This is a genomic window from Bradyrhizobium yuanmingense, assembly GCF_900094575.1.
Taxonomy (GTDB): Bacteria; Pseudomonadota; Alphaproteobacteria; order Rhizobiales; family Xanthobacteraceae; genus Bradyrhizobium; species Bradyrhizobium yuanmingense.
Genome location: NZ_FMAE01000015.1, coordinates 1 through 52,506, shown reverse-complemented (window position 1 = coordinate 52,506; position 52,506 = coordinate 1). Strand labels below are relative to the sequence as shown.

The following is a 52,506-nucleotide window of genomic DNA, read 5'->3' as shown; positions in this document are numbered from 1 at the left end:
CTGCGGGCCAGCCGTATGGCCAAAGCTGCTGATCTCGTCGAGCAGGCGGTTCACGAGACGCTCGCCTACTATGCCTTTCCGGACATCCATTGGCGGAAGATTCGAACGAACAATCCGCTCGAGCGCATCATGAAGGAGATCCGGCGACGAACCCGTGTCGTCGGCGCCTTCCCCGACGGTCAATCCTGTCTCAACTTAGCGGCGGCCCGGCTGCGGCACATTGCCGGAACGGCGTGGTCGACCAAATGCTACATGAACATGCGACCGCTCTATCAGCCACAACTCTCTGAAACCGGAGCCGTCGCCTGATCAAAAGTGCGAAAGATTCTGGACAGTACCTTTCGACCGCGCTGTAGACCGCGTAGAACGCGAGCTCGGATCAACGAGCGGGCCTGGCCTGCGGAGGAGTCAAAGCGAGCAGAACGGCACGGAAGTGACTATCGTCGAACCAGAGTGCCTCATTGGCGAGGTACTTGCGCTCACCGAGTGCTGGTGATGCGCGGCTCGCCGGCTCAGGCTTTTGAGCCGCCGTAAACCACGGCACGTTCGCCGCCGCCGTGATCGCTCGGTGAGATGTGTCACGGCGAGGGGCGAACGATGGTTGCTGCCGGCCTAGCGATCAATTTGAAAGATGGACCCGCGCCGCTCATCTGGACGCGGCTCGATGCACTCCTAGCAAATCAGGACAACATGCTCTGTCGCACGGTCACTCGCCGAAAGGTGCCGCACTGATCCTTCCTAAGCGGCCAGCATCCAAAATCGCCCAATCGCCATCAAGTCGGACTGGACCGCAGTCTGCAAGTGTCGCGCTATTCAAGCGCAAGGACCTGATAACAGCAAGGCGATGCAGGATGATCTCGCCGGCACCGCGGAGAAGCTCCGCACCTCCACATGGCGCTTTGGCCAGGACCGTATGTAAACGGGACGACTAGCCCTCACTGCGGTCCAGCTCGCGCTTGCAGTCAGAATGCTTACGATGGGTCCAGCGATTCAACCCCGCTGTGAATCCTCTGTCCTCTGCTGCTTACGTCAGCTTGTCACCGCCAAATGGGAGTACGTAAGAAAAAAATTCACGTGAGAAAATCCTCGGAGAGGGTTGAACCGCCCGTAACGTCAAGTTGTACGATCTCGAAATCGACAGTCATCAGCGTCACAGATCCTCCAACCAGCGACGGAGTGCAAATGTATCAAGTCCAAAACAACGCATTAGCCTCCCGCTGCCAACTACGATCATCGAGTGTGCCATGCATTGATCATCCGGGCACGTCGAGTCCTGGCTGCATCGCCTTGCTAGCGTAAAGCGTGCTGGCTCACACGTAAATCGTCAGCCGACTGGCGCTTAATAGCTGCAAGAGGGCGATCGCGCTCAAGCTTGCACATACGTGACAGTGGATGAGAGGGTACGCCGGCGCCGGTTGCGTCCGAGTGCTCAGTGCCAAAGGCTATTTGGGAGGTCTGAAAGGCATCAATGAGCCGCTTTGTGAAACATCGCTCTCTAGCCGCAACGAGATGTGGAGGTTGTCATCCGACAGCCGTTTCGGGCGCCACCACGAAACGCGTCCGCGATCCATGTCGCTTCATTCGAAGCTGTTGATGAGGAATGGGAGGCGCGCGACGGGGCTCTCCGGTGTGCGTACTCCGGGTCGTGGACGAATACAATGTTAGGAGGAATGGTTTGACAAGACAGCGGTCTTTGCTGACGCCTGGTCCATTATCGTTATCGCTGGCGGTCAGGAGCCAGATGCAGCTTGATCTCGCGTCTCGCGATGACGAGTTCAAGGAAGTGACCGCCTCCATGAGGCGGCTGATGCTCAGCTTGCTGGGGAACGCTGAGGCCTATTCGGTGGTGCCTATTCAAGGAGGCGGCTCCTTTGCAATGGAGGCTGCCCTATCTTCATTTGTGTCCCGAGCCCACAGGCCGCTCGTTTGCGTAAACGGCGTCTATGGCGAGCGCATTTTACAAATTTTGCGGCTGTGGGGTGTCGAAGCACTGAAGCTTGTCAAGCGCGCGACCGATCCGTTGGATCCGGAAGAGATCGGCGAGTATCTGAGCCGAAATCCCGGCGTTACGCACCTGTGTTTCGTGCATTGTGAGACGACAACCGGAATCGTCAATCCGCTGCATGAGATCGTGGAGGTGGCGAGGCGACGTGGCGTAAAGACCATCATCGATGGGATGAGTTCCTTCGGCGCCCTCAATATCGATCTGAGCCAGCGTGGACCTGACGTACTGGTCACATCGAGCAACAAGTGCATAGAAGGGCCGCCGGGAGTAGCGTTTGTCATCGCCTCGCGCGAGCTGCTGGAGAATGCGGCTCAAGAACCGAGATCGTTTGTGCTCGATGTGAGAGATCAATGGCGCTCGCTCGAGCGGACGGGTGAGTGGCGGTCGACCCCTCCAACCCACGTCGTTCAGGCAACGACAATGGCTTTGAAGATTCTGCACGAGGAAGGCATCGATGCCAGGCGCTTCAGGTACGAGAAGGTCAGAGACGAGCTCATCAAGGAACTCGAAGGGATAGTGGCTCCGCTGTTGTCTCTCGAGTTGCAGTCCCCGGTCTGTGTTGCGTTCAGTGCGCCGCCCGGAATAGTGGACCAGCAAGGATTCGATGGGCTGTATCGCCACTTGGCGGCCCACAATCTTTACGTCTACTCGAAGCTGCATCTTGCCACGCGAAGCTTCCGGATTGGTTGCATTGGGGAAATCCAATCCAGCTGGATTGAGCAGTTGGGATGCGCCTTTCGTACATATTTCCGGTCCGGTCAGGCTCGGTCAGCAAGACCTGCGTCGGGCCAAGAGGCATATGGCGCGCGCGTAAAGATGTCGGCTCAAGCAGCTGGGGACCGGCAGCTGCCGCTTTCCGCCGAGACTGCTGTTCTGCATGCGGGCTATCGACGCGACCCGGTGACGAAAGCCGTCGCAGTGCCGATTTACCAGAATACAGCTTATGAACTCGATGGCGATCTAAACCACATCGCTGACGTCTACAACGTCAAGGCGGATGGGTTCACCTACACGAGGATTATCAATCCGACGACTCGCGCGCTGGAGAAGCGCTATGCCGCCGTCGACATGGGCAGCGACTCGCTCGCCGTTGCGTCAGGTCAAGCGGCGACGTTCCTTGCCATCATCAACCTTTCAAGTGGCGAAGTAGGGGACAATATCGTTGCCTCTCCGTATCTATATGGCAATACCTGGAACCTGCTCCACAACACCTTAAAGCGTTTGGGAATCAGCGTGAGGACAGCAGATCCCCGAAGGCCCGAGACGTTCGAACGTGCCATTGATGATCGCACGATTTGCCTGTTCGGAGAGGTAATTTCGAATCCCTGTCTGATTCCGCTCCCCGTCAAACAGCTGGCGGAAATCGGCCGAAGGTACGGGGTGCCTCTGGTCGTAGACAATACGACCACGCCATTGGTATGTCGGCCGTCAGACCTGGGCGCTGCAGTTACGACGTACTCTGCAACAAAATATATATCCGGTCATGGCACGACCCTCGGCGGACTGATCGTTGACAGCGGCAAGTTTAGCTATCGGGGAGCTTCTCGCTTTCCCTTGTTCAACGGTCCCGACGAAGCGCATGGCGGAATTGTCTGGCACAACGCTGTGCGCGATGTCGATGATCTAGGAAAGAGCGAGTTTCTCCTGAAGGCTCGCATGACCTGGTTGCGCGATACCGGTGCGGCCATTGCCCCGTTTGCGAGCTTTCAACTGATCCAAGGGCTTGAAACGCTGCCGCTTCGCATGAAGCAGCACTGCGCGAACGCTAGGATCGTCGCCGGCGTTCTAAAGGAGCATCCCAAGGTGCGTCGCGTCTTCTACCCGGGGCTCTTTGAAGGCGCCGATCGGGAAATCGTCGATCAGACACTCAACACCGCATACGGACACGGGGCGATGGTCATGTTCGAAGTGGAAGACGAGCTGGCCGGGCGCAAGTTCATCCAGAACGTTGACTTGATGTATCACGTTTCCAATGTGGGAGATGCCCGCACGCTCGTGACTCATCCTGTCTCGACGACCCACACCACTGTCCCGCGGGAAAAGCGCGAAGCCGCTGGCATATTTGGCGGCTCAATCCGGCTTTGTGTCGGCATTGAAGATGTTAACGACATCTTGCGCGATCTGGACAAGGCGCTTTCCGCAATCTGACAACCTGCAAGGCGATCAGGAAGAGGTTCTCATGAATCAGGCAGACGCTTGGAAACTGAGGTCATCACGCTATGAGGCCGTTCAATTCAGTCGGGAGATCAATAAGCAGCTTTCGGAGCTAAGGCCGGACAACATCACGGGGGCCGCCTACATTGCGAAAGATTACGCTGCCATCACAGCGTGCACGCTTGCGACCGTGTCTGTCTCGTGGTGGTTCTACCCGCTGGCCGTTCTCCTGATCGGTGCCTATCAACGCGGATTGACAACCATCGCTCACGATGCGGCTCACCGCACGCTCGCGAGGAATACCACCTGGAATTATGTCCTGGGCATTCTGTTCGCTTCCTATCCCTTGTTCCAACGCCACTGGGCCTACCGGATCTCACATGTCTACTTGCATCATCCCTATCTCGGCGACCCGGACAAGGATCCCGACCTGAAGTTTTTCCTGGCCAGCGGCGTCTACGATGTGCAGCCTCCAGAGAGATACGCTTTCAACATCATCTGGAAGCCGATCTTCGGCGGCGCGACAGTAGCGTATCTGAAGTATCTTTGGACTAATCGTTTTTCGATCGAAGAGACCGAAGATCAGAGCCGCTCAGGCATACTTGTCGACAGGTATGGCTTCTATCTGTTCTGGTTCAGCATCCTGGCCGGGTCATATGCTCTTGGTCTGCTCCATATCGTCGTCCTGTTTTGGATCGTGCCCTATCTCACCACGTTTCAGGTCCTCGGCTGGTTTATCGAACTCGCTGAGCATTCACCCATGTGCGAAACAGAGACGCAGAACGTCTATCTCACCAGGAATCGTAAAGGAAGCTTCCTCGAACGAGCCATCCTGGGACAGAATCTGGATGAGTACCACCTTGAGCATCACCTTTCGCCCGGTATCCCGTTTTGGTTGTTGCGCAAGGCTCAGAAAATCCGAATGCAGGATCCAAACTACGCGAAGGTCGCCGCCACATGGGGCGGGCTCTTTGTCAAGGGACCTCAAGGTCAGCCTAGCGTCATAACTCAGTTGAAAGAGCGAAATCGGCGGCTGTATGAGCAGTCCGTTGCCGAGGTTCGCACGCGAAACAAGGTGGCGTGAGGTTGCAACAGCCCGAGCGCACCCAAGCCGTTGTCGGCGTCACTTCGAACCGTCTTCTGGCCGATGGTGTGCATCGCGACTGGTTACGGCGCAAGTACGTGCAGGCACTCCAGCGTCATGCGGGAGTGGCTTGTGTCATATTGCCGACCGTCGACGCGGAAGATGCTATGGAGGAGGTCGCCCCGGCCATCATGCGCCGGCTCGACGGTCTGGTCTTGACAGGCGATGAATCGAACGTGGACCCCGCAGTCCTGTCAGCGCCCGCGTCCTTTGCGGATCCTGATCGGCAGGATGTTGAGCCTGGGATCCTTGACCGTCCCCGGGACAGGCTCTCTGCCGTAGCCATAGAGAGCGCCATCGCCCTCGGAATGCCTATTCTGGGCATCTGCCGTGGGCTTCAGGAACTCAACGTCTATTTCGGCGGAACACTCCGCCCATCGCTTACGAAGTGGAGCCGAGAAAGCGGCGCCATGCATGCCGAGAAGCCAGATCGTCCCAGGGACCGTCAGTACGATGCCGCGCACCGCGTCAGGATATCATCCTATGGCGCACTCTTGCCAATCGCGCGAACGATCGAAGCGCAAGTCAACTCGCTGCACAATCAAGGCATCGAGGTGCTTGCCCCAGCGCTGAGGCGCGAGGCGTGGGCGCCTGACGGTCTGGTCGAGGCGGCTTCAGTGATTGGCGCTCCGACGCTGCAAATCGGTGTGCAATGGCACCCCGAATGGCACGTCTCAACCGACCTCCTCAGCAAGCAACTGTTCAAAGCATTTGGAGAGGCGTGTGGTGGGTACTGCCGCACTAAGAAGGGCTAGAGGCAGATCGTGATATTGCAAACGAAACGTGGCTCGCGCGAGCCGAAAGGTCCGTCGTCCGAAACCGACGCGCGCGCCGGGGCTTCCGAGAGCTCCGCCCGGCTTGGCGGGGACAAAAAGGGTGGACGATTGACGAGTGGCTTCGCTCTAGGAGTGTTCTTTGTGGCGCTTTATGTCGTTCTGAGCGCGGCAGGCGAGGTTTATGCGGCATCGTATTTTCAGCAAGCCGATGTGTTCGTGGCGCTCCTGCTGTCTTTCGCTGTGGTTTGTCTGACGTTCAACTTCTTGGCTCGCCACGAGGGAGCCGGAGCACGAGCCGGAAAATGGTCGCTCCTGGTCTTCGCCGCACTCAACGTCGTGACGGCGATCAGCTGGATCGGTCTATTTATAGGACTGAAATACGCTGAACCTGCGATCGTGGCCGCTTTCATGGTGGCGTTGGGGCCTGCCGCAACAGTGTGGTTGAACGCTGTGATCAGGCGCAGGGGCGCCCCGCCAACATCCGATATTGTCGTGAGCGCCGCGATTGCGACGATCGGGACTTACATGATTTGGATCTCGGCTACCGGCAATGCGGGTGTGGAGTGGGGGGCTCGATCGTCCTTTGGCATCGTCTTGGCCATCGTGGCCGGCCTATCGCTCGCCCTCACAAATATCCTTGTCAAGGTGCTTTTCGACCGTGGGTTTTCCGGCCGACAGGTGCTGGCGCATCGCTTTTATGGAACCATTCTCTTGCTGCTGGGGCTGGTCGACCATTCATCTATCGTGCCCGAGATCTCGCAGCATTGGTTTGCGATCGCAGCAATTGGACTGTCGACGATCATTTTGCCTTTGCTCTTGATTCAGCAGGGCATTCGCCGCGTAGAGCCCTTCACCGTCAACATGGTCCTGTCCACCGCCCCCATCGTCACCTTCCTGTTCCAGTACTTCGATTCTCGCATCGTGCCTTCGTCACATACGTTCGTTGGAAATGTCCTCATTACGGCTATCGCCGTCAGCAACATCTACTTGCAGTATCGGAGATCCGCATGAAAGAACGGAAATGTGTAGTCGTGGACGCATACTCTACGGGCCGCTACCTACCCGAGGAATTCAAGCGCTATGGAATTGGGACCGTGCATGTGATGTCGGCCGCACAGATTCCACCTATATTCCAGGCGCATTTCAATGAGGATCTGTACGATGAGGTCATTCGCCCCGGCGAGCGCATGGGGTATGATGACATCGTTGAATATCATCTTCAGGCGCTCCATGGCAGAGAAGTCGAGTTCGTTATCGCCGGCTGCGAGTCTGGAGTCGAACTCGCCGATTCGTTGTCAGAGCGGCGGGGCTTACCTTCAAACGGGACCGCTCTATCGGCTGCTCGGCGTGACAAAGCGCGATTGTCCTGCGCGCTGACCTATGCCGGTGTGCGATCGATCAGACAAGTCGTGTCGGACAATGCTGTAGAGATCGCAAGCTGGAGGCGCGAAGCGAAGTTTGACGAGATCGTGATCAAACCTCTGAATAGTACCGGCACCGAAGATGTATTCTTTTGCTCGACAGATGCTGATATTCAGCGCGCTCTAAGCGCGATTGTCGGGAAGACGAACCGTGTCGGAGCATTGAATCGTTTTGCCCTCGGGCAGGAAAAAATAAACGGTCAACAATACACCGTAAACGCCGTCTCGATCCACGGCGATGCCTTCGTTACGGAGGTCTGGACCTATGACACCGTTCCTATCGAGGGGGCATCATCGGTCTGCTCGCTCGAGAGGTTGTTGGACGGCAGCGAACCAATCGTTCAGGAGCTCTCCGACTACCTGAAACGTGCGTTGCAGGCACTTCAGATCCTCGAGGGACCGGCTCATGCCGAGATCATTGTCGATCATCGGGGCCCCGTTCTGGTGGACTTCGGGGCGCGGCTTCAAGGGACTATGTCGGCAAAAGCACGAACCATGGCGTTGGGGCATAACCATATCACGCTGACCGCTTGGCGCTACGCAGATCCCGGGGGCTTTGGTGAGTACATGAGGATGCGTGGGCCGTACAAGCGGAAAGCGCACGCACTCTGTGTCTCCCTGATCTCCGATAGGGGCGGTGTCGTTGCCGGCTACCCGGGACTCCAAGCAATCCGCAACCTCCCGAGCTTTGCGGATGCCATTGCATTCGTTCCAATTGGTGAGGAGCTGGTTCCGACCATCGATTTGGCATCGACACCAGGCATCGTCTATCTCGTGAATAGCGACATGAATCAGCTTAATGATGACTATCACAAGTTGCGAGCAATGCGGATGGACCAGGTGTTCGAATTGGTAGCGCGGGATAGCCAGTGATGGCAGCTGAAGCAACCTTGACCGGAGCGACTCCAGTCCGCGCGGCGATGATCGGCGTAAGCGACTTCGACGGAGTGCTGCGAGGCAAACACGTCTTAGGTGAAGATCTCTCGGGTCAAGATAAAGTCATAAAGTTCTCTGAAGCAGTGCTGGCGTGGGATTGTTCGGATCAGGTCATTCCGATCAGTTTTACGCAGCAGCCGTTATCAGCATTTGGGGATGCTGAGCTGCGTATTCTGTCTGCCACCGGCCGTTCGGTGTCTGATCTCGGCAATCAATACCTCTACCTCGCCGAGTTCACGGGCGCACATGAGAACATCTGCCCGCGGGGTGTTCTGCGTAAGGTCCTGAGAAGGGCTGCTGACCTCGGATACAGCTGCGCTGTCGGGTTCGAGTTTGAATTCATGTTGTTCAAGGAGAACGCCGATACAATTGAGGATAAGCCGTTCAGCGAATGGGTTCCTTTAACACGGGGCCCGTTCGGCTACTCGATTATGCGCTCCGTTGCTCAACATGAGCTGTTCGATGAGATCTTGGCGCTTTGTGAGAAAGCTAGAATACCTCTCAGCGGACTGCACTTCGAAACCGGACCGGGCGTGGTCGAAGCGTCACTTCGTCATTGTGATGCGTTGGAAGCTGCCGATCGAGCAACCATATTCAAGTCGATGATAAAAGCATGGGCGCAAAGGCGAGGCATGATGGCTACATTCATGGCCAAGGTTTCAGAGGATTGGCCGGGTCAGTCCGGCCATATTCACATTTCGATGTCCTCGGATGGTCAGAATGCGTTTTACGACGGCAATGCGGTCGGTAACTTCTCAAAGCTTATGAGGCAATTCATCGCCGGACAATTAAACTACATGAACGAGTTTTGTGTGCTCGCTGCGCCGAACTTCAATAGCTACAAGAGGTTGGTGCCTGGCTGCTGGGCACCAATCTGTCCAAGCTGGGGAGTTGACAACCGCTCCTGCGCAGTTCGCGCTATCTCGGGAGAGCCATCCATCCATCGTCTGGAATATCGGCTGTCTGGCGCAGACGTGAACCCTTATCTTGCGCTCGCATGTGCAATTGGCTCCGGGATATTGGGAGTCGAGACAGGTGTGGCACTACCCGCGTCGATCGCCGGTGATGCAAGCGTGGAAATGACTGCGAGACTACCTCAAAGCCTATCAGAGGCAACTTCTCGTTTCGCACAGTCAGCAGCGGCGAACGAGATTTTCGGAGAAAGGTTTGTTGAAGCATTTTCTTGCTCGCGCCGTTGGGAATGGGACGCCGTTCAAAATCGAGTGACCGACTTTGAACGTCGGAGATACTTCGAGATCATCTAGCTTGTCTTGACAGTTCTGTGCCTCATTCCTCTCGCAGCCATGTGAAGGGAGCGTCCCTCGTTAAGGAGAACCGTGGGGAGCTGATGAGGTCTGCTGCCAACTGCTCTGTGGCCGCAATTGCGACTGCTTCGGTGCGATGCAGGTAAGCTGTGCTCGACTTTGTCCAGAAGGAAGGCAAAAGGGGAATATTTGTCCAGTGGGGCGAAGCCGAAGAGCAGGACGCGGACGCTGTAGCCGAACCGCGGAGCCCCGCGCCCGAGACGAGGTTGGCGTAGATCGGTGCTGGCCAGGACGCGCCCGCGCGGCGCTCTGAATTCCCTGCCGGCGAAGAGGGGCCAATCACTTTTGGTCCTGGATTCATGAGAGCGAGAAATGCTGCGTAGTCTATTTCGCGAAGATGCGTAAAGGATTGTCCCACAAGCGCCGCACGAGGGTATCGCGCAGAACCGCCCCAGCATATCTTGGGATGCGCGCGTACAAAGGCTGCAACAATGATCTTGCCTTTATCGGCTTCGAACGGGTGAGCGCATCACGCGAAAGGCCAAAGAACTTTAGGGAAGGCCGTAAGAAAGTACGCCTCCGGTGAGGGCCCCCGGTGAGGCCGCCTTCGCTGGACAGCCGATTTGCGATCAAGCAGCGTGAGTGACGCACGCGCGCTAGGACCGGAACGTCGTAGGACGCGATCTCTCGGTGAGTTGAATGGTCGTCTCGCCCCTGTCCTTCTGATCGGTCGCCTTGAGCGACGTCTCCAGCAGCTGTCCTGATGGGTGCCGTTTTAGGAAAACCGTGCCAAGCTAGCCAAGCCTTAAAGACATGGCAGAGCTTGCTCTTGGCGGTGCAGTTGAGTCAAAATGAGCGGGTCGCCACTAAAAGTAGCCGAGTTGGGATCAACAGCGCGCTACATTGCTGCGCCCCAGAAAGATGTGACGGGCCCACCGTTAGGCAGTGCCACAAGACTAGCGGTTCGACCACACCGTCAAAGTCGATCAGTGCCGTCTTCGGTTTTGACGGGCTCTACAGGAGAGTACGCTTTGATAGACAAATGAGAAAAATCGGCGGCTGAAATACACCCGCGATGGGACGTAGATGAGTGCGGCTGACACATCGTCTCATCCTGCCAAATCTCGCCGTCGACCCAGCAGACTCCACTCGTCAGACGCTGCATCACGGGTAATGCAGCGTAGGAGTGTGGTCTTGCCGCACCCTGGAGGACGACAAATTCCCGTGAGTCCCTCGGCGTGAACGCTGAATCGCAACCAGCGAACAGTTGCGGGAGATCAGCTGAACGGCGACTGCGATAAGCCCAGCTCTGCTTCCTCACGTGCCCCCACCTGGGCCGTTTACTTCTACAAAAATAACCACAACAACAGTCAGAAAGGCAACAATCAGAACTCCGCAGAGGATAGCTGTATTGCTTGAGCGCGGCGTCTCTGCAGCTAGGAGATTAAAAGGCGGGGCGGCAGGATTGCACATCCCGTACGTCACAAGGGGGACGTTAAGCCTATCAGCGCCATCGAGGATATTGACAGTCGGGCGTTGGGGCGTGCGGATCATACATATAAGGCTGGGTTCCAGCCCCGCGGAATTGCCAGGCAGCTTGACCGGCCGGAAGTTGTCCGCCGGTTGACCGGGTGCGGCTAGCGTCGTTTGGCTGTCGTAGGGGCCGCCATTCCTGAAGCTTGGTAGCACCTCTCGGGGACCATTCTGCTTGAATGTCGCCACAGCTTTGACGCTCGAAGGACTTGCGCCAGCGGCAGCACTCGTTGCGTCTGAAAGTTCAGGTGCAAGCAGCATCAAAGCCAGGTGGAACAAGATCAATCGGATCAGCCTCATTAGAATTCCGAGATAGTCGCTGCGGCCTGCGTTCTTTGCGCCAGCTCCTGCTCGTTATCCAGCAATTTACGTGCCTTCAGAAATGCGGTCCGGGCGGCCTAGGCCAGACCGTGCATTGCGATTAGATAGCCTTCTCCCGTCACACGCTGGCCGTATGCAAGGCCTTGAATGGCCGAGCCGAGATCAACTCTTTCGCCCGCGAACTCGTGGCCCACCACCATGGGCACAGGCACCGTTTTACGAGCCCACTCGTCCCAGCGGAAAATATGAATATCCGTACCGCAAATCCCGGTCTTCTTGTCCCTGACCAAGAGATCAGTCGGTTCGATCATGGGCACGGGTTCGTCGGGGCTCAGACTTCGCCTTGACGAGCGCCTTCATGTTAGAAACCTTACGCTTTATTTGATGCAGAGCACTGCGATCGCGCGCGTTGCGTAGGCATCAGTGGCGATGGCGCAATTGCGTGAGGCGGCGCGAGCGGAGACAGCAAATTCCATACCAACGTCCGGTGGAATCGCTGAGCGGCTCTGCAACTTGCCGTGAGATTTTTGACACGATATGGGCCGAGCGTTCCTGTGGGCCGAAGGCTCGGACAGATTCTTAGGGATCGCCGGCTTCGGCGGCTGTTCTGCCCGGCCAGCGATCCGCCCAGCTCAACAGGATCATCCCGCGGCGCGGCTCCCGCACCTCACCGGCAGTTCGCGGGGCTCCGCGGCGGCAGGAGAGCGAAGGATCGTTGAAAGCCTCGTGGGGTAAATGCCGAGCGTCTGAAGAGTGAACCATCTCACTCAACGTTGTGCGGTTATTTACCTTCGGGTGGCTGTTGCGCATCAGCCAGCCCGGGCTAGCGCTTCGCAACCGCTAGCTCCCCGACAGCAACCGCGTCCCCGTCCTGTCCCGACATTCCACTCCAAGAAGCAAGACGAGCCGCACAATTCTTTGGCCTGGCTTTTGCTACCGCACTTTTTTTGGCCACGGTCGGTGCATTCAAAGCGCTAGATCGGTAGGGCCACAGTTCGGCACTGGCAGCGCAAGGAGGCACTATGCAGTCCGCCAATGGGGATGCACTATCGATCAAGACTATCGATCTTCAGGACCACTCGAGAGTCCTTGCGATCCTAACAACCGCATTTACGATGTGTCCTTTGTTGAGGTGGCTGTACCCTGAACCGCGGGAGTACCTGCAGCATTTTAACGGATTTATTAAGCATTACTGCGGCAGTCCATATTCGAGCGGCGCATACCTAAACGACGGCGACAAGGGGGCCATCTTATGGGACACAGCTGGCGAAAAGCGCGACAACACTAGCATGATGGAATTCCTTCTAAAGAGCATTCCTGCGCACCGGCGTTCCGAAACCGAAAGAGTTTTTGAAACGTTCGGTAAGTACCATCCGCATCAGCCGCATTGGTATGTCACTATGGTAGCCATTGATCCCATACATCAGCGATCAGGGCTCGCAGGACATCTTCTTCGGCACGCAACCGAGATCTCAGATGCCGCGCAGAGACCTGTGCACTTGGAGGCGACCAGTCCGCACGCGATGCGACTTTATGCTCAACAAGGTTGGAGTGTTTTGACGGAAGTCCAGGTCGGCGGTTCTCCACCGTTCTTCCCCATGTTACGCCAACCAAAAGCGTGATCGCTTGAACTGTGCGTAGGGGCCTCTTGATGCTTGATCAACAACACCAAAGAAGCATTGATGATCAATTTGAGACTATGAAGGCAGCGAACGGATCAATCCTTGATTATCCCTTCGCTAAAAGGATTCAGCTACGAATCGTTGTGGCATTTCGTGACTGCGTTAAGATTGACGAATTACGCCCCTTGATATGATGCAGCCGTGAGCGGACGATGCGAAAAAGTGGACGCGCATCATTTCAACCCGCTCAATCCTGGTGGGCCTGAGGCTTACAAAACCGGGGGGCGAAGGCGACAACCGGAGAGGGCGGCTAATAGAACTTCAACCAGCCTTCCGGACGAGGCGCCTGGCGGCATCATCGCTTCAGTCGCCCGTTTAAGTCCACGGCAGATGGCTAGAGCGTGAGGAAGAGCCAACCGGCTCAGCCCAATCGAGGCGACCTCATTCGGTTCACCTGATGGTACCGACACCGTCTTCCACCGTGAGTGTGCCGTGGCAAGCAATATGGTACTTGCGCCCAACAACAGGCATCTCGTCTGCCTGGGAGAATGACGGCACGTTGATCGAGAGCTCTTTTACGAGGACTTCCTCATATGCGCCATCTCTCTCCATGATCACGCGCCATCTCCATTCGCCGCCCGGGCTTTCATCGGCCATTGTGTTGTAGCGGAGGCGAATCAAAGTACTCATTGAAGTGCCCATGGAGATCATCTCCGACGCGAGAGGTCGAAGGAAGCCATTGCCTTGTCCCAAAACGAGGGCGAACAAGTCGTCAAGCCCAGGAAGCCTCTCCGCTGCCAGCGCCCTCTTTCGGAGTTTCAACTTAGCTGCTCGAAGCGCCTGTCCAATACATACAAACGTTTGTGCGGACCGATTTCGGTAGATGGCTCCAAAAGAAGCGCGCACGCCGGCAATCTCGCAGTTCTCATCGTGGCCTGCACGCGGGGTTGCCACCGTAGCGATCTTTGCGGCCGCGTCCAGAAACCACGAATGCGATGCGTCATGATCGCGTCCTGGGACTCGCCGCGCCTGATATGGCCCTCACATTCCGGGCACGCACGGGAGCTGCCACAGGTCCGGGCGCCAGCCATGGGAACACCTTTCATTCTCGCGGATAAAACCTGGCTCGTCCGGGTCAATTTGCGTCAAGTCCGGGAGACGTTCTCGATGTTCCCAGTGGCGCTATCATCGTTGCCGTTCCGTGTGCCCAGGCGTGCTCCATCGAAACCCCGCCTGTGCATTGCTCCGAGCCCGAATTGGTATCCGATTTCACTTATCTCGAAAACAATCGGCTATAACCGGCAGCCTTAAAAGGCAGGACAACGGAGTTGGGCTGCTCGATCCGGACGCTCGGTCATAACCTGACGCTCCTACCGCCGAGAGGCTACACGAACGCGTATTGGCACAAACCCGAAGCGAACTACGGCAACAATCAGACCAGGCTCAATGTGCTCCTGGTGCCCTTTCCCTATGCCATCCCTCCAGGTTGCTTCCGCGGCCGAGTGAATCGCGACAAGAAGGGAAATAAGAATCGTTGGGGACGTTTTCGCGTCGACAAAAGTGGCTCCGCCCGGAGGAGGCACACCGAGCGCCACCGATGAGGAATGGAGCACTGCAGAGGGTGATGTGATTTCGTCTTCTTCATCGATCGGCTGCTCGCAGAGACGCGTCGAAAGCGAAAGCCTGCGAACGGGATCGTTCTGCCGGAATACGCGCTCGACTGGAGCACGCATGATGCGTTGGTTAGGCACGTCCGCGATCACCATCCTTCGATTGAGTTCGTGATCTCGGGTGTGTCTAGGGACTGTAACGGCCTTCTCGGCAACTTCGTTGTGGTCTCGACCCCCTATACCAACAGCTTCGGCGAGAGAGTTGCGGCAACTCATTCCAGGCGCAAGCATCATCGTTGGCGACGGCCAGCAGATCGAGTCCTACGGCTTACAAGACGAGCTGTCCACGAAATGCGTGTGGTGGGAATATCTGGAGATCGGACATCGCATCATCCACATGGACGTTTTCCGCAACCGGTCTGCTTTGACAGCCGTGATCTGTGAAGACTTGGCTCGCGTCGACCCTGCGCTGTCGCTGATCCGATCCCTCGAGCCCAATCTCGTGTTTGCGCTCCTCATGGATGGCCCCCAACTCGCTTTCCGCTGGCCAGGTTCTTACGCTGCGAGCCTCACGGATGATCCCGGCTCGTCGGTGTTGACCATAACCTGCGCAGCGCTCATCGACCGCTCGAACGCCTCCCGGAAAGCTGCCGGTTTGAAGCGGGGGCCGCGGAGCATCGCGCTCTGGCGTCATCACCTCCGCGTGGGAAGTGCTGCGCCTCCCAATCAAGGAAGGCACCAGCTCACGTTGCTGCCGAACCAACAAGCCCTGGTGCTCCAGCTCGACAGCAAGCCCGCTCCGGAAATGACGGTCGACGGCCGAGCCAATTCCGACACCACGGCCTGGTACTACCGGAGCGAGGAAGCTATCGCGATTCCTCGGAAAGAAATAAAGCGGGAAGGGTGGAACTGGATCGTCGACGGAGTGAAGTAAGCGGTTAAGCTGCACGACGTATATCGGCCGATCAGGATCCATGCGCTCTCGCGCGCGACAGGCTGGTCTCGAGAACTTACCACCGAATTTGAAGACGATGAACCTGACCGGCGACGGCAACGCATTCTCGGAGCCCTCGATCCGAAGCGAAGCGCATCTTGGCGGAGGCTGCGGCCGAAGAGCCGTCGCGCCGACCGAGCGATGGTCCCGCCTCGTTTGTAAGAGGGAATAACTGACAGCAAAGTCCTGCTGATTTCTGCATTCTTGTTCTTGCTGGTATGCGAAAGTTCTGGAACGGTCTTCTGGCTTCCTCAGACCATTGCCTCGTATTGCGGGACCTGACTGCGCTGGAGTCGGCCACCCTTCGTCATGTCTTATGCGCTAACTGGAATGGTCATGGTCGTCTAAGGCGCCATTCCGGCGGAGCGCGGGAACGGGCCAGGGACGGCCGGCTTCGGACGGCTGAGCGCCACCCCGCGGCGGAGCCGCCGAGACCACCATCCGCCTGAAAGCAGACGTCTTGTTAAGTGTGAACGCACGTTAGACAAAGCCTGGTTTCAATACGTCCTATCTAACATGGATTAAGGGCTTGCCGCGTTTTCCCGGTCCGTTGTAGAATCTTCTTCGTGTGCGGATTTCGAGGGAATAGCTTCCGTTCAGCTCCGGATTAAGCAAATTCATTTGAAGAATTCTGTGGGGGACATTGCGATGGCTAAGCCTTCCGTTTCCCGTGACGCCTTTCGTAGCTTGTTCGCCTTTTATGCGGCCAAGGCCCACCACGATCATAACGGTGTCGCCGAAGCCCGGCTCCTGAAGCTATTTGGATCGAGCGACCACATCCCGGACGGGCTGCTGGAGTTGTGGTCGTCACGGACCGAGCTGATTGGCCCTGAGGCCGTTGGCAACATAATGTCACCACTGGCTCATCAGATCCTGGACGGCGGCGCACAATATAATCACGCTAGCGACTTCCTGCATCGATTGCTGCGAGAGTTGGACCGAGAGGTCCATTAATAGCAATTGCGAGATTGGTTGGACCGCTCTTTTGGGTAGCCGGGCGTGATCGTTTCGGCCATGCAATGAGTACACGCGCACACTCGGCGGCGTGGCAGGCCCTCTAATCAGGACAAGCGGTCGCTTCGATCTTCATTCGACGTTGCACTTGAGAAAACGGCAACGAGCCGATCCCCTTCCCAAAGCTCAACGTCGTGCTCGCCATACATTTGCTCGGCCCGACATCTCGCAGCCTCCTCGTCGACGCAGTCGAGCTTCGCCGCGCATATCAGTCGCCTGCTGCTGTCCACCACGAGCACTCTGTACCGCATGATGACAGTCCCATCCCAAAGGAGCCTGTCATCCTAGTCGAATGTTCGTGTAAAGCAGCGCCAAAGTAAGTGCAGACGCGCGGAACCTTTGTGCGTTTGGCCACTTGGCTATGCCGCTCTTCCGTCACACCGGCGCGTCAGGTATCCTGCCCAGTGTAGCGCGCTTCAGCATCGTCATCTCACCGGGTGCCGAAGCGAGCGGCTCGAGCTTAAGATGGGAGCATCCCCAGCATCATCAGCGGTGCGCCAAACCAAGTTGCCGTCCGACTCGCCGCCTCGCTATCAGCCTCCGGGAGAGTAAGCCGATCGGCATGCTCGGAGGTTCGAACGAAGTCATCGCATCGTTTGCCGGCGCGGCCGCGAGAAGTTGCTCAACATCGACTTGGCTGGGCGTGGAGCCGATAGGCCTGCGCAGAGATGGGGGCCGTCGACATGACAGCGGTGTGCGGAACAAGATCGGACGCAGCATCAGCTACCTTGACCTCGGCGTGAGGCGGCTGAGAAGGCGCGGCCGGTGCGGAGCGCAGCAACTCCGCGCCCGCACCAAGGGTTCGGCTCTGCCTGGGCCCCGCCGTCCCGCTCTCGTTTAAAGCTGGCGGTGCTATCTTTGGCCAGGCGCCGCCGAATGGTCTTTTTCAGCTTCGCGGTACCCTCAGTTAGGAAGCGGCACTTCTGGTGCCTCTCCACCGATAGGCCCAATGCTGGCCGCAGGGGGGCGAGTTGCTCGGGTCCCGCCCATTCCGCTTGCGTCAGAGAGGTCGGTGCGGGTTGGCGTGCAGGAGTACTGAAGAGATCCCGCAAGAGAATTGGCGGATGCAGAAGCCGTTGAAAAGGTGTCAAAAAGAAACGAAACTGACGAAGCACAATCGCAAATAGCCGGACATGGAAAGATCCGGTATCGCGCCCCGACGGGGATGACCCTTCGCGCAGACCTAGGCAGCCATGGGGGGCAAATCTGGCCGTGCGATGAAGTCATTTGCTTCTGACGTGAGATCTGGGTTGAACGTAAGTCCCTTCCAGCAACTCTTTGCAAAACAAAGCCCCTTCGTCGTTTGGTCGAGCTTCCGGAGTGAGCGGCAGACATCATGTCATTGAGGAGCCGATGTACGGCTTCAATCGGTATAAGGGCGTGGTCGGTCGGTTTCCGCAGTCTCGTTTGAGGTCAAGCAACGTCGCGCCCGTCCGATCTGTGCGTCGGTAGCGCCTTGATTACGAGCGTACATCTCGGGCACCGGTGCCGATATTTCGCGACGTAGTATCTGACCTCGCTGCAAGATATGCGAGTTGTGGGCCTGTTGGTGACGCGAAGCGAATGCTTCGGACCCCAGCGCAAAGCAGGTCTGGCTCGCCCACGCGGCGCAAATCAAGAATCGCGCCCTGGTCAAAGTGCCGGGAAACTGGCTGCAGAGGGCAGCTGCTCGTGAAGCGACCTGACCCGGCTTCGTATCAATGTCGAAGCGGGGACGGGGGATCGTTGCATTGAACGGGAGCTGTCACCGCCGAACAACTCTTCTTCTCCGCGCGCCGTTCTGGATACGCCGACCAATCCTTCTCGCGTTAGCGGCTCGCAGGCGTCGCCGGAGCGCCTGCAGTTCCCCAAATAGTGCGATAAGCCCCTCGACCCGTTGACGCAGAATGGCCGAATAGTTGTAAACCTGACGTCGATTACTCATTACTGCCTCGAACAATGACTATTGAAACAATATCCGGCGAAAGCGGGAAGAGCATGCAACCGGAGGTAGGATCATACAAGCCGAAAAAAAGGGCAGGATAAAGCTTGAAGGACCCATCGACACCAAAGGGGTTGTCGTTGCGGGTCACCTTCGCTTTGGTTTCGGGTCAGCTTCGTTCGAAAGTCGGTCGACTTGGGCCAGGTTGCGGGTCTGATGCCGCAGCACAAGGATGGACACTTTTTGTCGGTTCAGGCGGGGTGCTTACTTCCCTACTGATTGGCCGGGTGCCCGCTCAAGAGGCGGCCGAGGCTTGCCCAGCCCCGTGGTCCCGGAGGGAGCCTCGCCACCAGCTGTGCTGCTCCCAAGCCGCTCAAACGTCGTGACGAATGCCGCGAAGGCGGCGACGATCACGGCAATCGCGAACAACAGGATCACAGGGTCGGGATTCCGCTCAGTACTCATGAGCAACTCCACTCAGGTGGCCCGGCAGCCCAACTAAGCTCCGCATCGCGCCGTCTCAGCTTTCGCCCGAGAGCTTCGGTCCGAGCGTCTCTCCAAATATCGATGTGAGCTTGCAAAACGCGGAGTTTATTACAGGTTCAAAATATTTGTTGGTCAATCCGGGGCGTTGGTTCAGATCTGTCTCTGTTCTTGGGTTAGCGCTTCGAACGCGCGGGTGCTCCCCGCGAAGCATCATTCTGATGCTGGGCGGCTCTTCGACTGAATGTCCTTAGCGCCGTCGGCGACGAGAGCATGTGGCAGGTTTACTGACATAACCCGCCGGCTAACTGCTGCTTCGACGTTGTTGAAGTCACTGCGGTTGCGAGATCGGGAGGCCCTACCATCCACCGGCTGCGAGCACCACCACGTGCGCGAAGGTCGCCGATACGAGCGGAAAGCTAAATCGAAGAAGGCGTGCCGCCGATCTTAGAGAGGGAGCATCCGCCAGCGATGGATGCGAGTAGACTGGTCCAAGCCACAAATCAGCCCCTGCGGCTGGGCTCTTTACAGGCTTGCTACTTGGCGCAACACGACGTCGCAGCACGCGGCTCGAGCTTAAGACAACTTCCAGGACCATCAGAAGCAGGCCCTAGGTCGCGGTTCAGGCATTCCGTGGAGCTCAGCCTCATTTGAAGACCATAACGCGAGAAAAGAAGAAAACCGGCAAGATCTGATCGAAGAGCTTGAGGCGGCGATCAGAAGGCTCAGCGGTATCGCAAAGTCGCTGGAGAACCTTTCCCTGTAGGTCGGCCGGTCGGTTCGTTAACGCGCACCAAAGTTGGCGACGATCTTCAACGGGTATAGTCCATCAGTGTAGTGTCGCGTTGGCATCTACTAGATACGGCGATTCCAACGATTGAGAGGAATTCCCCCCCGTCATGGTCGCGCCGATGACTAGATTGGTGAAGCTTGGTACGCTGCCATAGGATGACGTGCCACCGATGGCGCCTTGGGTGGTGTAGGTGTAGTTGCTGGCATTATAAGACCAGGCCGCTTTGACGCGTCCGCGCTCGCCATGACGAGGGCGGTGAGTGAACAAGCCCACCGAAACCTAGACCGAAGCTCGACACCAAATCTTCACCCATGCAGCCAGCAAGCGTTTCGCGCGACGATATAGAGGATGCCAGGTCCCGGCGTGACGGCCACGAGCATCGCCGCTGCCAGGAAAATGAAGAACTGGACCCGAACACAGCTCGGCCTGGCTTTGCGGTCTGAAGCGTCATGGCTCAGGCCAGCGTTGGGACCATGATGCTGACTTCCTGATCGCGCGGTTCTTGGCTCGCGGCAAGGCCGGTGGCGACACCGATACGGTCGGCAAGAGGACGGTTCTGGCTCATCTTGCGCTTGCCCTCGAACTTGGTGACGGGAATGCGGATTCCGACAATCCCACGCAACTGGGCGGCGATGAAAATCTGCCGGAGCGTCGCTGACAGACCAAGGTGTCACCCGTGAGCCCTCATGGATGTTCGTCAATCGGGTAACTACATCAAGCAGACGTTCGTTATCTTCGAAGAACTCAACCGGACCGTAAGCATGGACGGCGATGTAGTTCCACGTCGGCACTACCTTTTCGGTTTCCTGCTTGGTGGCGTACCATGACGGGGTCACGTAAGCTTCCGGACCCAAGAAGACGGCCAGGGCTTCGCCGATCGGAGCCGCGCGCCATTGCGGATTGGCCTTGGCGAGGTGGCCATACAGAACTCCCCGTTCGCCTTCCGTCGGGTCCAGGAATAGCGGAAGTGGTGTTGCGAGCGGCCCTTCTGCCGTCGCTGTGATTAGGTTCGCCAAGCGTGCGGAGCTGATGGTCGCTCGGATGTTCTCGATGTTATCAGCTCGGAAGGCGGGGGGCACGTACATAGCGCTTCTCCGTTCTCCGCTCCGGAATAGCCCAAGCCCGGTACGTTTAGAAAGGCCAGTTCGTTACGATGTCGCTGGTCCAGTTGTTTCGCAGTTATCACCGTGAACGAAACTGGTCCCTCGCTTGCGCCAGGAGCTGGCAGCCACGCTCAATCTGATGAGCCTCCAGCGCGGCATAACCCATGATGAGCCCGACGAGGTTTGGTCCGCGCCGGCGGTCCGGCTGACGTTGATCGTACAGGGGCGAGATGGGGTAGACGCCAACCCCCTTTGCGCGGGCTGCTTCGATCAATGCTGCTTCGGACTTCTTGGGCAGATCGTCGAACCAAGCGACCAGATGCAAGCCGGCAGCGTCACCTTCGACTCGGATTCGCTCGCCAAATCTCCGCCGCAATGCCTCGATCAGGGCTCGCCGGCGCTCGTCGTTGCGCCGCCGCATGCGCCTGACATGCCTGTCGTAGGCGCCCGTATCGAGCATCGTCGCGAGTGCCTCTTGCTCGATGAGAGATGTGTGTCGGTCCATGATCTGCTTGCCGGCGCTGAACGCGAACTGCAGTTCAGGAGGCACCACGACATAGCCGATCCTCAAGGTAGGCGAGAGTGTCTTGGAGACGGTCCCAAGATAGATGACGTGCTCGCTTTCTTCGAGAGCGTGCAGCGGGAGCACAGGTTTCGTGTCGTAGCGGTACTCGCTATCGTAGTCGTCTTCGATCACGTAGGCCTCAACCTTCTTGGTCCAGGCGAGCAACTGATGCCGCCGCCGGATCGGCATGACACCGCCAAGTGGAAATTGGTGCGAGGGCGTTACGTAAGCGAGACGAGCTTCGGCCCTTGCAAGCCTCGCCGTGTTCAGCCCGTTTGCGTCGACCGGAATTGGCACCGCAATAGCTCCGGTCGCCGAGAGGATGTGCCGCGCCATAGGGTAGCCGGGATCTTCCATGACGAACCGATCTCCAGCGTCAAGCAGCAGCCGAGCACACAAATCGAGCCCTTGCTGTGAACCGTTGACGACGATGATCTGATCGATCTCGCATCGTACGGTCCGCGAACGCCAGAGATAGCCCTGCAGTGCGGTCCGCAGACGCAGCGAGCCACGTGGATCATCGTAAGTCAATGTTCGGGGTCGCTGCGTGATCGCAGCGGTTACGGCTCTCTTCCATGCTGGTACGGGAAAGTCCAAGGGTGAGAGATCACCATAGCAAAAATCGGCAACGAGATTACGAGGTTGCTCGGTTGAGCGTGCGACGACCTGTCGCAAACGTTCACCATACCGCGAGACTCGTGCCTTGCGTGTACACGACCCTGCTTTCGTGCCTGTGCGCCCGGTCTCGACGGCAGCCTTTGCGACCCGTGGGCGGGCGCCGTGGCGGGTCTCGATGAATCCCTCAGCCGCCAATTGTTCGTATGCGACCGTCACCGTTCCGCGCGATACTCCCAGCTCTTCGGCGAGAGCGCGGGACGAGGGCAGCGACCCATTCGAGCCGTATACGCGCCCCAGGATCTGATCCCTGAGCACTTCATAGATCCGACGCGCTCCCATCCGCCCGACACGGTGTGACGGCACCTTAATCTGGACCATATGAACCTAACCATAGAAAGCTACTGGCTAGACCGGTCTGCGCCCGTTCGGCTCCAAAACCAAGCTGGTTCAATCGAGGTGGCCGCGCAATCTGAAAAAGCTCCACGAACTCCTGACCGTCTGTATTCCGGCGTGCCCCAATATCGGTCTCGATGAAGTCTATTGCCGACTGAATTGCAAAGAGCCTTCCGGGTTATGTGCTCAACAAGGCCGGGACTGCCGTTGTTGAGACGATACCGACAAAGTTGGTGGCATTGTCGTGCTTGAAACCAAGTTCAGGTGCTTCTCGGCCTCGGGCGACTGGAGATTCCATCTGCTTTGATTGGCCCGCCTCTTGCTGAGTTCAGGCAAGTCGCAGACGCGATCTCCCATGTGACTCTTTGAGACCAAATCCAGCCCTTCGTAGCTTCCGTCCAGTTCGCAAGAGCTTGGCCGGCCAACCCAGTCCAGGACATGCCCCTTAATAAGTCGCTCCTCCTAGCCGCATCACTCTCCCTGACTTGCTTGTTCTCCTCGGCGTTTCCCCATACCTTAGTGGCCAGCGTGCCGGCAGGTGATCCTTTTCTCACCGACAACGTGATCCAGTTCACCTTCCCCCCGCGTTATGCGGTCGGCCCGAGGGTAAGATGCGCGACGCATATGTTCGACATGCGCTGCCAAGACAACGGGATCGAACATCGGCTGATCAAGATCAAGCATACCTGGACCAATGGCCAGGTCGAACGCATGAATCGCACGATCAAGGAAGCGACCGTGCAACGCTACCATTACGATCGACACGATTCTAGATGCCGGCGATCATAGCGATTGAGGATGCGTCATCCGTGACTGATGATCGTATACTGGCAGTGAAGTCTCGCTGGCTCACCGTGTCCGAGTTCAGACACGCGGGGCGCATTGGCGTTCACTGCAACGTCATTTAGAGGACATCTACATCTAAAGACCAGACGGATACACATTGCGCCTCGCCGGCATGATTTCTGCTGCTGTTAGCTTCGACATGCGTGCGGGGTCCCGCACAATGAGGACCGCTGACCAAGTCATGCATAAGCGCGGCGTCATATATAAGATCGGCGGTTTGATGATCGCTGTCTTAGCTTAGCTGGAGGCGGCTGCCGTGAACAGGTCCAAAGGCAACACAGAAAACGAGGTCCTGCGTCCTTCCGATTACAATCGAGCGCTTACGATAAACGATCAGCATGCCAGACTGATGATCAATGCTCCGGAGGTACCGTTCTGGCTCGCAGATGGTGCGTCGTTCGCCTATCGATTGACGAACAACGGCAAGCGCCAATTCGTACTCGTGAATGTTGTCAACGGCAGAAAACAGGCAGCTTTCGATCATCAGAAGCTAGCTTCTGCGCTGAATCGCTTGGGCCACAAAGATGCTAATGCCGATAATCTGCCATTCGACCGTTTTGAGCTCGCTGACGATGGTGGCAGAATAAGTTTTGAGATTGAGGATACAGCTTGGAGCTGCGAACTTATAAACTACGCGTGCTCGAGCGAGACAAAGCTTTCCGCAAACGACCAGCAGAGCCCATACGATGATACGCCACCTGTGGAGAATGATCCTGAGAGCGCCAGCGTGTCGCCTGACGGGAAATGGCTCGCCTATACCCAGGATTACAACCTGTTCCTGCGCAGCAAGGACGGCTCGAAGGACATTCGTTTGACTTGGGACGGATCTGAATGCAACTACTACTCGTTCTCGACGCTGAGTTGGTCTCCAGACTCGCGTCGCCTCGCAGCTTACCGCGTCCGTCCGGGCCACAAACGGGAGGTTCATTACATCGAATCATCCCCACGCGACCAGCGCCAACCGAGGCACTGGACGATGACTTACCCGAAGCCCGGCGATGCTCTGGCACTGCCACAGCCGGTGCTTTTCGACGTCGGTGATCGTCGCAAGATCGCAATCGACAATGCGTTGTTCCCAAATCCCTATGACCTCTCTCCCATCCGATGGTGGAAGGACAGCCGCGGATTCACCTTCGAGTACAATGAGCGAGGCCATCAGCTTTACCGGCTCGCTGAGGTCGAGGCGGCCACAGGCACCGTTCGAACTCTGATCGACGAGCGCAGCAACACGTTCATCGATTACCAACCCCTAAGAATGGACCAGTCAAATACTGGCAAGACCTTCCGGTACGACGTTGAGGACGGGCGTGAGATCATCTGGGCCTCAGAACGCGATGGATACGAGCATCTGTACCTGTTTGATGGATACACTGGCGAGCTTAAAAACCAGATCACGCGTGGAGCTTGGGTAGTCCGTTCCGTCCACTACGTAGATCCTATCAAGCGCCAGATTTGGTTCAGTGCAAGTGGAATGAATAAGGGGGAAGATCCGTATTTCGTCCACGCCTACCGCATCAACTTCGATGGCACGGGACTGACGTCGCTCACGCCCGAAAGGGCGAATCATCACGTCCAGTTCTCGCCAGACGGCCGCTATTATCTAGACTTATGCTCACGCAGCGATCTCCCGCCGCGCCTAATGTTGTATCGAACCATTGACAACTCGGAGCTCGTGCAGGTCGAGAGCGCCGATATTTCCGCGCTCGTAGCCGCTGGCTGGCAGCCGCCACTGACGTTCCATACAAAGGGCCGGGACGGCGAGACCGAAATATGGGGGATTATTCATCTCCCGATCAACTTCGACCGAAGCCGCCGATATCCGGTCATTGAAAAGATTTACGCCGGGCCAACCGGTTCTTTCGTTCCGAAGTCTTTCTCACCTGGCGTGGAACCGCTCACACGGCTTGGATTTGTTGTGGTTCAAATCGATGGAATGGGCACGAACAATCGGTCGCGTGCGTTTCACGACGTTGCCTGGAAAAACCTGAGAGATGCTGGCTTTCCCGACCGAATCCTTTGGCACAAGGCGGCGAGCGCGGAGTTTTCGTGGTACGACATCTCGAATGTCGGCATTTTTGGTGGCTCGGCCGGCGGTCAAAACGCGGTGAGCGCACTGCTCTTTCATTCCGATTTTTATAAGGTGGCCGTCGCCAATAGCGGTTGCTACGATAATCGTATGGACAAGATCTGGTGGAACGAACAGTGGATGGGATGGCCGGTCGGTATTGAATATTCGCAGTCTTCCTCCGTCGACAACGCTCATAGATTGCAAGGTAAGTTGCTGCTCATCCTGGGCGAATTGGACCGCAATGTCGATCCATCCTCTACATTTCAACTAGCTGACCGGCTTATTCGAGCAGGAAAATACTTCGACATGCTTGTGGTGCCAGGTGCGGATCACGGAACGCCGGGGTCTTACAGTCTGCTCAAGCTCCTCGATTTTTTCGTTTTGAATATCCTCAGACAGACGCCGCCTAATTGGAATGACCCATCTGTTGGCCAGCCAAAGAGCCAGGAGGCTCTATCATCGTGCGAAGAGTCAACAGCTGAAGGCTGCCGAGACCGGCCAAACTGACTGGAGACAGAGGCGCTGGGGCCATCAGCATCGCATGTAAGCGGCGGTTGCCAATGGGAAATAGTATCGTTTGTCGAAGTAGCTGCTCTTCCAGCGACTTGACAGCCGTTCGGAAGGGGCCGTCAGTGACAAACTGATGCTGCCTGTCTCTCCCCGTCACGTTTCCATGGTCAGGTTGATGATGGCATCTAACGCCCCCGTACGAACGAGTCGATCTCGCGCGCATGGCCACCAGAGAGCAGGGCGTGAAGCTTCCCGCTCGTTGACAGCCATGCCGATGCTAAAATTTCGCCTCTCCTCTGGGGGCAGCGACTGAGTTATCCGGGCGCGAGTGCCAGGCCTACAAGATGGCAAAGAGGCAGGCGCGCTGTTTGGGCTCACGCCAAAGATATACCAATCGAGAGAAAAGGACATCATGGGTAGGATTACGCTGGGCAGCGACGAATTGTTTGAAGCCGCCAACGTTCTACTATCGCACATCACGCGATTCTGAAAGCGTAGCGCTGGGGGAAGGACGTCGCCGAACGGCGAGGCTCTAAGCGCGCAAAGTCGCCTTGGCACGTAAGCCGCAGTGATCTGATCTGCCACTGAGTATTGCTCCAGCAAACTCGTTTGTTGGCGAAGGATATGTGCTCGCCGATGTAGATTTCTCCGCTTGCGCGCCGTGAAGGATGCCGTCGACGACGAATTGGTCCTTGTGGCCGCGATTGAGGCGTTGGTCGCCGGGCAGAGCATGGAGGAAGCCATCTCGCGCGCTCACGCTTAGCCAGACGCGGGAGTTGACGCAAATCTCATTCATTCGCGCAGGAGCGCTGCGGACGAGATCCTCGCGTTTGTGAAAGCCTGGGAGAACAGGTTGCCCGTTGTGATCCTTCCTACGAAGTAATATCGAACACCCGTCGTGTATGTCGCAAGACAAGTATCGCCACGCTGCAGGTGTTCCGGGTCGCCAGTCGCGTGCCTGCAGTCCAGCGGAAGAGATAAACGACCTCCGCGTCGATACCGGCCACCTTGGCGGCAAGCGACGATGCCGCAGAAAATTGGATGCAAAGCGCGGCCTTCAGTTCTTCGAGCACGAGCGGGTGCAGCGGCTCTTTTAGGTTTACACCTCCGATGTCCGCGCCGACGTGGCCGGTGAGCGGATGAACGGCAATACTGCGCGGGGCCGCTGCCGGAGTATTTGAGGAGGGCGAGGTGGGCTTTTGAAGAGTTGACCTAACCATAGTGGCTCCTTTGCTAGCGAGGTTCGTTCGATAGCCTTCGAGAGACTGAAGTCAGGGACAGCGGATTTTCCCGGTACGGCCGTGTTCGTGCGCGGCACGGATCATTGACCGACCCTCTCAGTGGCTTTCGGCTGCTCGAGAGGGCGTGGTGTCACGCCGTCGGCGTTGTTCTGCCAGGCGATAATCGTGTTGAACCGGCCATCGACATATGGCGCAATGCCGATTCTCTGTTTGAGCGCGCCGGTGGCGAACAAGCCATCCGAGATCTGCTGGAAGACCTGGATGGACTTCGCATCGATCGGGTAATACGCGCCATGTCCGGCAGCATCGTCCAACCACTTGCCTTGCTCGAAGGTGAGGCCTTCTTGCTTAACGTAGTTGGCGCGTATCCACCCGTCCGGGTTTGCGCCTTGCCAGTTGTAGAACGCAACCGCGCGGCGCACGAAGTCAACAATTGCGGCGGTTTTCGCGGGGTCATCAAGCAAGGCCTTGCGGGTGAGTATGACGTTGACGCCCCTGTTATGTCCGCGGCCATCGGCGATAATCGGTGGCTTGCCGATCCGAAAATATTGACCTCCGATGACGATCGCCGCATCCACGGATCGGGACGCGAAACTCGGCGCGACTTCAGTTCCGGCGAGTGGCACGCCCTTTACTGATGACGCACCGAGGTCAAGACCGTTGGCATGAAGAATGCTGGCCAGCACCATGTGACGACCAGAACCCGGAGGATAAGCGACCGTCCTCCCTTTACGATCGGCCACCGCTTTGATGCCTCTGTCCGGCTGTGCCACCGGGTAGTACTTCTCAGGGCTTCCCGGATTGGCATAAAAAAAGCCTGTAAGCCGCGACATGGTCGAGAGCAGGTCAAGCGCGACGATGGTGCGGAACGCAACCATGGCGCATGTTGCGCCGCCGGGTCGGAAGGGCCCGATGTCAGCTCATCGACCAGCTGCCCGGAATACACCGGCGTGAACAGGTCGGCCGCCGTTGCGCCGACAAAGCCGACGAGGATTTATGGCACGGAAAGGCTGCTTCAGCCAGTGCTCCAAGACAAACGGGAGCACCACGCCGATCGCATGGGGAGTTCGTCATCTTGAACAATCATGACGTTCGCGATTGTGCTGCACGCTGCTAAGATCCTTTCGATCCCGACGCGATGTCCCCAATGCGTGGCGCTGCCGTACGAGGCGACGTGTGCCCAAGGTCCAAGAGCTGCGATCGAGAATCTTCCACCCATTTCACCCCTCTTTGCGTAAGCAGTTTAGCTGAAGCGGCTCAAGCTTTGCGGGTTCTACAGCATGAGAGCAGCGATCTTCGTCGTCCGCTGTGCGATCCGTTCGAGAGTTTGTGTGAGCCATGCATCGGATTGACAACATTCATCTTCACCTGTCTGCAGAAGCGTGGCGATGCCCGCCTAGGTCCGGCCGCCCGATGGCTGTGCGCGCGTGCATTTTAATGCCGGATGAGTCGTTTAGCATTTCGTGTAAACCGTCAGACCGTTAGATTTAGTTGCCACTGGCAGCCGGAGAAATGGACGATGCCAAGCGAGCAATTCCGACTATCACCCTTCTTTTTGTTGTTTGCTCCGTTGCTTGCGCTTTGACGCGGTCAGAAACCCATCTTGCGGAGTTGCACAAACAGTCCCATAGCAAGCCTTCTCACCCTTGTAGTTGGCCAGCGCTTCGACCAACGTCGACATGACGTCCTGTTTCAGTTCGTCGGGGATAGGCTCAGGACCTCCTAGCGAGTTCAACGCCACCTCGATCAATTCGATCGCGCGATCCTTGTTGCCGCTCTCATAATAATACTGAGCGACCGTCCCATAGGACAGGTACTTAAAGCCACCGTCCCCTTGCAGAGGATTCAGCGCAAGAATGTGTTCGGACAACTCTTTGCCCATCGCGAGGCGCTCGGCAGACGGGAAGTGGGAGTTGTCATTCGCCGGATCAAAGAGTTGGCGCAGCGCCCACTCCATCCACTGCTCATCGTTTTTGTCGATCGCGTCGCGAGCGAATTGCCTCAAAACCGGCAAGCCGGTCTGCAAGTTGCGCAGTTTGTGAAGCAACAGTTCCGCATGGAGCGCGCGGAAGCGGAGATCGTCCGGCATCACCGCGACGGCCTCTTCAACCGTCGAAAGCGCCTTTGCCCAATCCTCCGCCTCCATCGCCGGCTGAAGCTTGGCGAGTATAGGCTCAGTCAGCGCCCGCTTGCGCTTCATTTCGCGCATTTCGCGTCGTCCGCTGTCGATCCGCTCTGTATCGGCGGCTTTAGCTTCATCGCTGGTGCGCCAGCTGCCGTTAAGAATTTTCGGCAAGACGTCATCGAGCTGTGTCGGAAAACCGACAAAGGCGATGCGGCCGTCACGGTCGACAACGAAAGAGGTGGGAATCCCGACAGAAAAGCTGGGATCCATCCAAAGCTTGTTCATTTCGCCTGTGGAGTCGAACCCGATCCGAAAGTTCAGGTTCGAGAACTTGTCGGTCAACCACGCGTCCAAGCTTGTTCGGGCCTCGTGCGCCGTTGGAGCTTGTTCGTAAGCTGCGACGCCGAGCAGCTCAAGTCCGCTGTCTTTGTATTTCTCTTGCAGCTGTACTAGATCAGGCATCACTGCCGTACATGGCCCGCACCAAGTCGCCCAAAATTCGACGATGTACACCTTCCCGGGCGGAAGCTTGTGAGGGGCTCGCCGCGCAGCCAATTCTCCACCTTGATCGGAGGAGCTGGGGACTCCATGCGCAGCACCATGTTGTTCTCCAAAATTGTTCTCCAAAACTATTGCCACTCGTTGCGCGACTTTGTGCGCTACTGTCTCTCTCAGAAACGGAGCACACCTTCAATAGAAGGAGAGCATCACTCGTTTTGCGCATCTGATGTGCGCTCAGCCCTCACTCCGTGTTTCTGCATCCAAATAGCAACAAGCGTGCCATCTCGGTCAGCACCCATCAAGCGCCTGACTACGCTTTGAAAACTCCAAGGCGCCCCAAACGCAGCCGGTGTTTTGAACCTGACGGATTTGTCCCGTGTCAGACGTTGGACCACGGAATCCAAGAGGGGTGAGCGCTTGGTCATGCGAGCCGATCCGGCAAGATCTCGTGTCTAGGACTGCCGCCGCCCTAACGCATCATGTAGCAATGGCAGATAGAATCGATTTCGCAAGTGAGGCGCGCTGCCGCTCCAGAGTGACCAGCACAAGCATTTGAATAGGTCTTCCCACCGCCTCCGGCGAGACGATTGAGACGTCGGCTTCGATGGTGCCCCCAGAGCGGAGCCTCTTCAGTCGTCGTTGACAGGGCGGTAGCAGAAAGCCCAGCCATTTCGCCGAGCACCTCGGAAGTTAGGCGGTTGTTCTTTCGCACAATCTCGAGGATGTGGCGTCTACTCGATCATATCGCATGATCAGCTCCCGCCTGAGTGAATCCCGCCGTGAAATTCCTGTGCGATGCAGGAAATCGTCCAAACCTCAGGAAAGTACGCCGTAAAAAGGTTCAGGACAATGCACGCAGACGACATGGCACAGACCTTGATAACAGACCTTGCTACTGGAGTGCGGCAATAGCGAACGAGTGCTGGTGCAAACAGATGCGCACCGCCCGAAGCTCTGCTTCCTTGAACGGATGTAACCCCTCATGAGGGAAAACCTTCCTGCTTGTGACTTGGATCGTCCTCGCGCTTAGCGGCGGCACCGACAACCGCGGATCTCACTGGGAACCCGCTTCATGTACACGAACCATCGGGGTATCAGCGAGCTACGGCGAGCGGTGCCGACTGGAATTGAATTCTTCGAGAGCTCGTACTATCCAGAGGATGGTGCACAGTGGTTTGTCGTCGGATGGTGCCTCGGGAGTGTGGTCGCGCCGCAGCTCGTTCCAACTGTTGAGGCGTCTGCCCTCGGGAGGTACGGCCGGCTCGCCCTTGATGACGGGCAGGTTCTCCTCAGTGCCAACGAGCTCGACCACGAAGATCGCGCCGTCCTCCGGCCTGCCCGTGCCTCCCGTCAAGCGCGACGGGCGGCAAGCCGGTCGCGCCTGCGATCAGAGATCAGCTAGACAAAAAGTCGGCTCAAGGTCGGGCACTAAGTTTTGGAGAGTAACATGGTGCTCGGATTAGAATCACCAGCTCCTCCGATACAAGTGGAGAACTGGCTGCGTGGCGGGCCCCTCTCCAGCTTCCAGCCTGGGAAGGTGTACATCGTCGAATTTTGGGCAACTTGGTGCGGGCCCTGTGTCGCGGCGGTCCCGGAACTGGTGCAGTTGCAAGAGAAATACAAAAACAGCGGCATTGAGGTCCTCGGACTCGCGGCTCTTGAACGCGCTCAAACAGCGGACGAGGCCCGAGACAAGTTGGACGCCTGGTTGACTGAAAAGGTACCGAATCTCAATTACCGGATCGGATTCGACTACACAGGCGAAATGGAAAAGCTCTGGCTAGATGCCAGCTTGTCTGTCGGGATTCCCACCTCGTTCGTGGTCGACCGTGACGGCCGCATCGCCTTTGTCGGTTTTCCGACACAGCTCGATGACGTTTTGCCGAAAATTCTGACCGGCAGCTGGCGGACCAGCGATGAAGCTAAAGCCGCCGAAACAGAGCGGATCGCCGAAAACGAGCGTATAATGCGCGAAATGGAGCAAGAAGCCTGACTGAGCCGCTTTTCGCCAAACTTAGGCTAGCGATGGAGAGATTGGGCGAAGCCGCGTTCTGCCCTCGAAGAGGCGTCGCTCTAAGGCCGGATGAGCTTAGCGTCCGCCTGCTCCATACGGATCCGTTGCTTCGAACGGACCGGTTTCCAGCTGCGAATGAATTTGTTCGCGGCGCGATCGACAAATACTTTGGGCTGTGGATGAAGGGGCGGGGCGAGTGCCTTCGGCATCTTTAGCTAAACGGTGTGCGGTCCCATTGGCGACAAAGGATGTGCGAGTCATCAAGAGGGCCTACAAAAAGTGGTTCATCAGCGGTGGCGCCTAGTGCTAGCGCTGTCCCCACGACTGGACTGCACCCCTGCAGTGAGACACGATAATTACAGTGACAGTGTTGTCATGAATCGTTACCGCGCGTTGTTTTGCGCGAACGCGGCTTCGAACCCAATAGCTTAGGCGGGCGGGGCATCGGCGCCGTAATCTTGCACCCGTTTCTAATTCGGTCGTATTTTCCGCAAAGGCTAACATGCCCCGAATCCACAGGCCGGCAAAACCGGGCTAAGATGGGATTTTCCCTTCTGGGGGCACCTCATGTTCGATACGGCAACCATCGCGCTTTTGCGCGCAGTCCTTGATGAAGTGTGCGAAAGCGTCTTAGGCCGACAGATCGGCGCACGTACGCACGTTGCTTCGAAGATCCTGGAAACTGCGACCAGGGGCGAAGTCTCTCGCGAGAGGCTTAGGCAGATTGGGCGAGATGCTCTTTCGCACGCGCCCACGATGTGGCGTTGATCGGGGGGCGGATGTGAACTTCCAAGTCACGGTCCTCAAGATCCTGGTGGCATATCCGGATGGGTTTGCCGTGATGGAGGACCTCAAGAGGGACATGGCCATTCTGGCGACCAGCGGACGCGATTGGGCGGACCGGACCAGACGCCTCGCCGCGCGGGTGCCGGATCTCAACATCTGGTCACAAGGGCTCGTCGAACGCACAAGCGGTGGTTGGAGGCTGACTTCCAAAGGGCGGGAAGTACTTGAATTTATGGAAGCCCGACCGATGCCGGAGCAAATCCAAGCCTCGGCCAGCGAGACGACCCCGCCGGTAGCCGAAATAGCGGCGGTTCCTCCGCTGCCGCAGCTCGCCGACCGTGCGAAGCTGCGGCGCGAACGCCGTGAACGCCGCCGCGAGGCCCGCGAACGAGCCAGGGCGAACGCCTCCTAGTCAAAGAAAAAAGCCGCCAGCGGAGCTCGGCGGCTTAATAGTCCCGGACTGTCGATTGCCTCCCCACCGCGGTTACCTTGTTTGCGGCCATGCAGGCCCGATCTACCGACCGCTTTTCGATTCGGTCATCAGGCGGCCGAGTTGTGCACCGGGCTCTTACAGGCCTCGGTAGCGCCTGAAACCAGGTGGGCGGGAGGCGCACCCGCACGATATCGCCGGCCACGACCGCCCTCCCACCCGCACCACGCCCAGCACCCCACATCTGAATGCAGGGCCCGTTTCCGCCGACGAGAGCACGCGCCTCTTAATGCCCGCCCGGAAGCAGTCGATCAGGACACGGGGCGTGCGGAGGCCGGTCAACTCGACGATGGCTGTGGGCCCGAGTTCGATCAGCGTCCCGAGCGGCATCCGTTCGAGGTCCGGGCCCGCATTGGTGATGTTCTCGCCGAGCTCTCCGGCTCCGACCTGGAAACCAGCCTTCGAGAGGGATGCGAAGAGCTCGAATGGGATCAGGTGGACCTGCCGCAGGTTGGGAAGCCGGGGTCGGCGCCGGGCGAGATAGCGTGCCGGACGAAGGGGCCGGCGTGGGCGTCGCCTTCGACGCCATGGCCTTCAACCAGCGCGATCTGATCCCGTGACGGCTTGCTGAAGTGGTGCCCGCGATCGGCGGCGACCGCCACCACCTTCCCTCGAGCGAGAGGTCGTGCGCGTGCGACATCAGGCAGCGCGGGCGAGGGAGCGCCGCTTCTGTCGCAGGTAGCGCGTGATTTCTGGCAACGTCATCGCGTTCAGGATCCGGTCTGCAGGGACGCCGCCCTTGCGGGCCATCTGGACGCCCCAGTGCATGTGGTCGAGCTCGGGAATGGAGTGCGCGTCCGGATTGATGCTCAGCATGCAGCCAAATTCGAGGGCGGCCTGGTGCCAGCGCCAATCCAGGTCAAGACGCCACGGATGCGCGTTGATCTCGACGACGACGTCGTGCTTCGCGCATGCCCGAAGCACCTTCTCGACGTCGATTTCGTAGCCAGGCCGACGCTGGAGTTGTCGGCCGGTCATGTGGCCGATGATGGTGGTGCAAGGATGGGAGATCGCCCGAAGCAGGCGCTGCGTCTGTGCCTTGCGGTCCAGCTTGAAGCGGCCATGGATGCTCGCCACTACGAAGTCGAACTGCTTGAGCGCCTCGTCCGGATAATCGAGCGAGCCGTCGGCCAGAATGTCGGACTCGATGCCTTTGAGGATTCGAAAATCCTTGCCGAAGCGCTTGTTCAGCCGGTCGGCCTCCCGGTGCTGCTGCGCGATCTCCTCCAGGGATAGACCGCCGGCATAGTGCGCGGACTTGGAGTGGTCGGCGACCCCGAAATACTCGAACCCGCGCTGGCGGGTGGCCTTCGCCATCGTCTCCAGGGTCTCTGTCCCGTCGGAAGCATCGGTGTGGCAGTGAAGGTTTCCGCGCAGATCCTGGTCGGTGACGAGCTTCGGCAACTTGCCCTTCAGAGCCAGCTCGACCTCGTTGCGCCCCTCCCGGAGCTCGGGATCAATGAAGGGCAGCCCGAGAGCGTGGTAAATGTCGGCTTCGTCGCCGGCGATCAGCGTGCGGCACTTGTGCAAGCCGTCGGCCTCCAACCGCATTCCCTTCTTAGAGGCTATCTCTCGGAGCTGCTCGATGTGAGTGGTGGAGCCGGTGGCGAAGAGAAGGGCGGCGCCGAAGTGTTTGCGGTCGGACAAGCGGATCCGCAGCCCATCGGTCTGAGCAGGCTCCGATGTCTTGCCACCCCTGGGAGCTTCCGCTACGATCGTTAGTTCGCGGACGAGCTCGCAACCGCGCCGGAAGTCGCCTGCGAGCGTCACGCGCTTCAGCTCGGGATGGGCCTTTCGGATCGAATCCTTCGCCTGCGCAAGCAGAGCGGCGGCAAGGTGCAGGTGGAGGCCTTCTTCGCGGCGATCGCCAGATTCTGCAGGATCTTGGTCTGCAGCGCGGCTCCGAGCCCCTTGGCCTTCTTGATGCGGTCCTCCTTGGCGGCGGCCTCCAGCTCCGCGAGCGAGCCGATGCCGAGATCCTTGTAGAGGCGCAGCACTTTCTCCGGACGCAGACCCGGCACGGCAAGCATCTCGAGCACCCCCTCAGGAATCTCTTTCCGCAGCTTTTCGAGGCTCGGATGAGTGCCCGTCTGGTGAAGTTTGGTGACAATGTCGGCGATAGCATCGCCGACGCCCGGGATCTCCGTAAGACGACCTTCGGCGATGACCGCGTCCAGCGGGACGACGAGGGCGCCCAAGCTATCGGCGGCCCGAGAATAGGCTTTTGCACGGTAGGGATTGCCGCCGCGCAAGGCGGTGCGCTGCGCATATTCTCGCAGGAGTCCTCCTACGGTGCGAGCGTCGAGGGAAGTCACTCAACGAACCTCCTGCCCGGCCCGATGAGGACTCGTTGCGGCAAGGCGAGTTCGAGGGGCCATGTCGTCGTTGGGCCGACTCTCCAGAGATCTCTCGAGCTTCTGCGCTGCCCGGAAGTCTTCCAGGTGTTGCGTGTTCAGGCCGTAAGCCGTCTCCTTCTTGAGGAGGTTATAGATCCGGCCGACCACAAGCTGCAGGTGCTTCATCCGGCCCTTCGGCATCGATCGGGCCTTGCAAAGAGCTCGGACGGCGTAAGCGCGGAAATAGTCGAATGCGTCTGACATGATCAGTAAACGCCTGTTCCCGCCGATAGTTCTACCGCCAAGGCTGTCACACGCGCCGTGTCAAAGGTCCTCGGGTGATCCTTGAAAGGCGGGTGCCGCACCTCCGCCGGCTTTGCCCGATACTCGATCTCGGCGAGCGACTTCGCTGTTCTGCTCATCCGGCTCCACGGCTCGCGCTCAATTCGTCCTAAATCGGTGACGGTTTGCTCGTTTGCTTGCGCCGCGCGCCGCGCGGCCCGTGACGGGTCATAAGCGATCCATAAGGCCGCTCTTCGGTGGGGCCCGATTGTGTGTTCACTAGCTGACCGTAATCCGGGAAAATCACAGGAACCTAGGGCGGTCGATCGCCATCCCACCGAACCTGCTGTAATGGACACAAAGTCCCAGCCGATCAGCTTCGGGCAGGGGTCGTAGATGGCTGATAGAGCGGGCCAATGACAGGAAGCTAACATTGTGCCGCAATGACAGCTGCACGGCAGCACGCAATCGATCGGTTGAGAACCCTGCACTACTCCGCCCGAGACCGTAAATCGATGTTCCGTCGAGCCTCGACCAAGCTGGGGCGACGGTCAGGACGTCAGACAAAGCCACTGGACCGTCTTCGTGCTGATGATGCAGAGCGACCGAAGGTGTCTCGGTGGCGATTAGGTCAATTAGGAACGAGGGCTCGGATACTACATTGCTTGTGAGGTGCAATCGGGAGACCTCAGCATGGCAATGCAAATCGTGATGGATCACAGCGGCGATAGCCGGCACTTCTTCGACAACTCCAATGCAGAAGCTTTGGTAGAGGCGGAGAGGCTTTTTCTGCAATTTACGAGCAAAGGTTATACCGCGGCGGTACGGAAGGGGCCTGGTGAGGCAACAAGGATCACCACCTTCGATCCGACTGCCGAATAGACATTGTTTTTCCCGCGGCTCGTCGGCGGGTGAGCACCAGTGAAGAAGAGGTTCGGTCGGGTCGGCCCGTGGATCCCTCGAAGCCTGGCTGTTGGCAGACTTTATCAAGCAGTAAACGAAGAGAAAACGGTCCAGGCTCGAGCGCTGCGACTGCTGCGTTCTTGGCTTTCACCCCAGCAGAGGGTCGAGTTCGAAAGGAGGGGGTACTTCGACGTCGTGGGGTGCGATACCGGAACGCGGTACCGCATCCGGCGGGGAACGTCGGGCAACGTCAACGAGATCGACGAATACGGGCGGCTCGGGAAGGGGTGGTGCTTCGTTCCGGTGGGGGGCTTGCTCGAGGGCGATGTCATGCTCGCCCAAAAAATAGCTCTTGAAACGGATGAGGCACGGGTCTTGAGCATCGCCAATAGCTTCCCGGGGCCGATCCGTTGGCGCCGACCCGGTACTCGTCCGCCCGAAGGGAGAATTGCGCTCGGACGTTCCGGGTAGAGGCAGACGGGCGTCGCCGACTGGCCGGCGGTCTGTGCGGCGGCCGGCAGCCTGGTGCGCAAGGCCCGCAGCGTCGCGGTGGCCGCGAAGCTGGCGCGCGAGCGCGGCCACAGCGGCAGCGATCATGCTCGCAAAGCGGTTTTGCAGGTAGAGATCTGCGCTGGCCGGCTTCCCTGCCATCACCACCAGAGAAGGAAGGAGACCATGCAAAGGGCGCCGATGCCGTCCGTGCGACCGTTGCAAGAGCGCCGATCTATTCAGAGGAGAGAGAGCAACTCAGCGGCACAAAGTGTAGCGAAGTGTGTAGCAGGCGTTTGGCGCGCACCCGAAGGCGCTGATTTTGTGAGGGCTCTGGGCGCCGTGGCGCTCCCTAGGCTCGACCCCATTGAACCCGCCGGGGTGTCCTATTGATCAAAACCGGGGCTCGAGGTCGCCTATATTTTGCCAGACAGTGCAGAAATGCATCGCATCCGAACAACTATTCCCAGCGGGCACTCAGTTTCGTTTCCGCGGTGATCGTCGTCTCGATGTCTTGCCGCATTTCGCGGAGCCGTTCCGCAAGGCGTTTCGAACAGAGCCCGGGACTGCCTGTCCTGGGCGGTCCTCGCTAATCGAGCACAATCAGCTTCATGTACCCGAATCTTCTCAAGCTGAGCAACGACTTCTTCCATATCCATCTGTGGACAGTCACACCCGGTACTTCACACCTGCGACGACGTTAGCGGCCACACCGGGCTGACATCTGGCAAATTTCCAAGGTGGTGTCGCGGTATGGCCGAACCCATTAGAAGGCCGCTAACGCGCCTTGACGGCGCCCGCGACGGTTCTTAAGGGCGGCCTCGACAAACCAGGGAAGAGACCTGCTTGCCCGCAGTCGCCAAGCAGAGCTTACGCCGGACGCATGAACGAACCAGGCGTGCACGCGCCACTCAACCAATCGGGAACCCAAAATCGTAGCCCGGCGACCGCGAAGCCGAAAGTACAGGTCGACGAAACCATTTCATGGCGGAAGGAAAAGGACCTGAAACGCCCGCTATCTACACTCCAACGATCCGCAATAGAGGGGAATGGAGCCCCCACTGCAGTAGAAAAGGAGGAGCGATCATGCGTGTACATTCCACTCTGAGCCTCGTCGCAGTTCTCCTGGTCGGTGTCGCCGCAAAGCTTGCTTTCTACGATTCTCATCTTGCACGGGCGGTCCCGTCAAGCGCTAGCGAGGATATCCAAACGATGCAGCGAAGCATCACGAATCTGCCGCTGCAGAAATTCCAGGATATGACGTTCGTTTTTGCCGATTGATCGGCGGCTCCCATCTCGCGCGGCGTGCTGCCGTGAGCTTCATTGCGCCGCAGCCTTGCGATCGACTAGGCGCGCCAAGTCCTTCCCTGCCAGTGCGACCCGCAGCCATCGGTCGCGCTCTGCTTGACAAGTCGCGGCGATCGCTTTTCTCATTGCGGCACGGCTTTCGGAAATGGCTTCCAAAGATTGAACGGTGTGGTCGTGCCTCGATCGGATTCGGGAGTATCGCAATGACCAAGTGTGCGGGTTCGCAAATTTTGGCATGCTTCAACGAGCAAGTGTTACGTGCTGTTGGCGTATGGGCGATGCCTTCGGCCCGCGCTCTACTCGTCGCTTTGCTCCTCACCGAGCCACCCTTCGGGTGTCTCGGCCCTTCGGGTAACGATCGCTATCGCAAGCGCGCGGAAGCAGTGGGGGCTTCGCCAGTTGGCTGCCAAGTCGCGGCGGCTCTGTCGGGAACCCGCGACCGGGAGACCACGACGGCAGGAGGGTGAGATAAAAGAGGCTCGCCGGTCGAACCGCAAGCCATTGACATGGCTTGGGTTCCGGCGTGCCGGTCGGTCGGGGCGCGTGCCGCGCTTTGCGTTTTTACGAATGCCATCAAACGCGTCTTCGGCACCATGTGCAATTTTGATCGTTGGGAGGCCCTGCCGTGAGCGTGCGCGACAGCGATCTGCGTGTTCGGCCTGGGCGCATTCGTAGCACCCGCGTGCCGAAACAAAAGAGCTTCATCAACCAGGTGCTGCGGGCGGCGAAGAAATCGGGACACACCTCGGGTCAGACCGGGGCGGGCAGGCGTTCGGCGGCCTATGGGCGCTCGACGTTCGGCCGGGGGCGCCTCGCCTTTAGCCGCGCCAGATTGTTCAGCCCGACGCGGCGCGTCGTGGTGAAGGCGCGCGTGGTTCGTCACAAAGGGAGAGCCTTCCGTTCAGCGCCAATGACCGCCCACCTCTCATATCTGAAGCGCGATGGCGTGACCGGGAGCGGCGAGCGTGCCGAGATGTTCGATGCCGGCAGCGACCGCACCGATAGCGCGGCTTTCGCAGAACGGTGCAAGGACGACCGGCATCATTTCAGGTTCATTGTCTCACCTGAGGATGCGGGCGACATGACCGATCTGAAGGCCTTTACCCGCGATCTCGCCAGACAGATGGAAATCGACCTTGGTACGCGCCTCGATTGGGTGGCTGTCGATCATTGCAATACCGACAACCCTCACGTCCACCTTCTCGTTCGGGGAATAGATGGGGAAGGGGCGGATCTCGTGATCTCCCGCGACTACATCAGCCAGGGCCTGCGCTCACGCGCCGAAGAACTGGTCGCCATTGAACTCGGTCCAAAGCCTGAGCACGAGATCCGGAATTCGTTGGAGAGGGAAGTCACGGCGGAACGATGGACGCGGCTCGATCGGGAGATCCGGCTGGCGGCCGATGAGACCGGCCATATCGATCTTCGCGCAGAGAATCCCGGCAAGTCCGATTCCGAGATCCGGCGCCTGATGGTCGGTCGTCTTCAACACCTGGAGAAGATGGGCCTTGCCGCGTTCGCCGTACCGGGAGAATGGATGGTCGGGCTCGAGGCCGAGCGTAGCTTGCGTGACCTCGGTATGCGCGGCGACATCATCGAGACAGTGCACCGCGCCTTTGCCGAGCGCGGAGAAGCTCGCGGCGTTGCCGACTTCATTATCGAGGGCGGCCAGCCGACATTCCAGATTGTCGGACGACTTGTCGACCGTGGACTGCATGACGAACTGACAGGCGAGGCCTATGCCCTGATCGACGGAACCGACGGACGGGCGCACCACGTGCGCTTCCGAGGGCTCGAGGCTTTCGACCACGCACCCCCGATCGGCGGAATCGTCGAAGTCCGACGCTTCGGCCAAGCCGGCGATCCGCGGCCGACCATGGTGCTGGCGGCCCGTTCCGATCTCGATCTCGGTGGACAGATCACTGCAAAAGGAGCCACCTGGCTCGACCACAGGCTCGTCGAACGCGACCCGATACCGCTCGCCATGGGTGGATTTGGCCGCGAGACCCGCGACGCCATGGAGGCCGGTACGGAGCATCTGATCCAGCAGGGCCTGGCCCGGCGGCAGGGCCAACGCATCATCCTGCAGCACGATCTCCTGGACACGTTGCGTCGACGCGAACTGGACGAGGTGGCAGCAAAGGTCTCGGTCGGCACCGGCCTGCCTCGCGTGAATGCCGCCTCCGGGGAGCATGTGGCGGGAACGTATCGCCAGCGGCTGACGCTCACCTCGGGACGCTTCGCCATGATCGATAACGGGCTCGGCTTCCAGCTCGTGCCCTGGTCGCGCGAGCTCGAAAAGAAACTCGGCCAGCAAGTCACCGGCGTGGTGAAGGACGGCGGTGGCATCGAATGGGGTTTTGGTCGGAAGCGAGACCTCGGTCTCTAGCTATCTCGCCAATTCAGTTGCGGAAGGACGCTCGGAATGTCCGGAACCAAGATCCTCTGGGGACAGGTGATCGTCGTCGGCCTGATCGTTCTGCTCGCTATCTGGGGAGCAACCGAGTGGACGGCTTGGCGGCTTGCTTGGCAACCGGAGCTTGGGCGGCCTTGGTTCGAGCTGTTCGGCTTCAAGATCTACTATCCGCCGATCTTCTTCTGGTGGTGGTTCGTCTACGATGCCTATGCGCCGCAGGTATTTGTCGAGGGCGCCTTCATCGCAGCATCAGGGACCGTCGTTTCGATCGCGGTAGCGATCGGCATGTCGGTGTGGCGCGCGCGTGAAGCCAAGAATGTCGAGACCTATGGTTCGGCACGTTGGGCTGGTGCGGAAGAGGTCCGAGGGGCCGGACTTCTTGGTCCGGATGGCGTGGTGCTCGGCAAGCTCGACCGCGACTACCTCCGCCATGACGGACCCGAGCACGTCTTGTGTTTTGCTCCTACACGGTCCGGCAAGGGTGTCGGACTCGTCGTTCCCTCGTTGCTAGCTTGGCCGGGCTCGGCCATCGTGCACGACATCAAGGGTGAGAACTGGCAGCTGACCGCGGGCTTTCGCTCGCGGCATGGCCGCGTCCTGTTGTTCGATCCGACCAACCCGAAATCCTCAGCTTACAATCCGCTGCTCGAGGTCCGGCGCGGGGAATGGGAGGTTCGCGATGTCCAGAACGTCGCCGACGTCCTGGTCGACCCCGAAGGTTCTCTCGATAAACGGAACCATTGGGAGAAGACCAGTCATTCGCTCCTGGTCGGCGCCATCCTCCATGTCCTCTATGCCGAGACAGACAAGACCTTGGCCGGCGTCGCAGCGTTCCTGTCCGATCCGAAGCGGCCCATCGAGGCGACGCTGAAGGCAATGATGACCACTGCGCACCTTGGCGAGCAGGGTGCCCATCCCGTGGTCGCCTCGACCGCGCGCGAACTCCTCAACAAATCCGAGAATGAACGCTCCGGCGTCCTTTCTACTGCAATGTCGTTCCTGGGGCTGTACCGCGACCCCGTCGTGGCCCAGGTGACCCGCTGCTGTGACTGGCGGATAGCCGATCTGATCGCAGACAGCCACCCTACGACGCTTTATCTCGTGGTGCCGCCCTCCGATATCTCACGGACCAAGCCGCTGATCCGGCTTGTGCTGAATCAGATCGGCCGGCGCTTGACCGAGGATCTGCACGCCAGTCACCGCCGGCATCGAGTCCTGATGATGCTTGACGAGTTCCCGGCGCTGGGGCGGCTTGATTTCTTCGAGTCCGCGCTCGCCTTCATGGCCGGCTACGGCATCAAGAGCTTCTTGATCGCGCAGTCGCTCAATCAGATCGAAAAGGCCTACGGGCCTAACAACGCGATCCTCGATAACTGCCATGTCCGAGTCAGCTTCGCGACAAATGACGAGCGGACCGCCAAGCGGGTGTCCGACGCGTTGGGCACGGCGACCGAGATGCGCGCGATGAAGAACTATGCCGGTCATAGATTGAACCCGTGGCTGGGGCACCTGATGGTCTCCCGCCAGGAGACGGCAAGGCCGCTGCTGACCCCTGGCGAAGTCATGCAGCTTCCGCCGATGGACGAGATCGTCATGGTGGCAGGGACGGCGCCGATCCGGGCGAAGAAGGTCCGCTACTACGAGGATAGGCGATTCACTGAGCGGGTTGTGCCGCCGCCCGATCCAGCGACGGCCGGCCGATCATCGCGAACGGACGGATGGTCAGCGCTCGGACCGTTGAAGCCCACGCGAGGTCCAACTGACAAGGCCGCCGAGGCCGAGGAAGACACGGCGAACAGCGGCCTCCGTCGTGAGCCGGAACTCCCCGATCACGTCGCGATCGCCAAGGAGACAACCGAACCAACGCCGGCAGAGGAATTTGCCGCCGTGCTTGACGACGACGAAGATGCGGTCCGCCAGTCCCGGCTCATACGCCAACAGATGCGCGGTGTTGCCCGTCAAGTCGCCTTGGACCCGAACGACGGTATGGAGCTCTGAGGCAATATGCGCGACCGGATGAATGTCTATTTCCCGCCAGAGCTGCTGAAACAGATCTCGGAGCTCGCCGATCGCAAGAAGCTTTCCCGGTCTGCCATTGTGGAAGCTGCCGTCGCCTCCTTTCTTTCACCCGACGGAGCGGATAGGCGGGAGGCAGCATTCACCCGGCGCCTCGATCGGCTGTCGCGTCAGATGCAGAGATTGGAGCGCGACGTAGGTTTCACGGCCGAAAGCTTGGCGCTCTTCATACGGTTCTGGCTGACGATCACGCCGCCACTGCCCAATGACGCGCAGGCGGCCGCGCAAGCAAAAGGCCGGGAGCGCTTCGAAGGATTTGTCGAGGCGCTCGGGCGCCGCTTGCAAAAGGGGCAAAGCTTTCTCCGAGAGATTCCAGAAGATATCCGCCGTCAGGAGCCGACCGAAGAAACCTGATTGAACCACGTAGGCAGACCATTTCCGCCTTCTTTTTCTACGCCAGCCTACGATCGCAGCAATTTGGCCAAGCCCACACAAAGCTGGACGCGCTATCCGCTCCAATGAGTTGAGGAGCAAGAAGGGCCAGCATGCAAGTTTCAGGGGCATGGCGTCTCACCGCGCGCGTATTTCTCCCGTTTGCTGCTGGTTACTATCTTTCGTATCTATTTCGAACGATCAACGCTTCGATCGCCGGTCATCTCAGCTCGGATGCTGGGCTTGGTTCTGCCGATCTCGGGTTGCTTACGTCAGTCTATTTCCTCGTTTTCGCGCCGGCTCAGATCCCCATCGGCATATTGTTGGACCGATTTGGTCCGCGTCGCATCCAGAGTGTTCTGCTCTTGCTCGCGGCCGCGGGCGCCGGATTGTTCGCTATATCAACCGGCTTCCTGTCCCTTTTGATCGCGCGTGCAATGATTGGGCTTGGCGTGGCCGCGGCGCTGACGGCAGGGCTGAAGTCCATCGTCCTTTGGTTCCCTAGGGAACGAGTTGCCTTGCTGAACGGCTACATGATCATGCTGGGATCACTTGGAGCGGTGACTGCCACGGCTCCCGTCGAACACCTACTCGCTTGGATGGGGTGGCGGCAGCTCTTTGAGATTCTGGCGGCCGCCACCGGTGCGACGGCCATTCTCATCTATGTCGTGGTGCCCGAACGAGGCATTGTGCCATCAACAACGCGCGCCACCCTTGGCACCGTTTTTGCCGATCGTCGCTTCTGGCGAGTGGCCCCATTTTCGGCGACTTGCATTGGATCAGCTTGGTCTCTGCAAGGACTGTGGGCATCACCATGGCTGACCGACGTGGAGGGGCTTGATCGCGCAAGCCTCGTAAGACAGCTGTTTATAATGTCGATCGTTTTGAGCTGCGGCGCCTTGTTGTTCGGGATGACCGTCCATTACGTCAAACGAAGGGGCATTGGGGCGGAGACGGTATTAGCGACGGTCGCGGTGCTGTTTGTCGCAGCCGAGCTAGCTTTGATCCTGCGAGTGCCTCTGCCGTCCATCTTGCCCTGGTCAGTTATCGCAATTGCTGGAACGGCAACGGTGGTCAGCTTCGCGGTAATAGCAGATTACTTTCCGCCGGAGCTTGCCGGTCGCGCCAACGGCGCCCTAAACGTCTTGCACTTTGCTTGGGCGTTCCTGGCGCAATACGTGACAGGCCTGATCCTTGAGCAATGGACCGCGATCGATGGTCATCGGCCGGTCCAGGCCTATCAAGTTGCGTTCGGCCTCAACGTCGCATTGCAGATCGCGACCTTGGCCTGGTTCGTGCTGTCTTGGCGCCGATCCGTCGCCTCATGGATGAGTTCAATTCCACTCTTCATGCCTGCTAATATCTCCGACGCTGTTGAGTCAGTTGGCCTGTATGAAAATTCGGTCGTCCTCCTGCCTGCTGATGCCGATGCGGAGTGGTGAACAGCAGCTCGCGCTGAGCCAATGCGACTGAGTAGCCGTCAGATACCAGTTTTCAGTCTTTCTTTTTCTACGCCAGTCTACGATCACCGAACCTGCTTGTTGCGCCAAGCCCGTCGGTGCCTTTTCTAATCATCCCCACATGAGGACGCTCGTTGGACGTCCTCATTCGGTGGGGCGAACAGTGGTAATCCATTCCATTCAATCGGAAGCGAGTTCGCGCAGTGCGCGAATGCTGCGTAGCGCGCTCGGCTACGCAATTGCCGGCTACCTCGAAGACGAAGCGATCATCGAGGTGATGCTCAATCCCGATGGGCGGCTTTGGATCGACCGGTTATCGACCGGCCTGATCGACACTGGCGAAACCCTGTCGGCCGCGGATGGCGAACGGATCGTTCGCCTGGTTGCGCATCATGTGGGCGCCGAAGTGCACGCCGGCGCGCCACGGGTTTCGGCCGAACTGCCCGGGACAGGCGAGCGCTTCGAAGGTCTCTTGCCTCCGGTCGTTGCAGCACCGGCCTTTGCTATCCGCAAGCCCGCCGTCGCCGTGTTTACGCTCGACGATTACGTCGCCAGGCGCATCATGACCTTGGAGCAGGCCAAGACCCTGCAGAACGGGGTTGCCGCACGGAAGAACATCCTCGTCGCCGGTGGGACATCGACCGGCAAGACAACGTTGACAAATGCACTCCTGGCCGAGGTGGCGAAGACCTCCGATCGGGTCGTGCTGATCGAGGACACCCGCGAGCTGCAATGCAGGGCGCCCAATCTCGTTGCGCTGCGGACCAAGGACGGTGTGGCGACGCTGTCGGATCTTGTCCGCTCGTCCCTCCGACTGCGTCCTGACCACATCCCGATCGGCGAAGTCCGAGGTGCCGAAGCACTCGACCTCCTCAAGGCCTGGGGCACCGGTCATCCCGGCGGCATCGGTACCATCCATGCTGGGACTGCGCTCGGCGCGTTGCGCCGACTCGAGCAGCTCATCCAGGAAGCTGTCATCACGGTTCCGCGAGCCCTGATCGCCGAGACCATCGACCTCGTCGCCGTGCTGGTGGGACGCGGCGCTGACCGCCGCCTCGCTGAGCTCGCCGCCGTCTCAGGGCTGGGTGCCACCGGTGACTACAGCCTTTCAACAGCAGGAGACTGACATGCGTCAGCAATTTCGTTTTCTTCGAGGTGCATCGCTGGGACTGTTCGGCTTCGTTGTTTTGGGAGCGGGGCCGGCATGGGCGGCTGGCTCGAACATGCCGTGGGAGCAGCCGCTCAATCAGATCTTGCAGTCTGTGGAGGGGCCGGTCGCAAAGATCATCGCGGTCATCATCATCGTCGTGACCGGCCTAACGCTCGCATTCGGGGACTCATCAGGTGGCTTCCGCCGGCTGATCCAGATCGTGTTCGGTCTATCGATCGCGTTTGCCGCCTCAAGCTTCTTCCTGTCGTTTTTCTCCTTCGGCGGCGGCGTGGTGATCTGATGGATGAGCCGATCACAGGCTTTGCCGGGCCCGTTCATCGTGCGCTCACCGAACCAATCCTGATGGGTGGCGCGCCGCGGTCGGTTGCGATCGTCAACGGCACGCTTGCGGCAGCCCTGGGTCTGGGGCTGCGGCTCTGGATCGCGGGTCTGGTCCTCTGGTTCATCGGCCACATGGCCGCAGTCTGGGCCGCCAAGCGCGACCCCGCCTTCGTCGATGTGGTGCGCCGACATCTGCGCATCCCCGATCATCTCAACACCTGAGCTCTCTCTCATGATGAACCTTGCCGAATATCGCCATTCCAATGCCCGGCTCGCCGACTTCCTGCCTTGGGCAGCCCTGGTGGACGAGGGAATCGTCCTCAACAAGGACGGCTCGTTCCAGCGGACGGCGAAGTTCCGGGGGCCTGACCTCGACAGCGCAGTGCCGGCTGAGCTTGTCGCCGTCGCCGGTCGCTTGAATAACGCCTTGCGTCGCCTGGGATCCGGCTGGGCCGTATTCGTTGAGGCGCAGCGCCATTTTGCAGGAGCCTACCCTCCGAGCACCTTTCCGGATGTCGCATCCGCGCTGGTCGACGCGGAGCGCAGAGCTCAGTTTGAAGAGGCGGGCACCCACTATGAGTCCAGTTATTTCCTGACCTTCCTTTATTTGCCGCCGGAGCAAGGAGCGGCTAAGGCAGAACGACTTCTCTATGAGGGCCGGGATCGCACCGTTGGAGCAGACGCGCGCGAGGTGCTGCGCGGGTTTGCCGACCAAACCAACCGCGTATTGCAACTCGTTGAAGGGTTCATGCCCGAATGTGTCTGGCTCGATGATCAGGATACGCTGACCTATCTGCACTCCACGATCTCCACCAAGCGTCATCGTGTTCGAGTGCCCGAAATCCCGATGTACATTGATGCGTTCTTGGCCGACCAGCCGTTGACCGGCGGGCTCGAGCCAATGTTGGGCTCAGCCAATCTGCGGGTCCTGACGATCGTCGGCTTTCCGGGCGCGACGACTCCGGGAATTCTTGATGACCTTAATCGCCTGGCGTTCTCGTATCGATGGTCGACCCGCGCGATCATGCTCGACAAGACCGATGCCACCAAGCTCCTGACCAGGATCCGACGCCAGTGGTTCGCCAAGCGAAAATCGATTGGCGCCATTCTCAAGGAGGTCATGACGAATGAGGCGTCGACGCTGCTCGATACCGACGCACACAACAAGGCGCTGGATGCCGACGCGGCGTTGCAGGAACTTGGGTCCGATCAGATCGGACAAGCCCTTGTCACGGCGACCATTACCATCTGGGACCGGGATCCCAATGCTGCTGATGAAAAGCTGCGCCTAGTCGAGAAGGTTATTCAGGGCCGCGATTTCACATGCATGATCGAGACGGTAAACGCCGTCGAAGCCTGGCTCGGCAGTCTGCCCGGGCACGTCTACGCCAATGTGCGGCAGCCGCCGCTTTCGACCCTCAATCTGGCCCATATGATTCCGATGTCGGCGGTTTGGGTTGGCGAGGCGAGGGATCTGCACTTCAAGGGTCCGCCTCTTTTGTTCGGCAAGACAGAGGGATCGACGCCCTTCCGATTCTCCCTCCACGTCGGTGACGTCGGTCATACCCTCGTGGTGGGGCCGACAGGTGCTGGCAAGTCGGTCCTGCTTGCGCTGATGGCGTTACAGTTCAGGCGCTACCCGAACTCTCAGGTTTTTGCGTTCGATTTCGGCGGTTCAATTCGGGCGGCCGCGCTCGCCATGGGTGGCGACTGGCACGATCTTGGCGGCGCATTGTCCGACGGAGGTGAACAACCCGTCGCCCTGCAGCCGCTGGCTTGGATTGATGATCCTTCCGAGCGCGGATGGGCGACGGAATGGATCGGCGCGATCCTAGCACGGGAACAGGTCGAGATAACGCCGGAGGTCAAGGATCAACTGTGGTCGGCGCTGACGTCGCTCGCTTCGGCGCCGAGAGAGGAGCGCACCCTCACGGGCTTGTCAGTTCTGCTGCAATCGAATTCGCTGAAGCGGGCGCTGCAACCGTATTGCCTCGGCGGTCCATCCGGCCGCTTGCTCGATGCCGAATTCGAGCGCCTCGGCGAGGCGTCGGTCCAGGCATTTGAGACCGAAGGCTTGATCGGAACGAGCGCTACTCCGGCCGTGCTGGCGTACCTCTTCCATCGTATCGGTGAGCGTCTCGATGGTCGGCCGACACTCCTCATTGTCGATGAAGGCTGGCTTGCCCTCGACGACGAGGACTTTGCCGGCCAGCTCCGCGAATGGCTGAAGACGCTTCGGAAGAAGAATGCGTCCGTCATCTTCGCTACCCAGTCGTTGTCGGATATCGGCGGCTCCGCGATCGCGCCGGTGATCATCGAAAGCTGCCCAACTCGGCTGCTACTGCCGAACGAACGAGCGATCGAACCGCAGATCACCGACATCTACCGCCGCTTCGGACTCAACGATCGCCAAATCGAACTTCTGAGCCGGGCAACGCCAAAGCGCGACTACTACTGCCAGTCGCGCCGGGGCAACCGCATGTTCGAACTTGGGCTTGGTGAAGTCGCGCTCGCCTTTACGGCAGCTTCTTCCAAGACCGACCAGGCTGTCATCGCGCAACTCTATGCCGAACATGGACCTGACGGCTTTGTCCCGGCTTGGCTCCAGCACCGTGACGTCGCCTGGGCCCTCGATCTTATCCCCAATCTCGTCAACCTGGAGAAATCACTATGAGGCGTCTTGGCCTATCGGCGGCCGCCGGCACCATCGCCCTCATGCTTGGCGTCACCGAGCCGGCGCGCGCGCAGTGGATCGTCTTCGATCCGAACAACTACGTTCAGAACGTCCTGACTGCCGCACGAGAGCTCCAGCAGATCAACAATCAGATCACCTCGTTGCAGAACGAGGCGCAGATGTTGATCAATCAGGCGAAGAACCTGGTAAACCTGCCGTACTCATCGCTGCAGCAACTGCAATCCTCGATCCAGCGTACTCAACAATTGCTGGCCCAGGCCCAGCGTATCGCCTACGACGTCCAACAGATCGATCGCGCGTTTTCGACGAGCTACGCGCCGGCCACTGGCAACCAATCCAGCCAGTTGCTGCTCACCAACGCTCAATCGCGGTGGCAAAACACTTATGCGGCAACGCAAGATGCGCTTCGTGTCCAGGCCGGCATCGTTGGCAACCTCGACACCAACCGTGTCCAGACGTCCGCGCTCGTAACCTCAAGCCAAGGCGCGAGCGGCGCGCTGCAGGCAACGCAGGCGGGCAATCAGATTCTCGCGCTGAACACGCAGCAGCTCGCCGACCTCACCGCCGTCATGGCGGCGCAGGGGCGAGCGCAAAGCCTTGAAGCGGCTCAGCGCGCCTCGGCCCAGGATCAGGGACGAGAACAGCTTCGGCGCTTCCTGATAGCGGGGCAGGGCTATCAATCATCCAACGTGCAGATGTTCCACTGATGACCGACATCCGGGCATTCAAGGCATTGTCGCTGCTTACGACAATCGGCGTAGTGGCCGTCGCTGCCTGCACGATTCAACTTCGTGGCGGAGATCGTTCTCCTCCGCCGCCGAAGGCGGAGCAGACGGCAGACGCAACCAGCTCAGACCTCGCGCGCTGCCGCAACGTCACTACGGACCACGCAGCGGGTTATGAGCGTTGCAAGCAGGTTTGGGCCGAAAACCGCCGTCGCTTCTTTGGCAAGAAAGACGGTGCCGCAGTTCCAGGCCGCGACGATTCCGCCGCCGGCGTGGCGCTCGCTCCAAAGGATCAAAGCCGGATCCCGCAGGGATATCCGAACCTGGCGACCCCTGAGGCGAGCAAGCCATGACTGGTACAGGGATCATTGACCAGTTCCTTGAAACGTTCACGCGTTATATCGACAACGGATTCGGATTGCTGGGGAGCGAGGTCGGATATCTCGCAACGACCCTTGCTGCGATCGACATTACGCTCGCAGCGTTGTTCTGGAGTTGGGGAACGGACGAGGACATCATCGCGCGTCTGGTCAAGAAGACGCTCTTCGTAGGGCTCTTCGCCTACCTCATCGGTAACTGGAACAGTCTAGCCCGCATCGTCTTCGAGAGCTTTGCCGGTCTTGGACTGAAAGCATCAGGCGCAAGCCTCTCCGCATCGGATTTCCTGCGGCCGGGAAAGATCGCCCAGGTCGGACTTGATGCCGGCCGACCGCTCCTCGATTCGATCTCAAACCTGATGGGGTACATCAGTTTCTTCGAGAATTTCGTCCAGATCGTCGTCCTCCTCTTCGCCTGGGTCGTGGTGCTGATCGCCTTCTTCATTCTGGCGATCCAGCTCTTCGTCACCCTGATCGAGTTCAAGCTCACGACGCTGGCCGGCTTCGTGCTCATTCCCTTTGGCTTGTTTGGCAAGACCGCTTTTGCGGCGGAGCGGGTTCTGGGCAACGTCACATCTTCAGGGATCAAGATCCTAGTCCTGGCCGTCATCGTCGGCATCGGCTCCACCCTGTTCTCGCAGTTCACCGCAGGTTTCGGCGGTGCACAGCCGACCATCGAAGACGCGATGACGCTGGTGCTCGCGGCCCTCTCCTTGCTGGGCCTCGGCATCTTCGGTCCGGGTATCGCAAACGGCCTCGTGTCGGGCGGACCTCAACTCGGCGCCGGCGCGGCGATTGGAACAGGCCTTGCTGCTGGCGGCATTGTTGCGGCTGGTGCGGGAGTTGCTGCTGGCGGTGCCGGTCTCGCTGGCGGTGCGGTTGCAGGCGCCGCGCGCGGTGGCGGCGCTGTCATAACCGGAGCAACAGCCGCCTATCGAAGCGGCGGCCTTGCCGGCGTCGCGGAGGCTGGCGCTTCGGCTGCGACGAGTCCATTGCGTCGAGCAGCGTCTGCCTTCGGAGGTAGCCAAGCGGGCGACCAGAGCGCGAGCGCTCCGGCCGAAGGGCAGCCTGATTGGGCTCGCCGCATGAAGCGTGCTCAGACCATTCGGCATGGTGCCTCCGCCGCTGGCCACGCCGTCCGCTCCGGCGATCATGGTGGCAGCGGCTCCTCCGTCGATTTGTCCGAAGGAGAACGCTGAGACGCACCACTGCACCTCCGCCGCACAGCAGCGCCTCAAACCTTCTATCGCAAGACTTGAAACCGATCACTCGATATCAGGGGGCAACCAGCGATGTTCAAACGACCATCAGTTCACTACGGGCGCATGCCCGAGCCGATTACGCCTTACAAAAAGGCAGCGCAGGTTTGGGACGAACGCATTGGATCTGCCCGCGTGCAGGCCAAGAACTGGCGCCTAATGGCGTTCGGCTGCCTGATGCTTTCAGCCGGTCTCGCTGGCAGCCTTGTCTGGCAATCGAGCCAGGGATCGATCACGCCTTGGGTAGTAGAAGTCGATCATCTCGGCCAAGCCCAAAGGGTTGCGCCGGCCAACATCGACTATCAGCCCACTGATGCGCAGATCGCCTACCATCTGGCGCGCTTCATCGAGGACGTCAGAGGCTTGCCGGCCGACGGTATCGTTCTGCGCCGGAATTGGCTCCGGGCGTATGATTTTACGACCGATCGTGGCGCGGCTGCGCTCAACGATTATGCACGCAACAATGACCCCTTTGCCAAGCTGGGCAAGGCTCAAATCTCCGTAGACGTCTCGAGCGTCATTCGCGCGTCTTCGGAGAGCTTTCGGGTCGCATGGATTGAACGCAGTTACGACAACGGCACGCTGAGTTCGACCGAACGCTGGACGGCAATTCTCACGATCGCAATCGAGTCGCCGCGCGATGCCGAACGCCTGCGCAAGAATCCCCTTGGCGTCTACGTCCGCGCCATCAACTGGTCAAAGGAGTTGAGTCAGTGACCAAGACGCCGTCTGACGTTCATTCGCAGGTACTGTCCAGAATCTTTCGCACTTTTGATCAGGCGACGGCTCCGGTTTCAGAGAGTTGTGGCTGATAGAGCGGTCGCATGTTCATGTAGCATTTGGTCGACCACACCGTTCCGGCAATGTGCCGCAGCCGGGCCGCCGCTAAGTTGAGACAGGATTGACCGTCGGGGAAGGCGCCGACGACACGGGTTCGTCGCCGGATCTCCTTCATGATGCGCTCGAGCGGATTGTTGGTTCGAATCTTCCGCCAATGGATGTCCGGAAAGGCATAGTAGGCGAGCGTCTCGTGAACCGCCTGCTCGACGAGATCAGCAGCTTTG

General features: G+C 59.0%; 36 protein-coding genes and 6 pseudogenes. 31 read left to right on the top strand and 11 right to left on the bottom strand.

The features are described 5' to 3' along the window. The 7 genes from GA0061099_RS34570 to GA0061099_RS34535 all read left to right on the top strand — a co-directional run. Positions 1 to 309: transposase (locus GA0061099_RS34570; RefSeq protein WP_208604913.1), on the top strand; the 309-nt coding region annotated here is incomplete at its 5' end. Positions 310 to 1,741: 1,432 nt separating this feature from the next. Further along, a complete protein-coding gene (locus tag GA0061099_RS43025) occupies positions 1,742 to 4,153 on the top strand; it encodes a 2-aminoethylphosphonate--pyruvate transaminase (RefSeq protein WP_199751054.1) in 2,412 nt (803 codons plus the stop codon). A gap of 31 nt (positions 4,154 to 4,184) precedes the next feature. Next, positions 4,185 to 5,243: a dhydrorhizobitoxine desaturase gene (rtxC, locus tag GA0061099_RS34555; protein ID WP_036030775.1), complete on the top strand. Its 1,059-nt coding sequence runs from the start codon at positions 4,185 to 4,187 to the stop codon at positions 5,241 to 5,243. After that, positions 5,240 to 6,058, top strand: coding sequence for a gamma-glutamyl-gamma-aminobutyrate hydrolase family protein (locus tag GA0061099_RS34550; protein WP_036030772.1), 819 nt, complete (start codon positions 5,240 to 5,242; stop codon positions 6,056 to 6,058). Before rtxC ends, GA0061099_RS34550 begins: the two co-directional genes overlap by 4 nt. 9 nt (positions 6,059 to 6,067) lie before the next feature. Continuing rightward, on the top strand, positions 6,068 to 7,090 hold the full coding sequence (locus tag GA0061099_RS34545; RefSeq protein ID WP_244621007.1) for a DMT family transporter: 1,023 nt from the start codon (positions 6,068 to 6,070) through the stop codon (positions 7,088 to 7,090). Beyond that, positions 7,087 to 8,373 (top strand): hypothetical protein, encoded by a 1,287-nt coding sequence (locus GA0061099_RS34540; RefSeq protein WP_036030765.1) that lies wholly within the window; start codon positions 7,087 to 7,089, stop codon positions 8,371 to 8,373. Before GA0061099_RS34545 ends, GA0061099_RS34540 begins: the two co-directional genes overlap by 4 nt. Beyond that, entirely contained in the window at positions 8,373 to 9,701 is a 1,329-nt protein-coding gene (locus GA0061099_RS34535; protein ID WP_050996218.1) for a glutamine synthetase family protein, read from the top strand. The genes GA0061099_RS34540 and GA0061099_RS34535 overlap by 1 nt, the downstream gene beginning before the upstream one ends. 1,943 nt (positions 9,702 to 11,644) lie before the next feature. Here GA0061099_RS34535 and GA0061099_RS34525 read toward each other — a convergent pair. Further along, positions 11,645 to 11,915, bottom strand: a pseudogene (locus tag GA0061099_RS34525) (alcohol dehydrogenase catalytic domain-containing protein); the annotation flags it as partial. A 662-nt stretch (positions 11,916 to 12,577) separates the two neighbouring features. Between GA0061099_RS34525 and GA0061099_RS34520 the strand changes: the two are divergent. Further along, on the top strand, positions 12,578 to 13,177 hold the full coding sequence (locus GA0061099_RS34520; protein ID WP_074448283.1) for a GNAT family N-acetyltransferase: 600 nt from the start codon (positions 12,578 to 12,580) through the stop codon (positions 13,175 to 13,177). Positions 13,178 to 13,627: 450 nt separating this feature from the next. Here the strand turns inward: GA0061099_RS34520 and GA0061099_RS34515 are convergent, their stop codons facing one another. After that, positions 13,628 to 13,879 carry a hypothetical protein gene (locus GA0061099_RS34515; protein ID WP_141697718.1) on the bottom strand — a complete coding sequence of 84 codons (252 nt, stop codon included), beginning with the start codon at positions 13,877 to 13,879 and terminating at the stop codon, positions 13,628 to 13,630. Between the two features lie 1,170 nt (positions 13,880 to 15,049). Here GA0061099_RS34515 and GA0061099_RS34510 point away from each other — a divergent pair. Together GA0061099_RS34510 and GA0061099_RS34505 are read left to right on the top strand one after the other, a co-directional pair. Next, positions 15,050 to 15,721, top strand: coding sequence for a hypothetical protein (locus GA0061099_RS34510; RefSeq protein WP_036030755.1), 672 nt, complete (start codon positions 15,050 to 15,052; stop codon positions 15,719 to 15,721). Between the two features lie 708 nt (positions 15,722 to 16,429). Continuing rightward, a complete protein-coding gene (locus GA0061099_RS34505; protein WP_036030545.1) occupies positions 16,430 to 16,735 on the top strand; it encodes a hypothetical protein in 306 nt (101 codons plus the stop codon). Positions 16,736 to 20,446: 3,711 nt separating this feature from the next. On the opposite strand, the pseudogene GA0061099_RS34490 reads toward GA0061099_RS34505, so the two are convergent. Together GA0061099_RS34490 and pdxR are read right to left on the bottom strand one after the other, a co-directional pair. Next, a pseudogene (locus GA0061099_RS34490) lies at positions 20,447 to 21,077 on the bottom strand (FMN-binding negative transcriptional regulator). 97 nt (positions 21,078 to 21,174) lie between these two features. Beyond that, positions 21,175 to 22,656: a MocR-like pyridoxine biosynthesis transcription factor PdxR gene (gene pdxR / locus GA0061099_RS34485; RefSeq protein WP_074448282.1), complete on the bottom strand. Its 1,482-nt coding sequence runs from the start codon at positions 22,654 to 22,656 to the stop codon at positions 21,175 to 21,177. Between the two features lie 663 nt (positions 22,657 to 23,319). Between pdxR and GA0061099_RS34480 the strand changes: the two are divergent. Together GA0061099_RS34480 and GA0061099_RS34475 are read left to right on the top strand one after the other, a co-directional pair. Then, positions 23,320 to 23,439 (top strand): annotated as a pseudogene (locus GA0061099_RS34480) (IS481 family transposase); the annotation flags it as partial. Between the two features lie 319 nt (positions 23,440 to 23,758). Then, the gene (locus GA0061099_RS34475) at positions 23,759 to 26,092 is read left to right on the top strand and encodes a S9 family peptidase (RefSeq protein WP_081493060.1); all 2,334 of its coding nucleotides are present in this window, start codon (positions 23,759 to 23,761) and stop codon (positions 26,090 to 26,092) included. A gap of 875 nt (positions 26,093 to 26,967) precedes the next feature. On the opposite strand, the gene GA0061099_RS40590 is transcribed toward GA0061099_RS34475, so the two are convergent. From GA0061099_RS40590 to GA0061099_RS42260, 4 genes and pseudogenes are all read right to left on the bottom strand, one after another. Next, positions 26,968 to 27,315, bottom strand: a complete 348-nt coding sequence (locus tag GA0061099_RS40590) for a hypothetical protein (RefSeq protein WP_141697717.1) — start codon at positions 27,313 to 27,315, stop codon at positions 26,968 to 26,970. A 101-nt stretch (positions 27,316 to 27,416) separates the two neighbouring features. Then, positions 27,417 to 28,214, bottom strand: coding sequence for an ABC transporter substrate-binding protein (locus tag GA0061099_RS41895; protein ID WP_050996205.1), 798 nt, complete (start codon positions 28,212 to 28,214; stop codon positions 27,417 to 27,419). A 665-nt stretch (positions 28,215 to 28,879) separates the two neighbouring features. Further along, positions 28,880 to 30,063 (bottom strand): annotated as a pseudogene (locus GA0061099_RS34465) (TlpA disulfide reductase family protein). Positions 30,064 to 30,448: 385 nt separating this feature from the next. Continuing rightward, a pseudogene (locus tag GA0061099_RS42260) lies at positions 30,449 to 30,712 on the bottom strand (AsnC family transcriptional regulator); the annotation flags it as partial. 697 nt (positions 30,713 to 31,409) lie between these two features. Here GA0061099_RS42260 and GA0061099_RS34450 point away from each other — a divergent pair. The 4 genes from GA0061099_RS34450 (at position 31,410) to GA0061099_RS42840 (ending at position 33,812) form a co-directional block, all read left to right on the top strand. Next, positions 31,410 to 31,955 (top strand): TlpA disulfide reductase family protein, encoded by a 546-nt coding sequence (locus tag GA0061099_RS34450; protein WP_074448281.1) that lies wholly within the window; start codon positions 31,410 to 31,412, stop codon positions 31,953 to 31,955. A 588-nt stretch (positions 31,956 to 32,543) separates the two neighbouring features. After that, positions 32,544 to 32,744 carry a hypothetical protein gene (locus GA0061099_RS42255; RefSeq protein WP_036030533.1) on the top strand — a complete coding sequence of 67 codons (201 nt, stop codon included), beginning with the start codon at positions 32,544 to 32,546 and terminating at the stop codon, positions 32,742 to 32,744. A 13-nt stretch (positions 32,745 to 32,757) separates the two neighbouring features. After that, on the top strand, positions 32,758 to 33,174 hold the full coding sequence (locus GA0061099_RS41565) for a hypothetical protein (RefSeq protein WP_074448280.1): 417 nt from the start codon (positions 32,758 to 32,760) through the stop codon (positions 33,172 to 33,174). 503 nt (positions 33,175 to 33,677) lie between these two features. Then, positions 33,678 to 33,812: a hypothetical protein gene (locus GA0061099_RS42840; protein ID WP_271540116.1), complete on the top strand. Its 135-nt coding sequence runs from the start codon at positions 33,678 to 33,680 to the stop codon at positions 33,810 to 33,812. A 79-nt stretch (positions 33,813 to 33,891) separates the two neighbouring features. Here the strand turns inward: GA0061099_RS42840 and GA0061099_RS34430 are convergent. Both GA0061099_RS34430 and GA0061099_RS34425 read right to left on the bottom strand, forming a co-directional pair. Continuing rightward, positions 33,892 to 35,567: pseudogene (locus tag GA0061099_RS34430) on the bottom strand (PHP domain-containing protein). After that, a complete protein-coding gene (locus GA0061099_RS34425; protein WP_036030520.1) occupies positions 35,568 to 35,852 on the bottom strand; it encodes a hypothetical protein in 285 nt (94 codons plus the stop codon). A gap of 711 nt (positions 35,853 to 36,563) precedes the next feature. Between GA0061099_RS34425 and GA0061099_RS34420 the strand changes: the two genes are divergently transcribed. From GA0061099_RS34420 to trbF, 15 genes are all read left to right on the top strand, one after another. After that, on the top strand, positions 36,564 to 36,752 hold the full coding sequence (locus GA0061099_RS34420) for a hypothetical protein (protein ID WP_036030517.1): 189 nt from the start codon (positions 36,564 to 36,566) through the stop codon (positions 36,750 to 36,752). 39 nt (positions 36,753 to 36,791) lie between these two features. Beyond that, on the top strand, positions 36,792 to 37,244 hold the full coding sequence (locus GA0061099_RS42250) for a hypothetical protein (protein WP_050996202.1): 453 nt from the start codon (positions 36,792 to 36,794) through the stop codon (positions 37,242 to 37,244). Positions 37,245 to 38,348: 1,104 nt separating this feature from the next. Further along, positions 38,349 to 38,543, top strand: a complete 195-nt coding sequence (locus tag GA0061099_RS34410) for a hypothetical protein (RefSeq protein WP_074448279.1) — start codon at positions 38,349 to 38,351, stop codon at positions 38,541 to 38,543. A 652-nt stretch (positions 38,544 to 39,195) separates the two neighbouring features. Next, complete coding sequence (locus GA0061099_RS34405; RefSeq protein WP_074448278.1) at positions 39,196 to 40,959, top strand: relaxase/mobilization nuclease domain-containing protein; 1,764 nt, start codon at positions 39,196 to 39,198, stop codon at positions 40,957 to 40,959. A 36-nt stretch (positions 40,960 to 40,995) separates the two neighbouring features. Continuing rightward, a complete protein-coding gene (locus GA0061099_RS34400) occupies positions 40,996 to 42,984 on the top strand; it encodes a conjugal transfer protein TraG (RefSeq protein ID WP_036030506.1) in 1,989 nt (662 codons plus the stop codon). Positions 42,985 to 42,990: 6 nt separating this feature from the next. Further along, positions 42,991 to 43,416 carry a ribbon-helix-helix domain-containing protein gene (locus tag GA0061099_RS34395; protein WP_036030503.1) on the top strand — a complete coding sequence of 142 codons (426 nt, stop codon included), beginning with the start codon at positions 42,991 to 42,993 and terminating at the stop codon, positions 43,414 to 43,416. Positions 43,417 to 43,547: 131 nt separating this feature from the next. Then, positions 43,548 to 44,876: an MFS transporter gene (locus GA0061099_RS34390; protein WP_036030501.1), complete on the top strand. Its 1,329-nt coding sequence runs from the start codon at positions 43,548 to 43,550 to the stop codon at positions 44,874 to 44,876. 229 nt (positions 44,877 to 45,105) lie between these two features. Beyond that, on the top strand, positions 45,106 to 46,020 hold the full coding sequence (gene trbB, locus GA0061099_RS34385) for a P-type conjugative transfer ATPase TrbB (RefSeq protein ID WP_193375215.1): 915 nt from the start codon (positions 45,106 to 45,108) through the stop codon (positions 46,018 to 46,020). Position 46,021: 1 nt separating this feature from the next. Further along, positions 46,022 to 46,345, top strand: coding sequence for a TrbC/VirB2 family type IV secretion system protein (locus GA0061099_RS34380; protein ID WP_036030496.1), 324 nt, complete (start codon positions 46,022 to 46,024; stop codon positions 46,343 to 46,345). Then, entirely contained in the window at positions 46,345 to 46,608 is a 264-nt protein-coding gene (locus tag GA0061099_RS34375; RefSeq protein WP_036030494.1) for a VirB3 family type IV secretion system protein, read from the top strand. The genes GA0061099_RS34380 and GA0061099_RS34375 overlap by 1 nt, the downstream gene beginning before the upstream one ends. A 10-nt stretch (positions 46,609 to 46,618) precedes the next feature. Further along, complete coding sequence (gene trbE / locus GA0061099_RS34370; RefSeq protein ID WP_074448277.1) at positions 46,619 to 49,060, top strand: conjugal transfer protein TrbE; 2,442 nt, start codon at positions 46,619 to 46,621, stop codon at positions 49,058 to 49,060. Continuing rightward, positions 49,057 to 49,788, top strand: a complete 732-nt coding sequence (gene trbJ / locus GA0061099_RS34365) for a P-type conjugative transfer protein TrbJ (protein ID WP_036030479.1) — start codon at positions 49,057 to 49,059, stop codon at positions 49,786 to 49,788. The genes trbE and trbJ overlap by 4 nt, the downstream gene beginning before the upstream one ends. Beyond that, the gene (gene trbK-alt / locus GA0061099_RS34360; RefSeq protein ID WP_036030477.1) at positions 49,788 to 50,159 is read left to right on the top strand and encodes a putative entry exclusion protein TrbK-alt; all 372 of its coding nucleotides are present in this window, start codon (positions 49,788 to 49,790) and stop codon (positions 50,157 to 50,159) included. The genes trbJ and trbK-alt overlap by 1 nt, the downstream gene beginning before the upstream one ends. Beyond that, on the top strand, positions 50,156 to 51,382 hold the full coding sequence (gene trbL, locus GA0061099_RS34355) for a P-type conjugative transfer protein TrbL (RefSeq protein ID WP_036030474.1): 1,227 nt from the start codon (positions 50,156 to 50,158) through the stop codon (positions 51,380 to 51,382). The genes trbK-alt and trbL overlap by 4 nt, the downstream gene beginning before the upstream one ends. 93 nt (positions 51,383 to 51,475) lie before the next feature. Beyond that, positions 51,476 to 52,159: a conjugal transfer protein TrbF gene (gene trbF / locus GA0061099_RS34350; protein WP_036030471.1), complete on the top strand. Its 684-nt coding sequence runs from the start codon at positions 51,476 to 51,478 to the stop codon at positions 52,157 to 52,159. Positions 52,160 to 52,217: 58 nt separating this feature from the next. On the opposite strand, the gene GA0061099_RS34345 is transcribed toward trbF, so the two are convergent. Further along, on the bottom strand, positions 52,218 to 52,506 hold a 289-nt coding region (locus GA0061099_RS34345; RefSeq protein ID WP_208604916.1), incomplete at its 5' end, for a transposase.

What these genes read in the sequence shown, in the direction of transcription:
- trbL (WP_036030474.1), top strand. Translation starts at nt 50,156, where the DNA reads ATGACTGGTACAGGGATCATTGACCAGTTCCTTGAAACGTTCACGCGT.
- GA0061099_RS42255 (WP_036030533.1), top strand. Translation starts at nt 32,544, where the DNA reads ATGTTCGATACGGCAACCATCGCGCTTTTGCGCGCAGTCCTTGATGAA.
- trbF (WP_036030471.1), top strand. Translation starts at nt 51,476, where the DNA reads ATGTTCAAACGACCATCAGTTCACTACGGGCGCATGCCCGAGCCGATT.
- GA0061099_RS34505 (WP_036030545.1), top strand. Translation starts at nt 16,430, where the DNA reads ATGGCTAAGCCTTCCGTTTCCCGTGACGCCTTTCGTAGCTTGTTCGCC.
- GA0061099_RS34540 (WP_036030765.1), top strand. Translation starts at nt 7,087, where the DNA reads ATGAAAGAACGGAAATGTGTAGTCGTGGACGCATACTCTACGGGCCGC.
- GA0061099_RS34375 (WP_036030494.1), top strand. Translation starts at nt 46,345, where the DNA reads ATGGATGAGCCGATCACAGGCTTTGCCGGGCCCGTTCATCGTGCGCTC.
- rtxC (WP_036030775.1), top strand. Translation starts at nt 4,185, where the DNA reads ATGAATCAGGCAGACGCTTGGAAACTGAGGTCATCACGCTATGAGGCC.
- GA0061099_RS34390 (WP_036030501.1), top strand. Translation starts at nt 43,548, where the DNA reads ATGCAAGTTTCAGGGGCATGGCGTCTCACCGCGCGCGTATTTCTCCCG.
- GA0061099_RS34425 (WP_036030520.1), bottom strand. Translation starts at nt 35,852, where the DNA reads ATGTCAGACGCATTCGACTATTTCCGCGCTTACGCCGTCCGAGCTCTT.
- GA0061099_RS34450 (WP_074448281.1), top strand. Translation starts at nt 31,410, where the DNA reads ATGGTGCTCGGATTAGAATCACCAGCTCCTCCGATACAAGTGGAGAAC.
- trbE (WP_074448277.1), top strand. Translation starts at nt 46,619, where the DNA reads ATGATGAACCTTGCCGAATATCGCCATTCCAATGCCCGGCTCGCCGAC.
- GA0061099_RS42840 (WP_271540116.1), top strand. Translation starts at nt 33,678, where the DNA reads ATGGGATCAGGTGGACCTGCCGCAGGTTGGGAAGCCGGGGTCGGCGCC.
- GA0061099_RS34520 (WP_074448283.1), top strand. Translation starts at nt 12,578, where the DNA reads ATGCAGTCCGCCAATGGGGATGCACTATCGATCAAGACTATCGATCTT.
- trbB (WP_193375215.1), top strand. Translation starts at nt 45,106, where the DNA reads ATGCTGCGTAGCGCGCTCGGCTACGCAATTGCCGGCTACCTCGAAGAC.
- pdxR (WP_074448282.1), bottom strand. Translation starts at nt 22,656, where the DNA reads ATGGTCCAGATTAAGGTGCCGTCACACCGTGTCGGGCGGATGGGAGCG.
- GA0061099_RS34420 (WP_036030517.1), top strand. Translation starts at nt 36,564, where the DNA reads ATGGCAATGCAAATCGTGATGGATCACAGCGGCGATAGCCGGCACTTC.
- GA0061099_RS43025 (WP_199751054.1), top strand. Translation starts at nt 1,742, where the DNA reads ATGCAGCTTGATCTCGCGTCTCGCGATGACGAGTTCAAGGAAGTGACC.
- GA0061099_RS34400 (WP_036030506.1), top strand. Translation starts at nt 40,996, where the DNA reads ATGTCCGGAACCAAGATCCTCTGGGGACAGGTGATCGTCGTCGGCCTG.
- GA0061099_RS34395 (WP_036030503.1), top strand. Translation starts at nt 42,991, where the DNA reads ATGCGCGACCGGATGAATGTCTATTTCCCGCCAGAGCTGCTGAAACAG.
- GA0061099_RS34410 (WP_074448279.1), top strand. Translation starts at nt 38,349, where the DNA reads ATGCGTGTACATTCCACTCTGAGCCTCGTCGCAGTTCTCCTGGTCGGT.
- trbK-alt (WP_036030477.1), top strand. Translation starts at nt 49,788, where the DNA reads ATGACCGACATCCGGGCATTCAAGGCATTGTCGCTGCTTACGACAATC.
- GA0061099_RS41895 (WP_050996205.1), bottom strand. Translation starts at nt 28,214, where the DNA reads ATGGTTGCGTTCCGCACCATCGTCGCGCTTGACCTGCTCTCGACCATG.
- GA0061099_RS34380 (WP_036030496.1), top strand. Translation starts at nt 46,022, where the DNA reads ATGCGTCAGCAATTTCGTTTTCTTCGAGGTGCATCGCTGGGACTGTTC.
- GA0061099_RS40590 (WP_141697717.1), bottom strand. Translation starts at nt 27,315, where the DNA reads ATGGTTAGGTCAACTCTTCAAAAGCCCACCTCGCCCTCCTCAAATACT.
- GA0061099_RS34515 (WP_141697718.1), bottom strand. Translation starts at nt 13,879, where the DNA reads ATGGGCACTTCAATGAGTACTTTGATTCGCCTCCGCTACAACACAATG.
- trbJ (WP_036030479.1), top strand. Translation starts at nt 49,057, where the DNA reads ATGAGGCGTCTTGGCCTATCGGCGGCCGCCGGCACCATCGCCCTCATG.
- GA0061099_RS34535 (WP_050996218.1), top strand. Translation starts at nt 8,373, where the DNA reads ATGGCAGCTGAAGCAACCTTGACCGGAGCGACTCCAGTCCGCGCGGCG.